Source organism: Candidatus Brevundimonas colombiensis (genome assembly GCA_029202665.1).
Taxonomy (GTDB): Bacteria; Pseudomonadota; Alphaproteobacteria; order Caulobacterales; family Caulobacteraceae; genus Brevundimonas; species Brevundimonas colombiensis.
This window is the reverse complement of the sequence record CP119326.1, coordinates 3212655-3270325: the sequence shown is the minus strand read 5'-3', so window position 1 is coordinate 3270325 and position 57671 is coordinate 3212655. Positions and strand designations below refer to the sequence as shown.

At 66.5% G+C, this 57671-nt stretch carries 46 protein-coding genes (2 of these 46 cut by a window edge); 27 read left to right on the top strand and 19 right to left on the bottom strand.

Annotation, left to right across the window (positions count from 1 at the left end):
• The 5 genes in view from P0Y50_15945 to P0Y50_15925 are tightly spaced (at most 30 nt apart) and all read left to right on the top strand, a layout consistent with a single transcriptional unit that may run on beyond the window.
• Positions 1 to 598, top strand: the final stretch of a protein-coding gene (locus tag P0Y50_15945; protein WEK40005.1) for a GMC family oxidoreductase N-terminal domain-containing protein. It extends 1010 nt beyond the left edge of the window; only the last 598 of its 1608 coding nucleotides appear in the window; its start codon lies off the left edge, out of view; the stop codon is at positions 596 to 598.
• Positions 599 to 612: 14 nt separating this feature from the next.
• Positions 613 to 1035, top strand: coding sequence for a GFA family protein (locus P0Y50_15940; protein WEK40004.1), 423 nt, complete (start codon positions 613 to 615; stop codon positions 1033 to 1035).
• Between the two features lie 25 nt (positions 1036 to 1060).
• Positions 1061 to 1846: an enoyl-CoA hydratase-related protein gene (locus P0Y50_15935; GenBank protein WEK40003.1), complete on the top strand. Its 786-nt coding sequence runs from the start codon at positions 1061 to 1063 to the stop codon at positions 1844 to 1846.
• A gap of 30 nt (positions 1847 to 1876) precedes the next feature.
• Complete coding sequence (locus P0Y50_15930; GenBank protein WEK40002.1) at positions 1877 to 2761, top strand: crotonase/enoyl-CoA hydratase family protein; 885 nt, start codon at positions 1877 to 1879, stop codon at positions 2759 to 2761.
• Positions 2762 to 2776: 15 nt separating this feature from the next.
• Complete coding sequence (locus P0Y50_15925; protein ID WEK40001.1) at positions 2777 to 3913, top strand: acyl-CoA dehydrogenase family protein; 1137 nt, start codon at positions 2777 to 2779, stop codon at positions 3911 to 3913.
• A 12-nt stretch (positions 3914 to 3925) separates the two neighbouring features.
• On the opposite strand, the gene P0Y50_15920 is transcribed toward P0Y50_15925, so the two are convergent.
• Positions 3926 to 4588, bottom strand: coding sequence for a TetR family transcriptional regulator (locus tag P0Y50_15920; protein ID WEK40000.1), 663 nt, complete (start codon positions 4586 to 4588; stop codon positions 3926 to 3928).
• Between the two features lie 432 nt (positions 4589 to 5020).
• Positions 5021 to 5812 (bottom strand): SDR family NAD(P)-dependent oxidoreductase, encoded by a 792-nt coding sequence (locus P0Y50_15915; protein WEK39999.1) that lies wholly within the window; start codon positions 5810 to 5812, stop codon positions 5021 to 5023.
• Positions 5813 to 6047: 235 nt separating this feature from the next.
• On the opposite strand from P0Y50_15915, the gene P0Y50_15910 reads away from it, so the two are divergent.
• Together P0Y50_15910 and P0Y50_15905 are read left to right on the top strand one after the other, a co-directional pair.
• Entirely contained in the window at positions 6048 to 7073 is a 1026-nt protein-coding gene (locus P0Y50_15910; GenBank protein WEK39998.1) for an NADP-dependent oxidoreductase, read from the top strand.
• 2 nt (positions 7074 to 7075) lie between these two features.
• Positions 7076 to 7456, top strand: a complete 381-nt coding sequence (locus P0Y50_15905; GenBank protein ID WEK39997.1) for an EthD domain-containing protein — start codon at positions 7076 to 7078, stop codon at positions 7454 to 7456.
• A 3-nt stretch (positions 7457 to 7459) separates the two neighbouring features.
• On the opposite strand, the gene P0Y50_15900 is transcribed toward P0Y50_15905, so the two are convergent.
• The gene (locus P0Y50_15900) at positions 7460 to 8239 is read right to left on the bottom strand and encodes an enoyl-CoA hydratase/isomerase family protein (protein ID WEK39996.1); all 780 of its coding nucleotides are present in this window, start codon (positions 8237 to 8239) and stop codon (positions 7460 to 7462) included.
• A 3-nt stretch (positions 8240 to 8242) separates the two neighbouring features.
• Complete coding sequence (locus P0Y50_15895; protein ID WEK39995.1) at positions 8243 to 9088, bottom strand: SDR family NAD(P)-dependent oxidoreductase; 846 nt, start codon at positions 9086 to 9088, stop codon at positions 8243 to 8245.
• Between the two features lie 101 nt (positions 9089 to 9189).
• Between P0Y50_15895 and P0Y50_15890 the strand changes: the two genes are divergently transcribed.
• The 6 genes from P0Y50_15890 to P0Y50_15865 all read left to right on the top strand — a co-directional run bounded on the left by P0Y50_15890 (position 9190) and on the right by P0Y50_15865 (position 18700).
• Entirely contained in the window at positions 9190 to 10383 is a 1194-nt protein-coding gene (locus tag P0Y50_15890) for an acyl-CoA dehydrogenase family protein (protein WEK39994.1), read from the top strand.
• 104 nt (positions 10384 to 10487) lie between these two features.
• Positions 10488 to 12617 (top strand): acetate--CoA ligase family protein, encoded by a 2130-nt coding sequence (locus tag P0Y50_15885; GenBank protein WEK39993.1) that lies wholly within the window; start codon positions 10488 to 10490, stop codon positions 12615 to 12617.
• Positions 12604 to 14922, top strand: a complete 2319-nt coding sequence (locus tag P0Y50_15880) for an enoyl-CoA hydratase-related protein (GenBank protein WEK39992.1) — start codon at positions 12604 to 12606, stop codon at positions 14920 to 14922. The genes P0Y50_15885 and P0Y50_15880 overlap by 14 nt, the downstream gene beginning before the upstream one ends.
• Positions 14919 to 15899, top strand: a complete 981-nt coding sequence (locus tag P0Y50_15875) for a nitronate monooxygenase family protein (GenBank protein ID WEK41593.1) — start codon at positions 14919 to 14921, stop codon at positions 15897 to 15899. The genes P0Y50_15880 and P0Y50_15875 overlap by 4 nt, the downstream gene beginning before the upstream one ends.
• A gap of 249 nt (positions 15900 to 16148) precedes the next feature.
• A complete protein-coding gene (locus tag P0Y50_15870; protein ID WEK39991.1) occupies positions 16149 to 17567 on the top strand; it encodes an aldehyde dehydrogenase family protein in 1419 nt (472 codons plus the stop codon).
• Positions 17567 to 18700, top strand: coding sequence for an acyl-CoA dehydrogenase family protein (locus P0Y50_15865; protein WEK39990.1), 1134 nt, complete (start codon positions 17567 to 17569; stop codon positions 18698 to 18700). Before P0Y50_15870 ends, P0Y50_15865 begins: the two co-directional genes overlap by 1 nt.
• A gap of 25 nt (positions 18701 to 18725) precedes the next feature.
• On the opposite strand, the gene P0Y50_15860 is transcribed toward P0Y50_15865, so the two are convergent.
• Positions 18726 to 19946, bottom strand: a complete 1221-nt coding sequence (locus tag P0Y50_15860; GenBank protein WEK39989.1) for an acyl-CoA dehydrogenase family protein — start codon at positions 19944 to 19946, stop codon at positions 18726 to 18728.
• 290 nt (positions 19947 to 20236) lie between these two features.
• Between P0Y50_15860 and P0Y50_15855 the strand changes: the two genes are divergently transcribed.
• A complete protein-coding gene (locus P0Y50_15855; GenBank protein ID WEK39988.1) occupies positions 20237 to 21523 on the top strand; it encodes an MFS transporter in 1287 nt (428 codons plus the stop codon).
• A gap of 98 nt (positions 21524 to 21621) precedes the next feature.
• On the opposite strand, the gene P0Y50_15850 is transcribed toward P0Y50_15855, so the two are convergent.
• The 5 genes from P0Y50_15850 to P0Y50_15830 all read right to left on the bottom strand — a co-directional run bounded on the left by P0Y50_15850 (position 21622) and on the right by P0Y50_15830 (position 29906).
• Positions 21622 to 23748 (bottom strand): TonB-dependent receptor, encoded by a 2127-nt coding sequence (locus tag P0Y50_15850; protein WEK39987.1) that lies wholly within the window; start codon positions 23746 to 23748, stop codon positions 21622 to 21624.
• A 126-nt stretch (positions 23749 to 23874) separates the two neighbouring features.
• Entirely contained in the window at positions 23875 to 24375 is a 501-nt protein-coding gene (locus P0Y50_15845; protein ID WEK39986.1) for a hypothetical protein, read from the bottom strand.
• Between the two features lie 225 nt (positions 24376 to 24600).
• The gene (locus P0Y50_15840; GenBank protein WEK39985.1) at positions 24601 to 28164 is read right to left on the bottom strand and encodes a TonB-dependent receptor; all 3564 of its coding nucleotides are present in this window, start codon (positions 28162 to 28164) and stop codon (positions 24601 to 24603) included.
• Positions 28165 to 28287: 123 nt separating this feature from the next.
• Positions 28288 to 29313: a FecR domain-containing protein gene (locus P0Y50_15835; GenBank protein ID WEK39984.1), complete on the bottom strand. Its 1026-nt coding sequence runs from the start codon at positions 29311 to 29313 to the stop codon at positions 28288 to 28290.
• A complete protein-coding gene (locus P0Y50_15830; protein ID WEK39983.1) occupies positions 29310 to 29906 on the bottom strand; it encodes an RNA polymerase sigma factor in 597 nt (198 codons plus the stop codon). Before P0Y50_15830 ends, P0Y50_15835 begins: the two co-directional genes overlap by 4 nt.
• A 554-nt stretch (positions 29907 to 30460) precedes the next feature.
• On the opposite strand from P0Y50_15830, the gene P0Y50_15825 reads away from it, so the two are divergent.
• The 7 genes from P0Y50_15825 to P0Y50_15795 are packed head-to-tail and all read left to right on the top strand — an operon-like array spanning position 30461 to position 39102.
• Complete coding sequence (locus P0Y50_15825) at positions 30461 to 30550, top strand: potassium-transporting ATPase subunit F (GenBank protein WEK39982.1); 90 nt, start codon at positions 30461 to 30463, stop codon at positions 30548 to 30550.
• 18 nt (positions 30551 to 30568) lie between these two features.
• Entirely contained in the window at positions 30569 to 32278 is a 1710-nt protein-coding gene (gene kdpA / locus P0Y50_15820) for a potassium-transporting ATPase subunit KdpA (protein ID WEK39981.1), read from the top strand.
• Between the two features lie 18 nt (positions 32279 to 32296).
• Entirely contained in the window at positions 32297 to 34369 is a 2073-nt protein-coding gene (gene kdpB / locus P0Y50_15815; protein ID WEK39980.1) for a potassium-transporting ATPase subunit KdpB, read from the top strand.
• 23 nt (positions 34370 to 34392) lie between these two features.
• Entirely contained in the window at positions 34393 to 35124 is a 732-nt protein-coding gene (locus P0Y50_15810; protein WEK39979.1) for a TorF family putative porin, read from the top strand.
• Between the two features lie 10 nt (positions 35125 to 35134).
• Complete coding sequence (kdpC, locus tag P0Y50_15805; GenBank protein ID WEK39978.1) at positions 35135 to 35713, top strand: K(+)-transporting ATPase subunit C; 579 nt, start codon at positions 35135 to 35137, stop codon at positions 35711 to 35713.
• Positions 35714 to 38413 carry a sensor histidine kinase KdpD gene (locus tag P0Y50_15800; protein WEK39977.1) on the top strand — a complete coding sequence of 900 codons (2700 nt, stop codon included), beginning with the start codon at positions 35714 to 35716 and terminating at the stop codon, positions 38411 to 38413.
• The gene (locus tag P0Y50_15795; protein WEK39976.1) at positions 38413 to 39102 is read left to right on the top strand and encodes a response regulator; all 690 of its coding nucleotides are present in this window, start codon (positions 38413 to 38415) and stop codon (positions 39100 to 39102) included. The genes P0Y50_15800 and P0Y50_15795 overlap by 1 nt, the downstream gene beginning before the upstream one ends.
• 15 nt (positions 39103 to 39117) lie before the next feature.
• Here the strand turns inward: P0Y50_15795 and P0Y50_15790 are convergent, their stop codons facing one another.
• Both P0Y50_15790 and P0Y50_15785 read right to left on the bottom strand, forming a co-directional pair.
• Entirely contained in the window at positions 39118 to 40284 is a 1167-nt protein-coding gene (locus P0Y50_15790) for a hypothetical protein (GenBank protein WEK39975.1), read from the bottom strand.
• Positions 40281 to 40583, bottom strand: coding sequence for a PadR family transcriptional regulator (locus P0Y50_15785; protein ID WEK39974.1), 303 nt, complete (start codon positions 40581 to 40583; stop codon positions 40281 to 40283). Before P0Y50_15785 ends, P0Y50_15790 begins: the two co-directional genes overlap by 4 nt.
• A 196-nt stretch (positions 40584 to 40779) precedes the next feature.
• On the opposite strand from P0Y50_15785, the gene P0Y50_15780 reads away from it, so the two are divergent.
• The gene (locus tag P0Y50_15780) at positions 40780 to 41685 is read left to right on the top strand and encodes an alpha/beta hydrolase-fold protein (GenBank protein ID WEK39973.1); all 906 of its coding nucleotides are present in this window, start codon (positions 40780 to 40782) and stop codon (positions 41683 to 41685) included.
• A 101-nt stretch (positions 41686 to 41786) separates the two neighbouring features.
• Here the strand turns inward: P0Y50_15780 and P0Y50_15775 are convergent, their stop codons facing one another.
• The gene (locus P0Y50_15775; protein WEK39972.1) at positions 41787 to 43142 is read right to left on the bottom strand and encodes a metallophosphoesterase; all 1356 of its coding nucleotides are present in this window, start codon (positions 43140 to 43142) and stop codon (positions 41787 to 41789) included.
• Positions 43143 to 43381: 239 nt separating this feature from the next.
• Here P0Y50_15775 and P0Y50_15770 point away from each other — a divergent pair, with 239 nt between their 5' ends.
• Positions 43382 to 45628 (top strand): TonB-dependent receptor, encoded by a 2247-nt coding sequence (locus P0Y50_15770; protein ID WEK39971.1) that lies wholly within the window; start codon positions 43382 to 43384, stop codon positions 45626 to 45628.
• Positions 45629 to 45698: 70 nt separating this feature from the next.
• On the opposite strand, the gene P0Y50_15765 is transcribed toward P0Y50_15770, so the two are convergent.
• From P0Y50_15765 to P0Y50_15755, 3 genes are all read right to left on the bottom strand, one after another.
• The gene (locus tag P0Y50_15765; GenBank protein WEK39970.1) at positions 45699 to 48191 is read right to left on the bottom strand and encodes a TonB-dependent receptor; all 2493 of its coding nucleotides are present in this window, start codon (positions 48189 to 48191) and stop codon (positions 45699 to 45701) included.
• Complete coding sequence (locus P0Y50_15760) at positions 48172 to 49173, bottom strand: FecR domain-containing protein (protein WEK39969.1); 1002 nt, start codon at positions 49171 to 49173, stop codon at positions 48172 to 48174. Before P0Y50_15760 ends, P0Y50_15765 begins: the two co-directional genes overlap by 20 nt.
• Positions 49174 to 49243: 70 nt before the next feature.
• Positions 49244 to 49771: an RNA polymerase sigma factor gene (locus P0Y50_15755; GenBank protein WEK39968.1), complete on the bottom strand. Its 528-nt coding sequence runs from the start codon at positions 49769 to 49771 to the stop codon at positions 49244 to 49246.
• A 202-nt stretch (positions 49772 to 49973) separates the two neighbouring features.
• Here P0Y50_15755 and P0Y50_15750 point away from each other — a divergent pair, with 202 nt between their 5' ends.
• Positions 49974 to 50939, top strand: a complete 966-nt coding sequence (locus tag P0Y50_15750) for a hypothetical protein (GenBank protein ID WEK39967.1) — start codon at positions 49974 to 49976, stop codon at positions 50937 to 50939.
• 4 nt (positions 50940 to 50943) lie between these two features.
• Positions 50944 to 52098, top strand: coding sequence for a glycosyltransferase family 4 protein (locus tag P0Y50_15745; protein ID WEK39966.1), 1155 nt, complete (start codon positions 50944 to 50946; stop codon positions 52096 to 52098).
• Here the strand turns inward: P0Y50_15745 and P0Y50_15740 are convergent.
• On the bottom strand, positions 52095 to 52682 hold the full coding sequence (locus tag P0Y50_15740) for a methyltransferase domain-containing protein (GenBank protein WEK39965.1): 588 nt from the start codon (positions 52680 to 52682) through the stop codon (positions 52095 to 52097). The two genes, P0Y50_15745 and P0Y50_15740, sit on opposite strands and share 4 nt — an antisense overlap.
• 134 nt (positions 52683 to 52816) lie before the next feature.
• Between P0Y50_15740 and P0Y50_15735 the strand changes: the two genes are divergently transcribed.
• Positions 52817 to 54853, top strand: coding sequence for a TonB-dependent receptor (locus P0Y50_15735; protein ID WEK39964.1), 2037 nt, complete (start codon positions 52817 to 52819; stop codon positions 54851 to 54853).
• A 67-nt stretch (positions 54854 to 54920) separates the two neighbouring features.
• Positions 54921 to 55661: a helix-turn-helix domain-containing protein gene (locus P0Y50_15730; GenBank protein ID WEK39963.1), complete on the top strand. Its 741-nt coding sequence runs from the start codon at positions 54921 to 54923 to the stop codon at positions 55659 to 55661.
• Here P0Y50_15730 and P0Y50_15725 read toward each other — a convergent pair.
• Together P0Y50_15725 and cydD are read right to left on the bottom strand one after the other, a co-directional pair.
• Positions 55658 to 57289, bottom strand: a complete 1632-nt coding sequence (locus P0Y50_15725) for an ATP-binding cassette domain-containing protein (protein ID WEK39962.1) — start codon at positions 57287 to 57289, stop codon at positions 55658 to 55660. The genes P0Y50_15730 and P0Y50_15725 overlap by 4 nt on opposite strands.
• 8 nt (positions 57290 to 57297) lie before the next feature.
• On the bottom strand, positions 57298 to 57671 hold the end of the coding sequence (gene cydD, locus P0Y50_15720; protein ID WEK39961.1) for a thiol reductant ABC exporter subunit CydD. Its footprint extends 1231 nt past the window's final position; only the last 374 of its 1605 coding nucleotides appear in the window; the start codon falls outside the window, past its right edge; its stop codon occupies positions 57298 to 57300.

The window sequence follows — 57671 nt, the reverse complement described above, 5'->3', positions numbered from 1 at the left end:
TTATGAGATCGGCGCCTGGTTCAAATCTGACCCGTCGCAGCCGCGACCGGACCTGCAGATGCTGGCGGCTCCCTACAGCTTCAATCTCGCCAATCGCACAGAGCTGGAGCCCTTCCCGGGCATGAATGTGGTCATCTATCCGCTGCGCCCCACATCGCGCGGCAGCATCCACATCGAGACGCGCGATCCGGCGGCGCCGGCCGTGTTCCAGCCCAACTATCGGTCGACCGAGGCGGATCGCAAAGCGATGGTCGCGGCGCTGAAGCGAGCGCGTGACTGGGCCGAGCAACCGGCGCTGAAGGCGTTGATCGTCGAAGAGACTATGCCCGGCCCGAACTATCAGAGCGACGCCGAGATTCTGGACGCCTTCGACCGTCATGGGATTTGCGGCTACCACGCGGTCGGCAGCTGTCGCATGGGCAAGGACGCGGCCTCGGTGGTTGATCCCGAGTTGAAGGTGCGCGGCGTCGATGGCCTGCGCGTGATGGATACCTCCATCATGCCGGTCGTCCCATCGGGCAACACTAACGGCCCGACCATGGCCATGGCCTGGCGCGCGGCCGACATCATCCAGCGTGACGCCGCCTCGGCGGCCTGATCGGAGAGCCTGCCATGTCCGACGATTTCAAACTGACCGGCGGCTGCAACTGCGGAGCCGTACGCTACGTTCTGAGCGCGCCGCCGCTGGCCGTCGCAGCCTGTCACTGCACCAACTGTCGCAAGCAGTCGGGCGCGGCCTATTCGGTCAATCTGGTGGTGCGCGCCTCAACCCTGTCGATTGAAGGTGAGCTGGCGGTCTATTCGGATACCGACACCGAAAGCGGCGCGCCGGTCGAGCGGCAGTTTTGCCCGGCCTGTGGATCGCCGATCCGCTCGGTTCCTGCGGCAACGCCCAAGATCGTGGCCGTCAAGGCCGGCACTCTGGACGACGCCGGCCCCTATGGACCGCAGGTGCACATATGGACCCGTTCAAAGCTGCCCTGGGTCGAACTGCCCGCAGGCGCCGTTCAATTCGAGAAAAGCCCGCCCGCCTGATTGGATTGGCAAGGGAGAAAACAAGATGACTACGACCGGCATGAGCCTGGAATGGCGCGATCAGATCGCGATTCTGCGGATGGACGACCCATCAACCCTGAATGCCGTCACCCTGGGCTCGATCGAGGCCTTTGGCGACCTTCTGGACGAGGTTGCGGCCAAGGCGCGGGCGATGATCTTGACCGGCGCCGGTCGGGCCTTTTGTTCCGGGGCCAATATCGGCATGGGCATGGAGGGCCGGATGGACGGGGCGGATTATGACGCCGGCGAGACCCTGGACAGTCATATCAATCCGCTGATGACCCGGCTGCGGAACATGCCCCTGCCTTGGGTCAGCGCCGTCAACGGGGCTGCGGCTGGCGTCGGGGCCTCGCTGGCTCTGGCGGGCGACATGATCGTGGCGGGAGAGAGCGCCTTCTTTCTTCAGGCCTTTTCCCGCATTGGACTGGCCCCCGACGGCGGCTCCTCACATCTGCTGGTACGCACCATCGGCCGGGCGCGGGCGTCCGAGCTGATGCTGCTGGGTGAACGGTTGTCTGCGGCCAAGGCGCTGGAATGGGGCCTGATCAACCGGGTCGTGCCGGACGCTGAACTGGCCGAGGCGGCCTTGGCCCTGGCGCAGCGTCTGGCCAAGGGCGCCTATTCCCAGAGGCTTATCCGCCAACTGGCCTGGTCGGCGGTCGATGCGGACTGGGAAACCGCCTTGGCCCAAGAGCGCGCGGCCCAGCGTACGGCGGGGCAAAGCGCCGATCACCGCGAAGGCGTGCGCGCCTTCATGGAAAAACGGGCTGCGGCCTTCACCGGCGCCTGAGACGCTTCCAACAGTAAACCGAGCAAGATCATGAGTTACAATACGATCCGTTATGAGGTCGAAGACGGCGTCGCCCTGATCACCCTGTCGCGGCCTGACAAGCTGAACGCCTTCACGCCCGTGATGATGCACGAGATGATCGACGCCCTGGATCGGACCGACGCCGACGACGCGGTGCGGGCGGTGATCTTCACGGGCGAGGGACGGGCCTATTGCGCCGGCGCCGACCTGTCTGCCGGAACGCGCGGCTTCGTCGATGAAGGCCAGCAGTCGCTGATGAACGCCGACGGCTCGGTCAACTATGGCGCAGAGGCCGCGCGGGACGGCGGCGGCCTGCTGACCCTGCGCCTGTTTGAATCGACCAAGCCCCTGATCGGAGCCATCAATGGCGCGGCCGTGGGCGTCGGCGTGACCATGACCCTGCCGATGGATATCCGACTGGCCAGCGAGAAGGCCCGTTTCGGCTTCGTCTTCACGCGACGCGGCATTGTGCCCGAGGCCGCTTCATCCTGGTTCCTGCCGCGTGTGGTGGGCGTCTCGAAGGCCTTGGAGTGGTGCTACAGCGGCCGGGTGCTCGATGCCCAGGAGGCTTTGGATGGAGGGCTGGTCCGTTCGCTTCACGCGCCCGAGGACCTGTTGCCGGCGGCGCGGGCCATCGCACGTGAGATCGTCGAGAACACGTCGCCAGTCTCGGTCGCCCTGACCCGCCAGATGCTGTGGCGCGGCCTGGGCCAGAGCCACCCGATGGAGGCCCACCGCATCGACAGCCGCGCCATCCTGTCACGCACGGCCAGCGCCGACGCCGCCGAGGGTGTGGCCTCCTTCCTCGAGAAGCGCGCAGCCACCTACCCCGACGCGGTGTCGAAAGACATGCCGGACTTCTATCCGTGGTGGGACGACGAGCCCTATCGTTGAAAGGCCGGAGCCGACGTGGATTTCGATCTGACCAGCGAGCAGTCGCAACTGCGTGACACGCTTCGACGCTACCTAGCCGAAGCCTATCCCTTCGCCGCCCGTACAGAGGCCAGTCGCAACGGACCCGGACGACGGCCGGAGGTCTGGCGCGCCCTGGCCAGGGATCTGGGCCTGCTGGGCGCGGCCCTGCCGGAAGCGATCGGCGGCCAGGGCGGCGGCGCCGTCGAGGTCATGCTGATCGCCGGGGAGCTTGGCGCGGTCCTGGCGCTGGAGCCCTATATCGAGACGGTGGTGACGTGCGGCGGTCTGTTGCGCGAGGCGGGCGGTGCGGTCGCCCATGACCTGCTGCGCCGGATCGTCGTTGGAGAGGCTGTGGTGGCTTTCGGCTGGGCCGAGCTGACGGCGCGCCATGCCTTTGCCGATGTGAGGACGACGGCCGCGCGCGACGGCGACGGCTGGCGAGTGAAGGGCATGAAGTCGCTGGTGACCGCGGCGCCCGGGGCCAATCATCTGATCATAACGGCGCGGACCGACGGGGCGCCGGGCGATCCTGAAGGGGTGTCGCTGTTCCTGCTGGACCCTCGCCAATCGGGCGTGACGCTGAAGCCCTATCCGACGATAGACGGACGTTGCGCCGCCGATGTCCTGCTCGACGATGTGCGGCTGGATGCAGAGGCCTTGCTGGGCGTGGCGGGACAGGCTTTGCCGGTGGTCGAGAAGGTTGCGGACGAAACCATCGCCGCTCTGTCGGCCGAGGCGGTCGGGGTGCTGCGCCGGATGCTGTGCGACACCGTGGCCTATACCAGCCAGCGTCGTCAGTTCGGCAAACCATTGTCGGAGCTCCAGGTTCTGCAGCACCGCATGGTCGACATGTTCATGCAGGTCGAGGCGGCGGATTCGGCGGTCCTGTTAGCGACACTGAATCTGGAGGCGTCGACCCGGCAGCGCGCCCGGGCGGTGTCCGCCGCCAAGGTCACCGTGGGCGAGGCGTGCCGGTTCGTCGGCCAGAACGCCATCCAGCTGCATGGCGGCATGGGGATGACGGACGACCTGCCGCTTGGCCATTACTTCAAGCGCGCCATGACTATCGATGCCGAGTTTGGCGACGAGGACCATCATCTCCAACGTTATGGGGCTTTGGCGGGCGGCTAGGGCGCCGTTTGGCTAGGCCGCCTTGCCAGACTTGATGGCCGTTGCCGCGGTGGCGCCGTCCTTGTCGATGAGCAGGCCCGTCAGCACCATGTCGAGAAGGGTGTCGGTGTAGCGGCGGCGCAGGTTGTCGTCGATTTCATCCACGCCGAAGCAGTGGTGCAGGATGTGCTGGCCGAAGAAGATGTGGTCGCACGCGCCCAGGACGATGAAGTAGAACAGCATCGGATCGATCTCGCGGATCCGGCCCTGGGCTACGGCTTCTTCGAGCAGGCGGCGCTGGGTCTCGGCCAGAGGCTTGGAAATGGTCTCCGCCACTTCCCTTGCCGTCTCCGGGGTCTGGAACATGGCGTGGATCAGTCGGTTCACGAACGGATAGCGGAAGTAGACGGTGATGATGCCCTTGATGTGAAGCTTCAGCTTCTCGACCGGGGCCAGGTCCATGTCGACCAGTTCATCCATCTGAACGAGGGCGCGACCAAGGATCTCCTTGACCAGTTCCATCATCAGGCCGTTCTTGCTGCCGAAATAATACTTCACCAGGGCCGAGTTCAGCTGCGACCTCTGCGCGATCTCGCTCAGGGAGACTTCGATCGAGCCGCGCTCGCTCATCAACGCCGCTGCTGCTTGCAGCAGCTGCGAGCGAGATGAGGATTTCGTGGCTTCAACATCAGTCATCGGGAGGTCCGTTCGATTTGGAGCCATTTAAGCGGTTGGTTAGGCGTTCGGTCAAGGCGCGTCGCCATCGCTAGGTCCTTGAAAAATCTACCACTGCTAGGCTCTGGCGCGGCCGGCGCTCAAGGTGGAGCGCAGGGCGTGGCTGAATAGCAGGCACGGGCGCTGGCTGGGAAGCGCCGTCGACGGCTAAGAAGGTCCCGCGCGCGACGGTGGGCGAATGCTTCGGCGTCTCGGCCATCGACAGCACGGGGCGAAGCAGGCGTCGGTCGTCGACTAGAATTAGGGACGGTGTCGGCTCTGGCCTTGCCGCCCAAAGCGCCGGAAATGGCGATGCGGTTCGTGCGCGGCGCCCGGTCGTTCTACGCGAGCGTCTCAGCGCCGTGATCCGCCAGAACGACGATCTTCAGTGCTGAAAGCGGTCCCCTTGGCGCCCTACAGAGTCTGGCCGTCATCGATGGTGAACACCGAGCCCGTCACCTGGGCGCTGGCGTCCGAACAGAGGTAGAGCAGGGTGGTGTCCAGGGCGTCGGCGTCCATGAAACGGTGGCGCGGAAACTTGGCCAACAGGGCCTGACCCGTGCGTGATTCCGCCAGACCTTCGGTCAAGTCCGTGTGCATGTAGCCGGGGGCGATCGTGTTCACATTGACCCCCTTTTCCGCCCAGTCGCGCGCCAGGACGCGGCCCATCTGTGTGACGCCCGCCTTGGTGGCGCTGTAGGAGGCCAGGCCCGGCGAAACCTGCTGTCCCGTGATGGAGGAGATGATGACGATCCGGCCGCGTCCGCTCACTTGGGAACCCTTGGCGATCATCCGACGCGCCCCCTCGCGGACGGTCAGGAAGACGCCGCGCAGGTTCACCGCCACCACCCGGTCAAACTCCTCGATCGGCAGATCGATGGCGCGTCCGATGCTGCTCAGGCCGGCGTTGGCGACCACGCTGTCGACCTGACCGAAGGCCGCCTCGGCCGCGTCATAGGCGGAGATGGTTGAGGTCTCGTCCGCGACGTCCATGGCCACCGAGATCGCCTGAACTCCGTCCGACTCGAGTTCCGTCTGGAGTTGTTGCAGCAGAGGCAGACGGCGGGCGGCCAGCACCACATTTGCGCCGCTCGCACCCAGAATCTTTGCGAAGCGGCGCCCAATGCCGGACGAAGCCCCGGTCACGAGAACCGTGCGTCCGCGGAGATCGAAGACTGGGCTAGTGCTGGGGTTCACGTCGGTCATGGAAGGCGCTGCATCTCCGGGAAAGGACGGGCCTTTGGGGAAAAGGCCCTGACGCGTAAGCGCCCGCTACGGATTTAGGCCTCTGTTCAAGTGGGCGTCAATCGATCGACTAAATTTCGATGCTCTCGTCTTTCCAAAACCCATGGACGCGGATAGACGACTTAGCTGGTCGGTTAAGTTTGTAGCCGACCCACCTATTCACGACCGCAGGTCTGCGGCGGGCCAAGAGACCTCTATGACCCTGATCAATCGTAAGTGGATCCTGAAGCAGCGTCCTACCGCGTCGTTGGCGACAGATAATCTCCAACTGGTTGAGGCCCCGGCGGCTTCGCCCGCGGACGGCCAGATTCTGATCCGCAACATATACCTGTCTCTGGATCCGACCAACCGCATCTGGATGAGTGATCGCGATCAGTATCTGCCGCCGGTCGGCCTGGGCGACGTCATGCGCGGCGCCACCCTGGGCGTGGTGGTTGAGAGCCGGTCCGAACGGTTCGCGCCCGGCGATCTGGTGCTTCCCCCGGATGGCGGCTGGCAACTCTATACGATCGCTGACGCCGGCCGGACGCAAAGGGTCAAGCGACAGCCGGGCGTGCCGCTGACCGCCTATCTGTCGGTCTTGGGGGTGACGGGGCTGACGGCCTATGTCGGGGTCATGGACATCTGCCGTCCCAAGACGGGCGAGACCTTTGCGGTGACGGCCGGCGCGGGCGCGGTCGGTTCGGTGGCGGGGCAGATCGCCGCCATCCAGGGGGCTCGCGTCGTCGGTATCGCCGGCGGGCCCGCCAAGACCGCCTGGCTGACGGACGACCTCGGTTTCGACGGCGCCGTCGACTACAAGCGAGAGGACGTCGGCGCGGCGCTGGATCGTCTTTGCCCCGACGGTATCGATTCCGCGTTTGAGAACGTCGGTGGGCCGATCATGGACGCGGTCTATGAGCGCATGAACATCGGCGGGCGCGTGGCCGTCTGCGGCCTGATCTCAAACTACAACGACGAGGGGCCGATCCCTGGCCCCAAGGATTTCGGTCGGATGCTGATGAAGCGGCTGACCGTCAGTGGTTTCATCGTCATCGATCATTTCCATCGCGCGCGCGACGCCTGGGCCGATATCGGACGCTGGATCGCCGAGGGGGGTCTGCAGTGGAAGGATCACGTCGTCGACGGGCTGGAGAACGCTCCCGACGCTCTGGGCCTGCTGTTCACCGGCGCCAATGACGGCAAGCTGGTGATCCGCATATCGGATGAGCCGGAGGCCTGAGCGTGATCAAGATCATTTTCTGCATCCGTAAATTACCCGGGCTGACGGACGGAGAATTCCAGCGCTATTGGCGCGAGGATCATGCCGATCTGGTGCGCCAGGCGGCCGGTCCTCTCAACATCCGCCGCTATGTGCAGAGCCACGCCTTTTCCGATCAGCGCCTGACCCCGATGATCGACGCGCGCGGGATTGAAGCGGCGCCTTACGATGGCATTGCCGAGCTGTGGTGGGATGACATGGACGCCATTCTTGCTGCGGGTGCGACGAAGGAGGGCCGTGCCGCGGGGCGGCGCCTGCTGGAGGACGAGAAGCGTTTCATCGACCTGAAGGCTTCGCCGCTCTTCTATGCTTACGAGCATGAGATCATCGCCCTGACGGACTGACTGTCAGGGCAGGGCGTCCAGCGCCTCGCCGTCGGTGGTGAAGCGAGCGAGGCGCGGACGGATAGCCGCATCGTCGCGCAGCAGTTGGCCAAACGCCTCTACGCTGTTGACGGCGTGGCCGTCGTCCGGTTGCGTAAGGCTCAGGATAGCGGCCACGGCCCGTTGGCTGCGCCCCGCCCATCCGGCGGCGATCTCCAGCGCGGCCACCAGAGCGTCGGGCGCCACGGCGTCAACCAGGCCCTGAGCCAGGGCGACGTCCGCCCCCACCACGCTTCCGTCCAGCATGAACAGTCGCGCCCGGTGCGGCCCGATGAGGCGCGACAGGCGCTCGGGCCCGCCAGCGCCGGGGAAGATGTCGAGCCGGATTTCGGGCAGGCCGATCGCCTGAACCGAGGCCTGGGCGATCCGCATGTGGCAGGCGAGAGCGATTTCGAAGCCCCCGCCCATGCAGACGCCGTTGATGGCGGCGATGACCGGTTTGTCCGCGCGTTCGATCAGCCGTCCCAGACGGTCGAAGGGCGCGCCGATGAAGCTGGCGGGCTGGATCGCGCCGTCCGCGACGGCTTGGGCCGCGCGTGCGATCTGGGCCACGTCAGCATGGCGGATGAAGACGTCGTCCTGGCCGGTCAGGATCAGGACTCGCGTCTGGGCGTCGTCGAGCCCCGCCTGAACGGCGTCGGCCAACTGGGCCGCCCCGCCGTTGCTGATGAAGCCGGTCGGAGCATTAGCGTAGCGGATGATGGCGGCGCTGTCGCGCCGCTCCAAGGTGACCGAGGCGGGCATGGCTCAGTCGAACCGGACGCCGCCGTCGACATTGACGGTCTGTCCCGTGATGTAGCCGGCGTCCGGCCCTAGCAGGAAGGCGATCGTCGCGGCCTGTTCGTCGGGCCGTCCCTGGCGGCGCATGGGGATGCTGCGCGCCACGGCCTGTTTGATGGCGTCGAAGTCATTGCGGCTTGAGCGGTCGGCCAGGCGGTTGAAGGTGCCGTCCATCATGTCGGTGTCGACCGACCCGGGGCAGACGGCGTTGACGCGGATGCTCAAGGGGGCCAACTCCAGCGCCAGCTGCTGGGTCAGGCCGATAACCCCGAACTTGGACGCGCAATAGCCGCCGTAGTTGGCCATACCCGTCCGTCCCGCCAGCGAGGACAGGTTGACGATGGCGCCCGGCTTTCCATCGGCGCGCATGGCCCGGCCTGCCGCGCGGCAGACGTGGAAGACGCCGTTCAGATTGATGTCGATGGTTCGGCGCCATTGATCGTCTTCGATATCCAGCAGGGGCGCGCCGCCGGCGCCGCCGGCTGTACCCGCATTGTTGACGACGGCGTCGGGCGTGCCAAGTTCGGCGCGGGCGCGCTCGATCATGGCGTCGACCTGGGCCGTGTCGGTCACGTCGCACTCAACCGAGATTGCGCGGCCGCCGCTCTGGCGGATTTCTTCGGCGACCGAGGCTGCGCCCATCCAGCCGCAGGCCTTTTCCTCTTCGGGGAAGGAGGCGGGATCGCGAGAAGGGGCGGACACCACCACCGCTGCGCCCTCGGCGGCCAGCCTCAGGGCCGTGGCGCGCCCTATCCCCCTCAAACGGCCCGCGCCCGTGACCAGAGCCACGCGTCCCTGCAATCGACCGCTCATGAGACGTTCCCGGTTATATGTTCAATTAAGGCCTAACGGCTTGCCATCGAGTTTTTCATCAGTCAATTAAAATTGGGACTGAAGCCAGGCGGAGCGGCGTAGTGAATCTATCATTCGATCCGGCTGATCTGGCCTTTCGCGACGACGTGCGCCGCTATTTCGCCAGCGCCTATCCCGTGGAAATTCTGGCCAAGATGCGGAACGGCGAGCCCCTGACCCGCGCGGATCATGTCCGGTCGCAGCAGGCGTTGAACGCCAGGGGCTGGTTCGGGGTGGGCTGGCCGATCGAGCATGGCGGACCGGACTGGACGCCGATCCGGCGGTATATCTTCGAAAGCGAACTGGAACGGGCGGGCGCGCCCGGCCTGATCCCCATGGCGGTCATCTATATCGGCCCGATCATCTGCGCATTCGGCACCGAGCAGCAGAAGAAGACCTGGCTGCCCGATATTCTGGAGTCCCGAGCCCTGTGGGCCCAGGGCTATTCCGAACCGGAAGCCGGCTCAGACCTGGCCAGTCTTTCGATGCGGGCAGAACGAGACGGCGACCATTATGTGTTGCACGGCGAGAAAATCTGGACATCGTCAGCCCATTGGGCCGACTGGATTTTCTGTCTCGTGCGAACCTCTTCCGAGCCGCGTCGGCAGGACGGTCTGTCGATGATCTGCGTCGATATGCGCTCGCCCGGCGTCCGGGTGCATCCGATTATCGGCATCGACGGTTCGCACGAACTGAACCGGGTCAGCTTTGACGGGGTGCGTGTCCCGGTCGCCAACCGTATCGGGGAGGAGGGCAAGGCCTGGACCTATGCCAATGTCCTGCTGAAGGCCGAGCGGCTGTCGTACGCCCATGTCGGTCGCAAGAAGGCCGATCTGGCCCGCGTCCGGGCCCTGGCGACAGAGACCGCCTGGAGCGGCGGAAGAAAGCGGAGCGACGACCCTCTCTTCATGGCGCGCCTGACGCGGCTGGAAATCGAGGCCGAAGTGCTGGAGGTCTCGGTCCTGCGCGCGCTCAGCGGCGAGGTCGACCCCATTGGCGTCTCGGCGCTGAAGATCAGCGCCACGGAACTGGCGCAGAAGATCACCGCTCTGGAGATTTTGCTGGCGGGCCGCGACCAGATAGCCTTTCCGCCGCGCGAAGGCGCGGACTGGCGTGAGGCGGCGCCTGGGGTTCTGGGGTTCGCGCCCACGGCGTCCGCCGCCTATCTGTTCGAGCGGGCGCAGACCATCTATGGCGGGGCGACCGAGGTTCAGAAAACCATCATTTGGCGCAACCTGTCGAAAATGCTGAACTGACTGATAGATAATCGATTGATTAAAATCGTCGCCTCATTATGGTTTTGCTCAAGAGAGCGACGCGCCGGGCCTTGTCTCGGGCGGGCCTGAACGGGGAAACGGCTTTGCATAAAGATACTGATCTTCAGGAGCGGCTGCAGTCGCTGGATCGTCTGTTCCGACCGCGGTCGATCGCCCTGGTCGGCGCCTCGGACCGGTCGATCTGGTCGGTGTCGGCCTTCGATAATCTGAAACGCGCAGGCTTCGAAGGGCGCGTCGTTACTGTCAATCCAAAGGGCGGCGTCATCCATGGCGTCGAGGCGGCGACGTCCATCGCCGCCATTGGCGAGCCGATCGATGCGGCGCTGCTGATGGTGCCGGAAGCTGCCCTGGCTGATACCTTGCAGGACTTGAAGACGGCTGGGGTCGGCGGCGCGGTGATCCTGTCGGCGGGCTTCGCCGAGACCGGCGATGACGGCGCTCAGCGACAAGCGGCCCTGACGGCGGCGGCGCGCGAATCGGGTATCCGTATCCTCGGTCCCAACTGCCTCGGCTTCGCCAACTTCGCCGACGGCACACCGATCTGGACGACGCCGCTGCGCCGTCCCATGCCCAACCCGACCCTGGCCGTGGTGTCCCAGAGCGGCGCCTTGGCCAGCCAGATGGAGCAGTTCGCCTATCAACAGCGGATCGCCCTGACCCATATGATCTCGACCGGCAATGAGGCGGACCTCACCATCGCCGACGCCATCGAGTATCTGGCGCATCGGTCGGAGGCGCGCGCCATCGCCCTGTTCCTGGAGACAGTGCGCGATCCTGTCGGATTCGTCCGCGCGGTCGAGGCCGCCAACGCCGCCGGCAAGGCCGTGGTGGTGCTGAAGGTCGGGACCAGCGAGGCTGCGGCTGCAGCGGCCCAGGCTCATACGGGTTCTCTTGTTGGCGATGACCGCGTGTTCGACGCTCTGTGTCGCCGTCTGGGCGTGGTGCGGGTCAGGTCGCTGGAGGAGCTCGTCGTCACCGCTGATGTCATCGGTCGCATCGGCAAGGTCGAGCGTCCGGGTCTGGCCATGATGGCCATGTCGGGCGGCCTTTGCGAGATCGCCGTCGATCAGGCCGAGGTGGAGGGGTTGTCCTTGCCGACCCTGGCGCCCGAAACCCTGACGGCGCTGCGCGAAGCCCTGCCGTCCTACGCCACGCCCAACAATCCGCTGGACACGACAGGCGCGGCGATGACGCAGCCGGACCTGATCGCCAAGGCCCTGCGCGTCATTTCGAACGATCCGTCAATCGGTCTGGTGTCCTTCGTTTTCGACGCCCCGGCCAAGGCTGATGCGCGCGGCTTCGCCGCCCGTTTCATCGATGCGGTGGGGCAGGGGATCAAGGACGCCGCCACGCCGGGCCTGATGTTCAGTCACACCTTCTCGCCGGTCAGCGGCGAGGGACGCGGCATGACGGATGCGGCGGGCGTCGCCTATTCCGGCGGGGGATTGCGTCACGCCCTGACGGCGATAGGCCATCTGTTCCGCTGGTCGTCGGCGAAAGCGCGGCCGCTCGATCTGGGCCGGGCCGCTGGCGGGCGCCCTGAAGTCGGCGGCGGCGAGCGTGGGGTGCTGGACTATCTGGCCTCGCACGGCGTGCCCGTCATTCCGGGCGTGGTCGCGACCAGCGCCGAACAGGCGGTCGACACGGCGCGCGGCTTCGACAGTCCGGCGGTGTTGAAGATCGCCTCGCCCGATATTCCCCACAAGACCGAGGTCGGCGGCGTCGCTCTGCGGCTGAGCGGCGATGAGGCGGTGGCCGGAGCCTATGCCGATATCCGCGCCCGGGTTGCGGCGGCCAGGCCGGAAGCGCGTATCGACGGCGTCATCGTCTCGCCGATGCGTTCGGCGGGCGTCGAACTGTTCGTCGGCACGTTGAAGGACCCGCAGTGGGGACCGGCCATCGCCGTCGGTCTGGGCGGGGTCTTGGTCGAAGCGTTGAAGGACACGTCCCTGCGTCTGCTGCCGATCACCGAGGCGGACGCTCTGGAGATGATGGACGAACTGCGCGGCAAGGTGCTGCTGGACGGGTTCCGGGGCGCGGCCGCGGTGGATCGCGCCGCCGCCGCTCGCGCTATCGTCGCCATCGGCGAGGCGGCCCTGGCGCTAGGCTCCGATCTGGTGTCGCTGGAAGTGAATCCGTTGCTTGGCAATGGCGACCGCATCGAGGCCCTGGATGGCCTCGTGATCTGGGAGGACAGCCATGAGCAGGCCTGAAACCACGCCCGTAATCGTCGGCGTCGGCGAGTTCATCGACCGCCCCGCCGACGTGACCCAAGCGCTCGAACCGGTGGCGTCGATGGCCGAGGCCCTGCGCGCAGCCGAGCGGGACGCGGGCGGCGACCTGCTGTCAAAGGCCGAGTCGATTGAATTGATCGGCCTGATCAGCTGGCGATACGCCGATCCGGTCAACCTGTTGTGTGAAAAGCTGGGCATCGCGCCTGCGCGCCGCACCAACGCCAGCATGGGCGGCGAGACACCGATCCGTCTGATCCACGAAGCCGCCGTGCGGATCGCGCGTGGCGAGCAGAACGTGGCCTTGATCGTCGGCGGCGAGGCGATGAACGCCCGCAACCGCGCGCGGAAAGACAAGGCGCGTCTGAACTGGACGCCTCAAGTCTCGGCGGAAGATAGCGTGGCCTTCCCGGCCAGCCGTTACGCCATGAGCCGACCGGCCAAGGCGCTGGGCATGATGGATCCGGCGCAGGTCTATCCCTTCTACGAAGTCGCCGCCCAGGCCGCATGGGGCCAGACGCCGGCTGAGGCGCAAGGCGAGTCCGCCCTGCTGTGGAGCCGTTACGCCGCCGTGGCGGCGACCAACGACGGGGCCTGGATCAAAACCGCGCCGGACGCCGACACCATCGGCGCGCCGTCGGCGGACAACCGCCTGATCAACTGGCCCTATCCGAAATTCATGGTGGCCAACCCCAGTGTGAACCAGTCGGGCGCGGTTATCGTGGCCAGCCTGGCGGCGGCGCGCGCTGCGGGTGTTCCCGAGGATCGGATTATTCATATCTGGGGCGGGGCGGCGGCCAGCGAGCCGGAAGACTATCTGCTGCGCGACGCCTATGATCACTCCACCGCCCAGAAGGCGGCGCTGGAGGCGGCGGTCGAGATCGTCGGCGGCGACGCCAAGGCCTTTGACCGGCTGGAACTGTACAGCTGTTTCCCGGTGGTTCCGAAAATGGCGCTGCGCACCCTGGGACTGGACCTCGAGGCCACCGTCCCGACGGTGGCGGGCGGCCTGACCTTCTTCGGCGGTCCGCTGAACAACTACATGACCCACGCGGTCTGCGCGATGACCCGGCAGCTGCGGGCGGCGCGCGAGGAGGTTGGTCTGCTTTATGGGCAGGGCGGCTACGTCAACAAGCACCACGCCCTTGTGGTCAGCCACCGTCCGGCGCCCAGGCCGCTGGCTCTGGACTATTCGGTACAGGACCGGGCCGAGGCGGAGCGCGGTCCCATTCCCGAATTGCTCGAGACCTATGAGGGACCGGCGGCGATCGAGACCTATACGATCACCTATGCCCGCGACGGCGAGCCGCTGCAGGGCGTGGTCATCCTGAGAACGCCGACCGGGGCGCGGACGATGGCGCGGGTCATCGCCAGCGATACGGAAAGCCTGGACCTGCTGCGTTCGACCGATCGGTCGGCGGTGGGGGCGTCGGGCTTTGTTCGCCTCGACGCCTTCGGCAAGCTGGTGTGGGAAGCGGGTGATCAAGCCCGGTCGCGTCCGCTCCGGTTCGCCAGGGTTGATCGCGAGGGACCGCTGACCATCGTCACCATTGATCGCGCAGACGCGATGAACGCGCTGCACCCCCAAGCCAATGCTGAGTTGGCCGAAATCTTCGACGCCTTCGCCGCCGATCCCGACCAATGGGTCGCCATCCTGACCGGCGCGGGCGGCAAGGCTTTTTCGGCGGGCAACGACTTGAAAGCCACGGCCATTTCTATGGCGCGCGGCGAGCCGCTGGAGACGCCCGTCACCGGGTTCGCTGGTCTGACGGCTCGCTTCGATCTGGACAAGCCGGTGATCGCAGCGGTCGAGGGGGTGGCCATGGGCGGCGGCTTTGAGATCGCCCTGGCTTGCGACCTCATCGTGGCGGGCGAGGGGGCGGTCTTCGCCTTGCCGGAGCCGCGCGTGGGTCTGGCGGCCCTGGCGGGCGGTCTGCTGCGGCTGCCGCAGCAGATCGGCCTGAAACAGGCCATGGGCATGATCCTGACCGGGCGACGCGTGAAGGCGGCCGAGGGGGAACGCCTGGGCTTCGTCAACCAGGTCGTGGCGGACGGCGAGGCGCTGGCTGCCGCGCGCCGCTGGGCCGCGCAGATGCTGGAGTGCAGCCCGATGTCGCTGCGCGCCTCCAAGCAGATCGTGCAGAAGGCGCTGGATACGACCGTCGCCGACGCCACCGTTCAACAAAACCGATACCCGGCCGTGCGCGCCCTGTTCCGTTCGGCTGACGTGCGTGAAGGGCCAACGGCCTTCGCCCAGAAGCGCACGCCGCAATGGAAGGGACGCTGATGCTGAAGACACGTTTCACCGAGCTGTTCGGCGTCGAGCACCCCATCGCCCAAGGTGGGATGCAGTGGGTCGGCACGACCGAACTGGTGTCGGCGGTGGCCAACGCCGGGGCCTTGGGCTTCCTCACCGCCCTGACCCAGCCGACGCCCGAAGCGCTGGCGAAGGAGATCGCGCGGACGCGCGAGAGGACGGACAAGCCGTTCGGCGTGAACCTGACCATCCTGCCGTCGATCAATCCCCCGCCCTATGCCGAGTACCGCCGCGCCATCATCGAAAGCGGCGTCACCATCGTCGAGACGGCGGGCTACAAGCCGCAGGAGCATATCGATGACTTCAAGGCCAACGGGGTCAAGATCATCCACAAATGCACGGCTGTCCGCCACGCCCTGTCTGCCGAGCGGATGGGGGTGGACGCCATCTCAATCGACGGTTTCGAATGCGCCGGCCACCCGGGCGAGGACGACGTGCCGGGCCTGGTGCTTATCCCCGCGGCGGCGGACCGGCTGAGCGTGCCGATCCTGGCGTCGGGCGGGTTTGGCGACGGGCGCGGTCTGGCGGCGGCTCTGGCTCTGGGCGCGGACGGGATCAACATGGGAACGCGCTTCTGCGCCTCGGTTGAGGCCCCGATCCACGACGCTTTCAAGCAGGCCATGGTGGCCAACGACGAGCGGGCGACGGACATCATCTTCCGCACCTATCGCAACAGCGCCCGTGTGGCCCGCAACGCCGTCAGTCAGGAAGTGCTGCGGTTGGAGAGCGAAGGTCGGCCGTTCGAGGACGTGGCGCATCTGGTCAAGGGCGCGCGCGGTCGCGAGGGGCTGGCGACGGGTGACCTGGATCATGGCGTCTGGACGGCCGGCACGGTGCAGGGCCTGATCCACGACGTGCCGACGGTCAGGGAGTTGGTCGAGCGTATCGTCAGCGACGCCGAGGCGGTGATCCGTCAGCGCCTGTCGGGCATGAGCGTCGCTGCTTGATCTAAGGCGCATGGAAGGGGCCGGTCCAGTGATGGACCGGCCTTCTGCATTCGACGAGGTCGTGGATCACCGGCGTTTCAGGGACAGCTTCCCTATCCGCTGGGCGAAAGCTCACCCCTCTACGCCTCTGCCGTAATTTCAATCAATCGACTAGATATGTGTTCGGGCCTGCGATATCTTTCGGACCAATCCGCCGGAACAGGCTGAATGAACAGCCTTCGGCGCCCAGATCACGGGTGAGGAAGCGTCATGGATTTCGCTAACGACTATCGGATGACAATCGACGGCGAGGCCGTGCCCGCCGAGGCGACGTTCGACGTCGTCAACCCGGCGACCGGCGAAGTCTTCGCCAAGGCGCCTGCGGCGACGGCGGCCGATCTGGACCGCGCGGTGGCCGCAGCCACTTTGGCGCAGCAGTCGTGGCGCGCTGTGCCGCTGGAAGAGCGCAAAGCCCTGTTGGTCAAGGCCGCCGAAGCGATCGAGGCGAACGCCGACGAACTCGGCGCCCTGTTCATGCGCGAGCAGGGGCGTCCCCTGGCCATGGCGCGCGAAGAAGTGCTGGGCGGCGCCGGCTGGTTCCGCGCGACGGCCAAACTGGATATCCCGATCGAAGTGACCGAGGACAGCAAGCGCCGCCGCGTCGAAGTCCACCATGAGCCCCTGGGCGTGGTCTGCGCCATCGTTCCGTGGAACTTCCCTTTCCTGCTGGCGACCTGGAAGATCGGTCCCTCGCTGATGGCGGGCAATACGGTGGTGCTGAAACCCTCGCCCTTCACCCCCTTGACGACGCTGAAGCTTGGCGAAATCCTGCTCGATGTCTTCCCCAAGGGGGTGCTCAACATCATCGCCGGCGGCGATGAGTTGGGCCCGTGGATGACGTCACACCCCGGCTTCCACAAGATTTCCTTCACTGGCTCGACCGCGACCGGCCGACGCGTGATGGAATCGGCGGCCAAGGACCTCAAGCGCATTACGCTGGAGCTGGGCGGCAACGACGCGGCCATCGTCCTGCCTGACGTCGATCTGGACGAGGTGGCCATGCAGTTGTTCATGGGCGCCTTCTGGAACACGGCCCAGATCTGCGTGGCGACCAAGCGGCTCTATATTCACGAAGACATCTATGACGCCCTGCGCGACAAGCTGCATCAGATCGCCCAGACCATTCCCGTGGGCGAGGGCTCGAAGGACGGGATGGTCATCGGGCCGGTGCAGAATGCGCCGCAGTTCCGCCGGGTCCAGGACCTGATCGAAGACAGCCGCAAGAACGGCTATACGGTTCTTGAAGGCGGCTCGGTCCCCAACGCCGGCTATTTCATTCCGTTGACCCTGGTCGACAATCCGCCTGACGACGCGCGCGTCGTGGTCGAGGAGGCCTTCGGTCCCATCCTGCCGCTGCTGCGTTTCAGCTCAATCGACGAGGTGATCGAGCGGGCCAATGACAGTGACTACGGTCTGGCCGGCGCCGTCTGGTCCAAGGACATCGACAAGGCGGTAGAGATCGCCCATCGGCTTGAGACCGGCACGGTCTGGATCAACCAGAACCTGCAGTCCACGCCCTTCACGCCTCTGGCCGGTCACAAGCAATCGGGCTTCGGCGTTGAAAACGGCCTGGCTGGTCTGCTGGAGTTCACCGTGCCGAAGGCGATCTTCATTCCAAAGACTGTCTGATGGACCTCACGCTCAGCGAAACCCAGACCCAACTGGCCGATAGCGTGCGCACCTTCCTGGCGCGCCTGTCGGCCAGCGGCATGGCGGAGGCGCCAGGCGCGCCGGGGCCGACGGCGGTGTGGCGTGATATGGGCGAGGCGCTGGGCGTACTGGCCCTGGCCCTGCCCGAAGACCTCGGCGGTCTCGGCGGCGAGGCGGCTGACGTCATGGTGGTGATGGAGGCGTTCGGCGAAGCCCTGCTGACCGAACCCTATCTGGAGACTGTGGTGACGGCGGCGGGTTTGCTGCGCCGCTGCGACCAGCCTCGGGCGCGCGCCCTGGCGCAAGCGATTGGGGAAGGGGCGGCCATTGTTGCTCCGGCCCTGACCGAACCGGCGGGCCGTGCCGACTGGCGCTTCTGCGCCACGCGCGCCGAACGCGACGGCGACGGTTGGCTTCTGACCGGCGGCAAGGGTCTGGTGACGCCGGGCGCGTCGGCCCAGTCGCTGATTGTCGCGGCCCGCACGCGAGGCGACGACGGTCAGGCCAACGGTCTGTCATTGTTTCTGGTCGAGCGGGATACGCCCGGTCTGATCCTGCGCGACGTTGCGACGCTGGACGAGCGCTGGGCGGCCGAGGTTGTGCTGGACGGGGTGAGCCTATCGACAGACAGCCTGATCGGCGTCGAGCATGAGGCGGGACCTTTGATCGCGCTGGTTCTGGACGAAGCCACGGCGGCCCTGTGCGCCGAAGCGGTCGGCGTGCTGCGTCGCATGCTGGACGACACCGTCGCCTTCGCCAAGGAGCGGCGTCAGTTCGGCCAGGCGATCGGACGGTTCCAGGCCTTGCAGCACCGGATGGCGGACATGTTCATCCAGTTCGAACTGGCCCGCTCGGCGGCGGTTCTCGCAACGCTCAGTCTCGACAAGCCGGATCGCGAGCGGACCTTGGCGGTTTCGGCAGCCAAGGTCGCGGTCAGCGACGCATGCCGGTTCATCAGCCAGAACGCCGTACAACTGCATGGCGGGCTCGGCATGAGCCTGGAAACCGAGGTGACGCGTTACTTCAAGCGCGCGGCGATGATCGAGACGCAGTTGGGCACGCGCGATCATCACCTCGACCGCACCATAGAACTCGACGTCCGGGCGGCTTGATCGTCCGGACGTCGGCCCCCTCCAGTCAGAGCCCCAATGCCGCCTTGGCGATGATGTTGCGCTGAATCTCGTTCGAGCCCGCATAGATGGAGCCCGCCCGGTCGTTCAGATAGTGGATGCCGGCCAGCGCCGGGAACATCGGTCCCGCGACGCCCGAAGCGTGCGGCAGTCGGGGCGCGCCGCCGGGTCGACCCGCCTCGGGCTGATAGGCGCGACCCCAGTCGCCGGCGGCTTCCAGCGCCAGTTCGGTTATGCGCTGGCTCAACTCTGTGCCGAGAACCTTCATCGCCGAGGGACCGGCGGCGGCCAAGGCGGCGTCGGTCGCGCCGGACATGACACGGAACTCGAACACCTCAAGCACGGCCAGCCGGGCGCGGGTCTCGGCCAGCTTGCGGGCGAAGCCGGGCGTTTCGGCCAGCATGGAACCCCCGCAAGGGCTTTGGCGCGCATAGGCCTCGACGCGGTCCAGCCGCTCCTGCAGTTCCGGCGCATAGGCCACGCCGCCGCGCTCAAACTCCAGCAGGTATTTGGCGACGGTCCATCCCTCGCCGATCCGCCCGACGACCTGGGTCTTGGGGACGCGGACCTGATCGAAGAACACCTGGTTCTGGATATGCTCGCCCGAGGGGGCGACGATCGGGCGAACCGAAATGCCGGGCGTGGTCATGTCGATCAGGATAAAGGTGATGCCCTTCTGCGGGCGATCCTCCTTGGATGTGCGAACCAGACAGAAGATCCAGTTCGCCTCGTCGGCGTGGGTGGTCCAGATCTTGGTTCCGGTGCAGATCAGATCATCCCCATCGTCCAGGGCCTCCATCTGCAACGAAGCGAGGTCCGAGCCCGCCTCCGGTTCGGAATAGCCCTGGCACCAGAAATGCTCGCCGCTGAGCATGCGCGGCAGGAAATGGGCCTTCTGTTCGTCCGAGCCGTAGCCGATCAGGGCTGGGCCACACATCTGAACACCCATGGGCGACACTGGCGGAGCGCCGGCGGCGACGCGTTCACGCGTGAAGATGTAACGTTGCAGCACTGTCCAGCCGCAGCCGCCGTTCTCGACCGGCCATGCAGGGGCCACCCAGCCCTTGGCGTGCAGAATGGTCTGCCATTTCATTGCGACGTCGTGCTGGGCGTAGACGCTGGTCATCAATCGTCCCGCGTCTCGAATGTCGTCCGTCAGGTTCTCTGCGAAAAAAGCCCGGACCTCGTCGCGAAACTCGAGATCGGCGTCTGACCAGTTCAGATCCATAGTGGGTCCTGTCGTTATCACTTGATTAGAACGGTTGAAATTAATCAGACAATTAAATTAAGTCTGAACTTATCGCAAGGCTGCGGCTACTTGCCGAAAGTTTCCGGCAATCGTCAAAAACGCTCAGCGGGTCATCCTGTCTCGGTCCTGTTCGATCAGCGAAAACTGGTCCGTGGGTACCGGCCTATCAACGGCGATGCGGGTTATGCGCACCGCTTGTCAAGCGGGCCGCCCAATGTAATCAATCATACAATCAAATATCGTCGCCGAGTTGATTGAGGAGTGGCTGCATGCGCGATCCCGAAGCGACGACCGAGGCCTCTGTCGGCATCGTTCCGGAGTTGCGCCGGTCATGGCGCGCGATGGTCGCCATTGTTCTGGGCATGGGCGTGGGGGTTCTGCCTGTCTATTCGATCGGCGCCTTTATCAGCCCCATCGCCGCCGAGATGAACTGGAGTGAAACCCAGGTGGTCGGCTGGGCGCTCGCTCATGCGGCGGGCGCGGTGATTTCCGCGCCATTCATTGGCGTCCTGTCGGATCGGTTCGGGCCGCGTCAGGTGGCGATGGGCGGTCTGTCGCTGCTGGCCCTGGTCTTGTTCGCGACCAGTTTTCTGCCGCCAATCCTGCCCTTGCTCTACCTGTCCGGTTTTTCAATCGGCGTGGCGTCCGTGGGTACGAGCGCTATCACCTATGGTCGGATTATCGCCGGCCTGTTCAACCGCGGCATGGCCACGGCCTTTGGCCTCATGTCCTGCGGCATCGGGCTGAGCGCCGGGTTCGGGCCGCGGCTCATGCAGGCTGTGATGGATGACCAAGGCTGGCGTACGGCCTTTCTGTTGGCCGGGATCGCGCCGCTTCTGGTTCTGCCGGCGGCTTGGTTCTGGCTTAAGGTTCGGGCTTCGGGGGGTGTGTCTGGCCGCGTTCTGGATCAGGTCGGCCATACCTTGAAGACGGCTGTTCGGCTTCCCGTCTTCTGGGTGCTGGCGGCCGGAACGGTCCTGTACGGCCTGTGCGCGGGCGGCATGGCGGTGAATCTGATCCCCTATTTAACCAGCGAAGGGATCAGCCGCACAGAGGCCGCGACGGCCCTGGGTCTGTTGGGGGTATCGACGATGGCCGGTCGTTTCCTGACCGGGGTGGCGATCGACCACTTCCAGTTGAATGCGGGGCTATTCATGGTCGGCGCTGTCATCATACAGACCGGCGCTTTTGCGCTTCTGGGGCTGACATCGACCCAATATATGCTGATCGCCATACCGATCTTCGGACTGACGATGGGGGCGGAGGCGGACTGCGTCGCCTACATCACCGCCAAGCTTTTCGGACGTCGCGCCTTCAGCAGCATCTTTGGCATCGTCGGCCATGCCATGCTCTATCTGGGCACGGGGGCGGGGCCGGTCCTGTTCAGCATCGCGCGCGATATAACCGGGGGCTATTCCTCAGCGCTCTATATCTGGGCAGGGATCGCCTTCTCGGCGGTTCCGCTGTTCCTGATCGTAAGCCGCGCCATCGCGACGGGACGAACCTTTGCAGCCGCGCCGCAACACCCCGACTTGCGCCCGGCGACGGCGGGCTGAAGGGCATGAGCGTGGAGGCGCCCAAGCGGGAGGATAAGTTCACCAGCCCGCCATAGCCCTCGGCGCGGCAGTGCCTTACCGGCTATGGAGCCCTATGCCTAAAACCGCTGTTTCAGGCTGATGGATAGGGTTCGCCCGATGGGGTCCTGATCGTCTCGTCCAAATCCAGGCGCGGACCGGCCGTCGCCGAGGCGCGCGGTCGGTCGGGCATCAAAGATATTGGCGACCATCAGCTCCATCTGCAGACCCCGACCCCTGCGTCCGGCGTCTTGACCTTGCGCCGGCGGATTGCGTTCGAACTGATAGTTGAGCTTTAGATCGAAAGTGGTGAAGGCGTTCATCCTCAGGTCGTCCGGGCCGTCCTGTCCGCTGTCACGTCGGATGCGATAGCCGTCTCTCCAGCGCCCAGCGGCGTTCGCGCGCCATCGCCCTTGCTGAACGTCGATTGCGGCGCTCACAGCATGGCGTGGCGCGCCACCGCCGTCGCCCGCGAGCCGATCCATCTTCGGCAGGCCCTCGTGGATGGTTGCGGCGCTTGCGATCTCCCAGTTGTGATTGATCGTCACGCGAATAACGCCCGGCCGTCCGGCTCTCTTCGCGCCCAGGGGAAAGGCCGCGCTGAAATTGGTCGCCACGGTCTCGGTCATCGCGGAGGCGAAATTGATCGGTCGCCGGTCGATGCTGACCAGTCGGCCGTCGGCGTCGCGCTGGAAGCGGCCGGGAAAGGCGGCCTCCACTTCAGGCGTCGGATCGGGCAGGGCGCCGACCCCGTCGACAGCCTCGCTTCTTTGAAAGTTCACGGCGCCTTGCAACGCCCAGGCCGTGAACGGGCCAGCGGAGACCGACAGGGCGATCCGGTCCGAACTGGGCGGGCGCAGGTCGGGATTGCCGCCAAGGATCGGCAAGACCTCCACCGCTTCACCCGTACGGAAATCAAAGACCCTTATGGGCTCGCCATAGTATTCCGGGTCGAACCTCTGCTGATCTGGCAGGCTCTGGTTCGCGCTCGATCGGTCTGCATTGACTCTTAGCTTGGGAAGCGGGCTCCAGGTCAGGCCGATGCTTGCGCCATCGCCCCGACCTGCGTCTGTCGTGTTCGCATTGGCGCCCAGCGTCACGGCCAGGTCGCCCAGGGCGCCGAGCGCGCCCGCGCCCGGTCGGCGCCGCAGCAGGGGGACGGACAGACTGCCGCCTAGATCCTCGGCTCGCCCGGAAAACGTCTGGCGGCGCCCCAAGCGTTCGGACGCCGAGCGGGATCGCGACGCGCGCGCCGACAGGCTGAGGGCGACGGGACCGGCCGCCATGTCGAACAGGGTGCGGTTCAGCGTTACGCTGGCCGAAGCCGCCTGCTGGTTGGCGTCGGATGGCGATGGTCCCGACTGGTCGTTGTGCGAAAAAAGGCCGCTCAGGGCAGTTTGGATCGACCAGCCGACGGCCTCGCCGTTCAGTCCAGCGGTTAGGTTCAGGCTTTGCGAGCGTCGCCGATTTTCGGTCGCCTGGCCGTCCGTGAGGGTGACGGAGCGTGTCTCCTGGGCGCGGGCGTCGGCTCTTAGGCTGGCGGACCAATCGCCGATCTCACCGGTCTGGGCCATTCGAACGCCGACAGACTTGGATGGCGCGCGCAGGGTCACGGCGTCGGCGCCTGGCTCAGCGTTTCGGTCCTGATCGCGCTCTCCGGCGCGCAGGGCCGTATCGATGCCGATCTGAAGGCCCAACTGGCGCGTTCGCGCATCCAAAATGGAGGATTGGCGCAGCTCAAGGTCGGCGTCGCTCATTCCACCGGCGGTCGGTCGACGCAGGCTGGCGCGGCCATCCCGGCTGTGGAACCGGCGCTGCAGGACGATATTCACCACTCGGCGTGAGGGATCGGCGGACCCATACAGCGCCCCGGCCTGGGGTGGCAGGACCTCCAGACACACCAGGGCGTCGGGAGGGAAGCCGGAGAAGACGTCGGGATCGGCCATCCGCTTGCCGTTGACGACGATCATGGGGGCGTCGCCCAAGGCGTAGTCTTCCGCGAGGCGCCGGACAGCCTCGCCGATGTCATTGGCGCCCAAGGCGTCGATCTGGGCGCCGTCCAGTTCGATCTCGGGGTCCACCCGCGCCGCGCCGCGCCGACCTTGAACCTCGACATCCTCCAAAACCACGGGCGGGGCCGCGTCGGACGGCGCGGCCTGCTGAGGCGCGACGGCGGACACGGCTAGGGCGAGAACTAGGCCAGCCAAGGCGAACATCCCCTCGAAACTGCGCCCGCCCATCCTGACGCGACTTCATCGCATCGGCGTGACGGTGAAATAGAAAGAGCAAGGCGCGACGGGGGGCGCGCGCCTTGCTCCAGACCGACGTTGATCCTACTGGATCAGCACCGGGTTGTTGCCGACGTCGGTCGTCAGGGCCAAGCTGCCCGAGGCGCGGCAGATGGGCGGATTGCCGAAGTATTGGCCATTGAAGTTAGCCGTGTTGCCCGAATAGCTCAGCGCATAGTCTTCTTCAATGCAAGGGCCGCCGCGCGTGCCGACCTCGAACACGTCCAGGCTGATCTGGCCAGCCGAAGGCGTAGCGACGATCGGGAAAGTCAGCGATTCGTCGCAGGCCAGGTTGCCGGGGTTGCCTGCCGCCTTGGCGCCTTCATAGCTGTTGAAGGTGATGGTCGAGCCGTTCGCGTCCACAACGCCGTGGATCGCCACATTGCAGGTCGTTTCGACGACGCCCGGAACATTGACGTACTGGATCAACTGGCCACGAGCGGTGACGGCCGTGCCGGCGGGTTGGTTGAACGATGCGGCCGAGGCGGCGGAGGCGCCCGTGACCAGGATGAAAGAAGCGACAGCGGCCGAAGCCATTTTGGACATGCGATTCATAGTCTAATTCCTTGTGTGAGGTTGATTAGAAAGCGCAGTTTTTCAGCAGGAGCTCCATCGCCAAGCGGCGACAGGACAACCCTAAATGTTGATCGTGACAATCAGGATTCGATTTTAAGTAAATGTGAGATTTTATTATGTACGTTGTTTTTTGCAAAGCTATGCACCGGCCTGAGAAATCAGGTCGGTGCACTTTTTATTCAAGCTTTGATTCTTTCAGAAAGATTTTCTGATTGACGCTCCGATGATGCGGGGATCAAGCGTGAAGACGTTGGTGGCGTTGCCCATGTCGTCCGGCCCGGTGAAGCCATCGGTCAACGGCGTGTCGTCGAAGACGTTCTTGACATAGGCCTGGACCACGAAATCGGCGGCGGTATTGCTCAGGGTCACCGACAGGTTGGCGTTGCCCCAGCCCTTCAGCCGGTCATAGGGTTCCAGATTATAGACCCGCATCCAGCTGTCGGACTGGCGGTAATAGTCGCCGCGCACCATCAGGTCCCATCCGGCCGGCAGTTCGAACCGGTACTGGGCGCCGACGTTGAAGGTCCAGCGCGGGGCGTTGGGAAGTTCATTGCCCGGCAGGTCGGCGGAGAAGCCGCGCCCGCCGTTGGGCGCCTTTCGTGGGTCGTACGAGATCGGATACTGAGCCTGCCAGGGGTCCCTGAAGTTGTCAGCGTAGTTGAACTTCGAACCGGAACCCGGAATCCAGGTGCCCTGATACTCTCGGGCCGGACAGACGGATCGCATCAGGATGCTGCCCTGCATATTCGGGGTCTTAACCCCTCGCCTAACAACGTAGTCTCTGCTCTCTATGCTCCGTCCCAAGAATTCGGCCGGAACAATGCAGGTCGAGGGGCTGCCGGGCCAGGGCTTCAGCACCACCCAGTCGGGATTGCCCTGGGTGCGGTTCATGACATCCACGGATTCCTCGCCGTCGCCGATGCGAGTGCGCAAAAGGCCCAGAGTCGCATCGAGCCGGAAGTTGCGAGTCGGCCGCCAGGCCGTTTCGAATTCCGCGCCCCAGATGCGGGCGTCGAAATTCTCATTATGAATCTGACGCTCCATCAACTGCGCGACCTGATAGTCACTGTAGTCATAGAAGAAGCCGGTGGCGTTGAAGACCAGCTGGCCGCTCATCAGACTGTTCTTCATGCCGATCTCATAGGCATTGACGAACTCAGGATCATAGCGCGACGGCAGTTCCGCGACATTGACCAGATTGGGGTTGTAATCCCGATCACGCGGATTGCCTCCGCCGCCCTTATAGCCCCGAGAATAGGAGGCGTAGATCAGGGTGTCGTTGGTGAACGACAGGTCCGGACGCCAGTCGATGGCGGCTCGGCCGGTCCATTCGCCCCAGTGCATCTCTTCGCTCGGATATCGAGGATAACCCCGGCCCACCAGACCGGTCGCGTCCGGCTTGTACAGGTGGGGGGTGGAGGCCAGGAGCTGCGACGGCACCGGGGTGATGGTCTTGGCGTCGTCGGTGTAGCGCAGGCCCAGGGTCAGCCTCAGATCGTCGCGGACGGTCCAGTAGCCTTCGCCGAACACCGCCCAGGACTCGGTCTCGCTGATGCTGATGTTGCGGATGTAGTTGTGACCGTCGCCGCCCTTGCCGGCGATGATGTCGGCCAGAGGTGTGTTGTCGATATAGGCGCAGGTGTGCGGGTCCAACGTCCCGCCCGCGACCCCCGCCTGACCCTGGGCCGTCAGGTTGCAGTAGCGATCAAAGTTGCCCGAGTTGACATGATTATCACCATTCTGCTGCACCGCCATCATGGAGAAGATGTTCGAGAATACCCAGTAGTTCTCTTCCGTCTTGTACTTCAGCCAGTTGGCCCCGAGGTTGAAGTTGAAGGGGCCATCCCAATCCGATTGCAGACGGAATTCCTGCGACCACTGGGTGCTTTTGGCCTGGCTGAGGTCCAGAGCCATGAAGCGGTCGGTGGCGCCTAGTTGCGGATCGAGAAAGATCCCGCCCGAAGGGATGCCGCAATTCGGCAGGGGACCGCAGACCCCCTGGCCAGACCAGGCCATCGAATAGACGGTTCCCACGTTCGGGCTGGACGCGCCGATCCAGGGCGCCCATTCTGGGGCGACGGTGCGCGGCAGGCCATTGACCATGCCCGGCGTCTCATAACGATACATCTGGCCTGTGGCGTAGGTCCGGAAGAAATCCTGGAAGCCGGAGTAGGAGTCTTCCATATAGAGGGTCTGGGAATAGAGGGTCAGGCTCGGCGTCAGGTCCCATTCCAGGTTCATTTGGAAGACGTCGTTCTCAGCCTTGAACTTCGGGTCATAGCCCGTCGATATGGTGCGCAGATTCGCTGACTGACGATTGCCCTCCACGCCGAAGGGATCGACAAACAGAGGTAGCAGATAGGTGCCGTCCCAGCCGTTGCGCGCGGAGTTGCCCCAGTCCGTCGGCGGAAAGCCACTACCGGTCCAGGTCGGGTTCTCGAACACGCCGGTGAAGTTGATGACGGCGGCCGTCAGCGGAAAACCACGACCATCCGGCACGCCATAGGCCTCGTCGGCATAGAGGGACGATGGCGTGCAGGCCGGCGTGATGCTCGTGCTGGTCCAGTAGGAAAAGATGTTCGAGGTCTGTGCCGTCCCGTCCGGCGCCCTCCAATCCAGAGTCTTCGGAGTTTCACCCCGCGTGCACAGCATCTTGCCGGTGCGGGCGCGGTCGTCTTCTTCGCGGAACCGCTCCCACAGGAAGTTGGCGCGAAAATTCTCGGTCGGTTGCCACAGCACGCCCAGGCGCGCCCCCCACAGGTCGCGGCCGTTGACGTTCTTGTCCGTCACCGTATTGAAGTCGAAACCGTCGCGCTGGGTCGCCGCCGCCGCGAAACGCACCGCCAGGGTGTCGCCGATCGGGATGTTGATCATCCCCTTGGCGCGGCGGCTGTCGTGGTTGCCGACCTCCCACTGCATGTCCATGGCGAAGTCGCTCAGTTTCGGCAGGTTGGGCAGCATGTTGACCACGCCCGCGGTGGCGTTGCGGCCGTACAGAGTGCCCTGTGGCCCGCGCAGAACCTCCAGACGCTGGACGTCGAAATACTCCTGCTCGAACAGCCGGTTCCGGAGCAGGGTGGTGTTATTGAAGCTGATTGCCACGCCCGGATCGGCGGTCGTGGCCAGCACCTTGGCGCCGATACCCCGGATCGAGAAGTTGTAGCCGGTGAAATTGTCCTTGGAGAAGTTGACGTTCGGAATAACGCGCAGCAGTTCCGACCCGCCCTCGATCTTGCGCTCGTCCAACTGTTCGGCCGTGAAGGCCGAGACGGCGACCGGCACGTCGATGATCCGCTCCTCCATCCGCCGGGCGGTGACCACGATGTCCTGCAGAGCCGTGGCGTTCGGATTGACCTGCTGCGGCGACGTCAAGGCGACTGGCGTCACGACTCGGCGGCGCGCCACGGGCGTATCGGATGACGGGGCGCGACGGTTCACGACCACGACGGCGCCGGCCATTCGATAGGTCGCGCCCTGGCCCACCAGGCGACGCAGCGCGGCATCGGGTGTCATGGCGCCGCGCACGGCGGTGGCCCGCAGCCCGGCGATCTCATTGTCGTCGACGGCGACCTGCAGGCCGGATTGCTGCGCGAAGGCTTGAAGCGCCGAACTCAGCGGCTGAGCCTGGATGGCATAGGTTCGCGTCGCCTGGGCATAGGCCGCCGTCGGCGCGGCCATCGCGATCACAACGGCGCCGCCGGTCAAGGACAGAGCCGTCGCCCCCAACAAGGCACGGATGCGGTTTTTATTCTTCAGCACTCGGAAAGTCCCCCTGGTCAAGTCTAATCAAAGCCTGAAAGGCCCTGACTCAAAAAGACGCAGGCGAGGGGCGCTCCCCTATGAAGTATGACGTGAAGTTTTTGCGTCCGATCCGAATACGGACTACTTTTCCATCAATTGAACATCGCCGTTCGCGTTCTTGATCGTCTTGAATCCGTACAGAGTCGAAAGAACAAGTGCGGCTCCGTCTATATCGCCGGCCTTGAATTCCCCGCGGAACCGATGCTTGTCCTCGCTCGGAGCGATGATGATCTTGCGGTCGGAGTACCGGTTGATCGCAGAGGCCACCTCAGAAAGGGGCGCGCCAGAGAAGACCAGGCGGCCTTGGGTCCAGCCCCATTCATCGCCGGCCAGCGCGCGCACCTGAAGCGCGCCGCCATTGGGCGCTATGCGCACGCCCTGACGCGGCGTCAGGCGCACATAGCCGGCCTTGGGGTCGATCTGTTGGCGACGCACCTCGACCTTGCCCTGAAGCAGCGCCACATCCACGCCCGCCGCGGAACGCTGAACATCGAACACCGTGCCCAAGGCCGTGACCCCGGCGTCGTCAGCCCGCACCACGAAGGGCCGCTGCGCATCATGAGCGACCGTGAACCGGGCCCGGCCAGCCATCAGTCGGACATCGCGTCTCTGAGAATCCAATGCGACCGCCACCTGTGACGCCGTGTCCAGATGGATCACCGATCCATCGGCCAGGGTCACGTCCTTCTGCTCGCCCACTGCTGTCTGATAGAGGGTTGGGGTGATGTGGCCCAGGACAGGGAAGGGGGCGTTTGAGGTCAGCAACGCCGTCATGGCGCCGATCAGCGCGATGGCCGCCGCCATACATGCCGCACGTCGGGTCCAGCGGCCCGTCTCAAGCCGACGTCTATCCGCGAGCTTTTGCCGGCGGGGGCGGGTCTGCTCGATCAGCGCAGCGATATCGGCGTCTTGCGCCGCTTCTCCAGCCAGAGACCAGACGTCCTCGATCTCGCGATAGGTTCGGGCGTGTTTCTGATCCGTCAGGCGCCAGCGCGCGAAAGCGGGCCGGTCCTTGCGGCCGTCAACCGCCCGCAGGCGCACGAACCAGGCGGCGGCGTCCTGTGCGGTCTTTTCTTCGGGGCGGGGCGCAAAGCGGTGATCCGTCATCGTCTGGTCTCCGTGCTTAAAGACGCATCGGGACGATCGGACCCTACGGCCTGGCGTAGAGCGGCCAAGGCCGCTGATATGTATTTTTCCACCGTCTTGACAGAAACCTTCATGTAAACAGCGATCTCGCCGTAACTCATCTCGTGATAACGACTGAGGATGAAGGCCGTCCGGCCCGGCTCATCCAGTGCGGCGATGGCGATCTTCACCCGCGCCAGGGCGTCGCGGTGCTGCAGGACGGTGCAGGCGTCCGGTGAGGGATCGTAGAGCGCCTGGTCGTCCAGCGTCTCATGGTGTTCCGCATGCCTCGCACGGTTGCGGCGGCGGCGATCCCGCACGAGGTTCTCGGCGACGCGGAACAGAAAGGCGCGCGGGTTCTGCAGGTCCGCAACGGCTCCGTATCGCGAAAGCCGAAGGAAGGACTCCTGAATGACCTCGTCGAGGTCGGAAGGGTCAGCGACGCGCTTGTGAAGAAATCGCCGCAGATCGTCGCCATGGTCTGCGGCGATCTTGTCGAGGGCGCGCTGGCGCGTCCGGGCTGCGGCGTCTGGTCTGCCGAGCGGCCCTTCCAAGGATATGCTGTCGCTGTCCATGCTCGCCTCGACTGCCCCTTGGCGATTTGGCCCTGGCGATCTGGCCCTGACCGCCTCTGCAACATTGTACGGCTGGGCGCAATCGCACCCGGAAGACCGCCGGGCTTCAAACCTCGCCAACGGGGCGGCGACACAAAAAATTCACGACTGAACCTGTGTGGCGTTTCGATCTGTCCGCAGGAGAAAGCGGTCGAGAGGATTGCAGTGATGATGCGGAGGCGCCCTGACAGGCGTGCGAACGACCGGGCGTGCTCTGCCCTCTCAGCGCCTGGTCAGTGCATTGCTTGCAGCCTTCAACGGCCGATTGGCGCATCGTGGCAAGTAAGGGCCATGCGACCCTCCGTCGATCATGCATCTCGATCCACGCGCCAGCCAAGCTTTTATTTATTCTTTAGGCGCGGGCCCAAGACTCGCATCGCGCCATTATGCCGCCTGATGGTGTTCTTCCGCTCCAAGTAAAGCGAGGAGGCCGGGTTGGCCGATGTAATCTTTCTGGGCGTGGGTGCGGGGGCGTTCGCTGTCTTCGCCCTGCTGGCCGCAGCATTGAAACGGGTGTGACGATGATCGCCATGCTCTGGGGGGCGGGGGCGCTGGTCGTCGCTGTCTACATGGTCGCGGCGTTGCTGCGGCCCGAGCGGTTCTGAGAAACCGGAACGAAATCCATGAATATTCAAGGATGGGGCGAGATCGCCCTGACCCTTGGGTTGGCCGTAATGCTCGGCTGGCCCATCGGCATCTATATGTCGCGCGTCTGGAACGGCGAACGGACCTGGCTGGACCCGGTGCTGAAGCCGGTGGAGGCCGTCTTCTATGGCGCGGCCGGCGTCGATCCGAAACGCAGCCAGGGCTGGTTGGGCTATGCCGGTGCGCTGCTGGCGTTCAATCTGGCGGGCTTCGTCCTGCTGTATGCGATCCTGCGTCTGCAGGGCGTTCTGCCGATGAATCCTCAGGGGTTTGCGGGCATGTCGCCGCACCTGGCCTTCAACACCGCCGTCAGCTTCGTCACCAACACCAACTGGCAGAGCTATGGCGGCGAGACGACTGTGTCGACCTTCACCCAGATGGTCGGTCTAACGGTGCAGAACTTCGTTTCGGCGGCGACAGGCGCGACCATCGCAGCGGCCCTGGCGCGGGCCTTCGTCGCCAATCGCGGCGAGGGCGTCGGCAACTTCTGGGCCGACCTGACGCGGACGACCCTTTACGTGCTGCTGCCGGCCGCCCTGATCCTGGCCGTGACACTGTCCGGTCTCGGCGTCGTTCAGAGCCTGGCGGCCAATGTCCACGCGACCGGTGTGGAGGGCGGGGCGCAGACCCTGCCGCTGTTCCCGGCGGCCAGCCAGGTGGCGATCAAACAGCTCGGCATCAACGGCGGCGGCGTCTTCAACGCCAACGGCGCCCATCCATTCGAGAATCCGAACGCCGTCACCAATCTGCTGACCGCCGTGGCGATCAACGTCATGGGCTGGGCCTCGTTCTTCGCCTTCGGCCGGACGGCGATGGCGGGACGCGACATTCGCGCCCTGGCGGCGGCGGCGTTGATCCTGCTGAGCGCGGCCAGCGCGGCCATGTATGTGATCGAGACGCGACCGGCCCCCGCGCTGGTCGCCGCCCATGTGGACGCCTCGGCCAATATGGAGGGCAAGGAGGTGCGCTTCGGCGCCCCGGCCTCGACCGTCTGGTCCGTGGTCACGACCGGCGCCTCCAACGGCTCGGTCAACGCCATGCACGCCAGCTTCATGCCCCTGGGCGGGGGCTTGCAGATGTTCCTGATGCAGTTGGGCGAGATTCTGCCCGGCGGCGTCGGCTCGGGCATCGCCATCATGGTGGTCATGGCCCTGCTGTCGGTCTTCGTGGCTGGTTTGATGGTCGGGCGCACGCCCGAATATCTGGGCAAGAAGATCGAGGCGCGCGAGATCCAGTTCGCCATGATCGCGGTGTTGATCCTGCCGCTGGCGGTGCTGGGCTTCTCGGCCGTGGCGGCGGTCTTCCCCACGGCGCTGGGAGGTCTGCTGAACAAGGGGCCGCATGGGCTTTCGGAAATCCTGTACGCCTACACTTCGGCGGCGGCGAACAACGGCTCGGCCTTTGCGGGTCTGAGCGCCAATTCGCCCTGGTGGAACACGACACTGGGCTTGGCCATGCTGTTGGGGCGGTTCGTGCCGGCCGTCGCCGTCCTGGCCATCGCCGGCAGTCTGGTCGTCAAGCCCAAGCTGGCGCCCAGCCCCGGCACCCTGCCCACCGACAACGGCCTGTTCATCGGCCTGTTGATCGGCGTGATCCTCATCCTCGGCGGTTTGCAGTTCCTGCCCGCCCTCGCCCTGGGACCGATCGTCGAGCACTTCCAGGTGCTGGCGGCGGTCGCCGGGGCCTGATCCTTCGGACATCCTGACATGACACAAATCACTCTAGACCCTGGCGAGGGCGGCCGTTCATCCCCCCTCGCGGGCGGGCTCTCGGGACAGATGATCGGGCGCGCCGTAGGCGACGCGGTCGTCAAGCTGAACCCGGTCAAACTGATCAGGAACCCGGTCATCTTCACCACCTGGATCGTGGCGCTGCTGTCCACCATCTCGGCGGCGGCGGCGGCGGCGCTCGCGGGCGGACAGTCGGCGGGCTTCGCGGTGCAGCTGGCGCTGTGGCTGTGGGCCACGGTCCTGTTCGCCAACATCGCCGAAAGCATCGCCGAGGGGCGCGGCAAGGCGGCAGCCGACAGCCTGCGCGCCACCCGCGTCACCACCAAGGCCAAGCTGATCGTCGATCCGGCGACAGGAACCGTAGTCCCCACCAACGCCTCGGAGCTGGAGGTCGGGTCGATCATCCTGGTCGAGGCCGGCGATGTGATCGCCTCGGACGGGGAGATCATCGAGGGCGTGGCCTCGGTCAACGAGGCCGCCATCACCGGCGAGAGCGCCCCGGTGATCCGCGAAAGCGGCGGCGACCGTTCGGCCGTGACCGGCGGCACCACCGTCGTCTCGGACTGGATCAAGGTCCGCATCACCGCAAAGCCCGGCTCGACCTTTCTGGACCGCATGATCGCCATGGTGGAGGGGGCGGACCGCCGGAAGACGCCGAACGAACTGGCCCTGGCCGTGCTGCTGGCCGGCCTGACGCTGATCTTTCTGATCGCGGTCGTGACCCTGGTGGGGCTGGGCGCCTATTCCGGCGTCGATCTGGACCCGATGGTGCTGGGCGCCCTGTTCATCACCCTGATCCCGACCACGATCGGGGGGCTGCTGTCGGCTGTCGGCATCGCGGGCATGGATCGGTTGCTGAAGGTGAATGTGCTGGCCACCTCGGGCCGGGCGGTGGAGGCGGCCGGCGACGTCGACACCCTGCTGCTCGACAAGACCGGCACCATCACCTTCGGCAACCGCATGGCGACCGAGGTGATTCCGGTTCCCGGCGTCCGTCCCGAGGCCGCCCTGGCCGCCGCCGTCATGGCGTCCCTGGCTGACGAGACGCCCGAGGGTCGCTCCATCGTCGAACTGGGGCGCAACGCAGGCCTGTCGGTCGATCAGCCCGCTGGCGCCATCGCCATTCCCTTCACCGCCGTCACCCGTCAGTCGGGCCTGGATGTGGGGGAGGACAGCTGGCGCAAGGGCGCGGTCGACGCGGTGTTGAAGGATTTGGGGCTGACCGATAGTTCGGCCCCGGTCGAATTCCGCCAGGCCGTGGACCGGATCGCCCGCTCGGGCGGCACGCCTCTGGCCATCACCCAGAACGGCTTGCTGGTTGGCGTCATCCACCTGAAGGACGTGGTCAAACCGGGCGTGAAGGCGCGCTTCGCCGACCTGCGCCGCATGGGTCTGCGCACCGTCATGATCACGGGCGACAATCCGGTCACGGCGGCGGCCATCGCGTCGGAGGCCGGGGTCGACGATTACCTCGCCGAGGCGACGCCCGAGGACAAGATGCGCCTGATCAAGGCCGAACAGGCCAAGGGCCGTCTGGTCGCCATGTGCGGCGACGGCGCCAACGACGCGCCTGCGCTCGCTCAGGCCGACGTCGGCGTGGCCATGCAGACCGGCGCCCAGGCCGCGCGCGAGGCCGGCAATATGGTCGATCTGGACTCGGACCCCACCAAGGTCATCGAGATCGTCGAGGTCGGCAAGCAACTGCTGATCACGCGCGGCGCCCTGACCACCTTCTCGGTGGCCAACGACGTGGCGAAATATTTCGCCATCATCCCGGCGATGTTCGTGGTCGCCCTGCCTTCGCTGGGCGCGCTGAACGTGATGCGGCTGCATAGCCCGCAGAGCGCCATCCTGTCGGCGGTGATCTTCAACGCCCTGGTCATCGTGGCCCTGATCCCGCTGGCGCTGAAGGGCGTCAAATACCGGGCCATCGGCGCGGGCGCGCTTCTGGGCCGCAATCTGCTGATCTACGGCCTCGGCGGTCTGATCGCCCCCTTCGTCGGCATCAAGCTGATCGACCTGCTTATTTCCGCGCTCGGCCTGGCCTGATGCGCGCTTCCAAGGACATCTCCATGCGTAAACCCCTCTCCAAGGCCTCGGGCCGCAATGACGCCTGGTTCGCCGCAGCCTGTATTCTCGGTCTCGCCGGCCTGGGCCTGTGCAGCGAAGCCAAGGCCCAGACCGTGTCGGCCCCAACAGTTTCGGTTAATGTCGCCGTCTCCTCCGACTACGTCTTTCGCGGCGTCAGCCAGACCCGGGAAAAGCCGGCCGTTTCCGCCGGCGTCGATCTGACGCGAAACGGCGTCTACGCTGGCGGCTGGGCGTCCAACGTCGATTTCGGCGACAAGACGGACGCCGAGGTCGATCTCTACGCCGGCTATCGCCCCGAGGTCGCAGGCTATGCGCTGGACTTCGGCGTGGTCGGCTATCTCTACCCCGGCCAGCCGAATGGCGCGGACTATGATTATGTCGAGCTGAAAGCCGCCGCCTCGCGCGCCATCGGCCCAGCCACCGTGGGCGCCGCCGTCTATTACTCGCCCGACTTCTTCGGCGCGGCCGAGGATCAGGCGACCTATGCAGAGGTCAACGGCGCCGTCCGCCCCGCCGACAAATGGACCGTTTCCGGCGCTGTCGGGCGTCAGTGGGTGTCATCGGACCTGGACTATATGACCTGGAACCTGGGCGCGGCCTATCAGCTGACCGACAATCTGGCGGTCGATCTCCGCTATCACGACACCGACCAACACGATTTCGGCGACGGTTACGGCGCGCGCGCCGCAGCCACGCTGAAGGCGACTTTCTGAGGCGACGATCATGGTCAATCAACTTCGCCCGGCCCTCGTCATGACGGCCCTGTTCACGCTCCTGCTGGGGCTGGCCTATCCGCTGGCCGTCACCGGCGTGGCCCAACTGGCCTTTCCCGATCAGGCGAACGGCAGTCTGGTGCGCGACGCCGGCGGCCGGGTCGTCGGCTCGGCCCTGGTCGGTCAGCCGTTCGTGGGGGCGACCTATCTGCATCCGCGCCCCTCGGCGGCGGGCAAGAGCTATGACGCCTCCGCCTCGTCCGGTTCCAATCTGGGGCCGTTGAACCCTGACCTGGCCGCGCGCGTGGCCGAAAGCGCCAGGGCGATCCGCGCCGAGGATGGTCCGGGCGCCATCCCCCCCGATGCGGTGACGACCTCGGGGTCGGGCCTCGACCCGGACATCTCTCCGGCCTACGCTCGGCTTCAGGCCGCGCGGATCGCCCGCGCCAGAGGCGTCTCCGTGCAGCAGGTTCACAGCATCATCGACGCCCATATCGAGGGGGCCTTCCTCGGTTTCATCGGTCAGCCGCACGTCAATGTCCTGATGACCAACCGCGCACTGGACGCCCGCTTCGGGGCGGAGGGCTGATTGCCCGAGCCGGCGCCCGAGACGTCTGCGACTTCAGCCGTTCCGCGCCGCAGGCGCGGGCGGCTGAAGGTGTTTCTGGGCATGTCGCCCGGCGTGGGCAAGACCTATGAGATGCTGCGCGCGGCCCGTCGCCGGAAGGCCGAGGGTCTGGATGTCGTGGTCGGGGTGGTCGAGACCCATGGCCGCAAGGAGACTATGAGCCTGCTGCGCGGGCTGGACGTCATGCCGCGCGCGCCCATCGACCACCGCGACCGCGCGTTGATGGAGTTTGATCTCGACGGCGCCCTGGCGCGGCGGCCGGAACTGCTGCTGGTCGACGAATACGCCCACTCCAACGCGCCCGGCTCGCGCCATCCCAAACGCTGGCAGGACGTGGAGGAGTTGCGCGACGCCGGCATCGATGTCTGGACCACGCTGAACATCCAGCATCTGGAGAGCCTGTCGGACGTCATCCTGCGCATCACCGGCGTGCGCCAGCGCGAGGCGGTGCCCGACAGCGCCCTGACCGGCGCCGACGACATCGAGGTCATCGACATCACGCCCGAGGACCTGCGGGCGCGTCTGGCCGAGGGCAAGGTCTATGTGCCCGAGACGGCGCGGATGGCGGCCGAGAACTTCTTCAAGATCGAGAACCTGACGGCGCTGCGCGAACTGGCCCTGCGCCGCGCGGCCCAGACGGTGGACGACCAGTTGCTGTCGCACCTGCGTGAGCGGGGCGTGTCGGGGCCATGGGCGGCGAGCGAACGTGTATTGGTTCTGGTCGGCGGCGACGCCATGACCGCCTCACTGGTGCGCACCGGCCGGCGCATGTCCGACATGATGATGGACGCCCCATGGTCGGTGGCCCACGTCGAACGGCCCAGCGGCTCGCGCACCGACGCCCGGTCGACGGGCCGGCTGTCCGAAGGCTTTAAACTGGCGGAACAGCTGGGCGGTCGGCCCGTGACGATCAGCGGCGACGACGTGGTGCGCGCCGTTCTGGACCATGCCCACCGCAACAACGTCACCCAGATCGTCATCGGCAAGACGCGCGGCGGTCGGTTCGCCGAATGGACCGGCCGGGCGCTGGCGACCGAACTGCTGCGCAAGGCGCAGGGCGTCGCCGTCCACGTCGTGACCGAGGGCGATCTTGCCGCGCCGGAACCGGCCATCAAATCGGGCGTGCGGGCGGCGCTGGACTGGCGCGGTTATCCGGCGGGCGCGGCTTTCGTTCTGGCCGCAACCGGCGCGGCCCTGGTGCTGGATGCGCGGTTCGAGCGGGTGGACCTGGGCGTCATCTATCTGGCCGCCGTGGTGGCGGCGGGGGTGCTGAACGGGCTGCGGCCCGCGCTGGCGGCGGCGACACTGGCCTTCCTGACCTACAACTTCCTGTTTCTTCAGCCGCGCTACAGCTTCCTGATCGGTTCGCCGACCGATGTGCTGACCCTGGTTCTGTTCTGGAGCGTGGCGCTGGGTACGGGCGCCCTGGCGGGGAGAGTGCGCGAACAGGCCAGGGCGGCCCAGCGTCGCGCCGCCGCCGTTTCGGCCCTGCTGGCCGCCAGCCAGACGCTGTCGGCGGGCCAGGACCGCGCCGCCACGGCCCGCACCCTGTCCGAACAGGCCTCGGCCGCCGCCGGCGCCGGGGCGGTGGTGCTGCTGCCCGAGGGCGACGACCTGATCCTGACCGCCGCGAGCCCAGAGGGCGTGACCCTGGCCGCCGACGCCATGGCCGCCGCCCGCTGGGCCTGGACCCACGGCGAGGTCACGGGACACGGCACCGGCACCCTGCCGCAGACCTCCTGGCGCTTCCAGCCGTTGCAGGGCGTGCGCGGTCGGGCGGGCGTGGCGGGCATCGACGCCTCGGCCGTGGCGGCGGGGTCGGACGAAGAACGGCTGGCGATGGCCCTGCTGGATCAGGGCGCCGTCGCGCTGGAGCGGGCCGACCTGGCGGGTCAGGCGCTAGAGACCGAGACCTTGCGCCGCGCCGACCATTTCCGCGCCGCCCTGATGAACTCGGTCAGTCACGATCTGCGCACGCCCCTGTCCACTGTCCTGGGATCGGCGACGACTCTGATCGACTATGGCGCGACCCTGAAGCCCGAGGTGCGCGACGACCTGCTGCTCAGCATCCGCGAGGAGGCCGAACGGCTGTCTCGTTATGTCGGCGACCTGCTTGACATGACCCGGCTGGAGGGCGGCGGTCTGAACGTCCGCACCGACTGGACCGATGTGCGCGACATCCTGAACGCCGCCGCTGACCGGGTATCGCGCCGTCTGGGCCAGCGCCAGATCACCCGCGATTTTCCGGCTCGCCTCAGCCTGGTCGAGGCCGATCCGGGGCTGCTGGAGCAGGCTTTGGTCAACATTATGGAAAACGCCATCGCCTACAGCCCCGACGGCACGACCATCGAACTGGCGGCCTATGAGGACCGCGGCGCCGTCGTCATCTCCATAGAGGACGAGGGGCGCGGCATTCCCACCGCCGAACTGGAGCGGGTGTTTGACAAGTTCCGCCGCATGGAAGAGTCCACCGACCGCGCGCCCGAAAGGGTTCAAGGGGCGGGTCTGGGTCTGGCCATCGCCAAGGGGTTCGTTGAAGCCATGCGTGGGCGTATCGCCGCCGCCAGCCCGATCCAGGACGGACCCGATGGGAGCAAGCTTGGCACGCGCATCCTGATCAGCCTGCCCAAATCCATCGCCACCCACCCGGATCTGCTGTGATGACCGCCGTTCGCCCCCAGGTTCTGGTCATCGACGATGAGCCCCAGATCCACCGCTTCCTGGGCCACGCCCTGGACGTCGCCGGCTATCAACCCCGCCGCGCCGACAGCGGCCAGGAGGGGCTGCGCGCTATCGCCTTGTGGAGCCCCGACGCGGTGGTGCTGGACCTCGGCCTGCCCGACATGGACGGCAAGGACGTGTTGACGCGGGCGCGGGACTTCTATCAGGGACCGATCATCGTCCTGTCCGCCCGCGACCGTGAGGCCGAGAAGATCGTCGCCCTGGACCTGGGCGCCAACGACTATGTGGAAAAGCCGTTCGGCGTCGGCGAACTTCTGGCCCGCATCCGCGCCGGCCTGCGCCAGGGTGCGAGGACGCCGGTCCTGGGGGGCGTGGTCGCGGCCGGGGATGTCGTCATCGACCTGGATCGTCGCATCGTCACCCGCGCCGGCGAACGGGTGAAGTTGAGACCCAAGGAATATGAGGTCCTGGCCAATCTGGCTCGTAATGCCGGCAAGCTGCTGGGTCACGCCGAACTCCTGAAGACCGTCTGGGGCGCTGGCCACGCTGATGATGTCCAGTATCTGCGCGTCGTCGTGGGGCAGTTAAGGCAAAAGCTCGAGAGGGATCCGGCGCAACCAGCTCTGATCCTTACAGAGCCGGGCATTGGATATCGGTTTGTCGGTTAGTCCAGCCGACTGACCTCACAGATTCAGATTTGTCCGCAGTTCTTGCGTCGGCGACAAGTCGCAACGGCGCGCGTTGCCCTTGTCTTGGTCAATCACGACGGCCTCAACGGCGCTGCGAGATGTGGTCCAGCGACGCGGCAGCGCCAGTGTCGCGAGGATATAGCCGACGATGGCGCTTCCGCCGTAGCCGACGAGAGGTGCAGGGAAGTCACCCCAGGCTGCAGCGGTCAGGATCGCCAGCCAGGTCGCGCCGAAAGCGGCATGAACAGCGCAATGGGCTCGGTCGCGAAGAATTCCGAAGACCGCCGGAAGCATCAGGACGACAGCCCCAGTCCAAACCGAAAGACCTGGAACAACACCTTTTGAAAAGGCCGTTCTGAACAGCCGATCGACATGGGGTGCGGCCGGGACGACGTCAGGCCTGAACCAGGTGATCGCAAAAGCCAACCCGGCTGCGCCTACGCAGAACAGAATCCGTGGATGTCTTGCAAAGATCGCGACAGCCAAAAGGCCTGCCAGCAGGGCGCCCGCCATCGCTCTGTCCGGCTGGAGCGCGAGGGCCATCGCCGCCATGACGATGCCTAACGCCGTCAGTGAATCCCGCGTCCTTGCGAAGCCGACGATTATCAGAGGCAGCATGATCAGGCTCGGCTGAAGGGCGATCTGACCGATCAACATCCAACGACTGGCGCCGGAAACCTGCTCGCCAAAGGCTGCGGTGAACAGCAGGGCCGCGCCGGTTCCCAACGACAACAACCCGAAGAAGGGATGGTCCGCAGTCTCTCTTTTCGCCAGTGGGAAAACCATGATCAGTCCGGCCACAAACGCCATGGCGTTCATGACGAGCATCCCATGCGCGGCGCCCGACGCGCCCAGTTGGACAAGCCCCAGTGTGGTGGCCGTGAAGGCGCACGCCAGGGTGAAACCGCGCGGTTCGCACAGAGCGCTTATCGGAATTCGATCGCCATAGGCTTTTACCGGCATGACGGCGCGAAGTCCGGCTCGCATCCGGCCGCCGACGCCGACCCTCGCTGCAAAGACGACGCAGCCCGCGGCGAACAATATCGCGCGCAGGCCACCCGGGACCTCGCCCGCCTCTCGCGCCATGGCTTCGCCCCAGTCGCGAAGGTGGGGTGGAAGCCATGGCAGACAAAGCCTGACGAGCCGCTCGGCCAAAGTCACGCCGGCCTCGTAAGCCGATGATCCGCCCCCTGCGCGGCGGCTTGGATTTGCGTCGTGTACCGATGCCCCTCCGCTGTCAGGCGATAGGCGTGTCGAGGAGGGCGGCCCGGCTCTGGCGGCTGCCACTCGGCGTGCAGATAGCCTTGTCTCTCCAGTCGGATGAGCAGCGGATATAACGTCCCCGACTTCAGGCCGGTCAGGCGACAAAGCTCATACCCATGAGACCAGGCATGGGCCGCGTCGATCAGCGCGCTCAATACGGCGCGGGTCGCGGGGGAGGGGGCGCGGCTTCGAAGCATGCCTCTCGTTCTATCTATGTAGAGTTTTTGTCAACGTCGGCTCATGGGATTGGACAGATTGCCGGAAAGGCGACGTCACATGACCGCTTGACTCCATTTCTACCTAGGTAGATTTATGGTCGCGTTTCCACGTTCGGGCGCGCGGAATCGGGCGAGCCTTCGCAAAGTTGACGAGGTCGCACGACACGGAGTCAGAATGCGTCACCTTGCCTTACCTCGTATCCGCCAACGCTGGCTTGTCATCCTCGGCGTCATTGCGTTCGCCTGGCTCGGCCACTTGGGATGGAAGGAACTGACGAATCCGTGGGGCGCGCAGAAGGTGTCGTTCACAAGGGCGGATGAGGACTGCGGCGCGTCCGGACCGCTTCGGTATTGCGTATATCGGGCCGCCAATGGCGCAAACGGCGATGTGCTTTATCACCTGCACGGCCGCGGGTTGGATGAGCGGGTCTGGAACGATGACACCTATCTTACCGCCATGTTGCAGGCGCAGTGGGAGGCGACCGGCGTTACGCCGCCGACCGTGGTCACGCTGTCTTACGGTCCCACATGGCTCCTGACGCCGGCGGGTGAGCGCGAGAACAGCGGTCTGCTGCCAGACCTGATGGGAAGATTGCCGGAGATCGAGAGCCATATTGGAACGCCGCGTCGACGTATGCTGGCGGGCGAGTCCATGGGCGGCCTCAATGCACTGATCGCCGGGCTCTCCAACCCACAGGCCTTTGACCGGATTGCAGCCCTTTGTCCCGGCGTCTACGCGGTTTCGCCTTTTGCCTCACTGTCGGCGAGCAGAGCCGCCATCAAGCGGACCGGCGCAAACCCGAAAATGGCGTTCGGGGTCTGGCTCCTCGCCCGAAAATACCTCGCGAGCGAGGAAGAATGGCGGCGCGTGTCTCCACTCGCGCTCATAGAGCGCGCCGACTCCGCATCGCCAGCGCTCTACCTGTCCAATGGTCTGTATGACGCCTACGGAAATTACGAAGGCACGCGGCTTCTCGCCGAACGGGCGACCCGCCGGGGCGTCAGGACGGAATGGCATCCTCTATACGGCGGTCACTGCGCCACCGACATCAAATCGCTGGCCGCGTTCCTCACGTCCTGAGCGACTTACTGTCCAAGACCGTCGTCGCCCTGCCCGACCTTCGCCCATCCCGCCCGCGTACCAGACAGGTTTGTGGCGAGGCTGGAAAATGCGCCTGGCCGTCACTCGTCCGCAAGCGCCGAGGCGGCGACCGCCTTCAGGGTCAGGCCAGGCGCGGCTTGGAAAACCAAGTCGTCGACCCCGAAATATTTCTGCTGGTTGGTCGCGCACCAGTCGGTGGTGACAATGCGGATCGGATCGCGTCGGGAGGCGGAGCCTGAGGCGTAGAGGAAGTCGCCGGTGCGGGCGCTCAGGGCCAAGGGGTGGTCCTGGTTCGATCTGGTCATGAAGGTTTCGAACCGGGCGCGGGTCACCTCGGCCGTCATCAGGGCGCCGTCGAAGCGGACGATGGAATCGAAGACGTAGCGGTTGACGGGCCCGGCGGGGGCGGCGGCGCCCAGGGTGGTGTGGCCGACAAAGCCGGCGTGCGCGCCCGTCGCGCGAGCCATGCCAGAGGCAATGATGCGGCCCGTGTCGCCCAAGGACATCGCCCGGCGGCTGGTCCACAGTATCGCCCGTTCGTCGGGCGTCAGCGTGTCGGCCAGCGTCTTGGCCGCCAAGGCCGCCAGGACGGGGGAGGCGGGGCCGTCTGTCGAAACCGGATGAGAGGCGGCGGTCACGGAACCCCCCGCTTCGAATTCCGCGACCGTATAGGCGCTGGTGAACGAACCCGTATGCACATAGGCGCTGGCGCCCTGCCGGTGCTGGAACAACAGGTGATCGTGACCGCCGACCATCAGCGCGCCGGCCGGCAGCAGCGGTAGAATGTCCCGGTCCGCGACAACCCCCGCATGGCTCATGACCATGACCTTGTCCGCACCCGAAAGACTGTCCGACAGGTTCGCCCGCGCCCAGTCGGCGGCCGCCGGGATCAGGAGTTGATCGCGCGATGCCTTGGGATAGGTATTCATCGAATCGGTGGCCATGCCGACGACCCGCAGCCGATGGGCGCCGAACGGCAGCGTAGCCACGGGCTGGGCATAGCCGACGCCGGTGCGGGTGTCGGCGATGGTGCTGACGACGTGGATTCCCAAAGCCTTCATCCGGGCCACGACATCGGCCAGGTCAGGCGTCAGGTCATTGTCGTGATTGCCCAGGTTCACCACTGTCGGCGCCAGGGCGGGCAGGGCCGCCAGAAATGTCCAGTCCACCACGCCGTCCGAACGCTGGGCGACGACATTACCATGCTCGAAGATGTCGCCGTTGACGGCGATCACATGGGGAACGGGGTGAGACCGGATCTCGTGTTCGAAGGCCGCCAACAGCTGGGCGGTTCGCTCATAGGCGGAGTGCAGATCCGACACAGCCAACACCCGGCCGATGACCGCCTGAGACTTCATGGCCGTCAACCCGGGCGTCATGGCCGCTGCGGCCGCGAACTGAAGAAGCCGACGACGAGAAGGCGCGATGAGGGCCATGCTTGCTCCAGGTGATGTCCGGAAAGGCGCGGAGCAGCGCTCACGCACGCACCTAGTTTCGCATCGCAAGAGACGTGACGCAATGCGGTGAGGGCGCGGGAAAGCAAATTGTCACAGGGCTGTGGCCGCGTCGTCAAAGGTTCAAGAAACCGGGCATGGTCGCCTCTGGCGATTAAGATGGCGAAGCTTTAGGGCGTCGCGCGACACGTCCTCCCCCCTGTCGTCAAGGAATCTTCTTTATGCTTCGCCAAGCCCTTTTGGCCGCCACCGTCAGCGGCGTCGCTCTGCTGAGCGCCGGCGCCGTTTCAGCGCAAACCGCCCAGACCGTTCCCGCCGCCGCCGAATCCACCGGCGTGGACGACATCGTGGTCACCGCCCAGCGCCGCAGCGAGAACATCCGCGACGTGCCTTTCGCCGTCACCGCGCTGAGCACCCAGACGCTGCAGGAGGTTTCGGCCGGCGGCGCCGACATCCTGTCGCTGTCGGGCCGCGTGCCCAGCCTGCAGGTGGAAAGCTCGAACGGCCGCTATGCTCCGCGCTTCTATATTCGCGGGCTGGGCAATGTGGACTTCGATTTCACCGCCTCGCAGCCGGTGTCGGTGGTGCTGGACAATGTGGTTCTGGAAAGCGTCTATCTGAAGGGCTTCCCCCTGTTCGACGTTCAGCAGTTGGAAGTGCTGCGGGGACCGCAGGGCACGCTGTTCGGCCGCAACACCCCGGCCGGCGTGGTCAAGATCGACACCGTCAAGCCGTCGGACGCGTTCACCGGCTTCGGCTCGCTGACCTACGGCAATCTGGGTTCGACGCGCGCCGAGGCCGCCGTCACCCTGCCGGCGTCGGACACGCTTCAGGTTCGCGGCGCCATTCTGTGGAACCACCGCGACGACTGGGTGAACAACGCCTACAATCCGTCGTTCGCCAATCCCGACAAGGATGATCTGGGCGGGTTCGACGATCTGGCCGCGCGCGTCCACGTCGCCTGGACCCCGACCGATCGCCTTTCGACCCTGCTGACCCTGCAGGCGCGCGACTATGACGGCACGGGCACGATGAACCGCGCCAACGCCCTGACCAAGGGCTCCAACAAGCTGAACGACAACTTCGACCGCGACACCGTCTATTACGACGGCGGCCGCAACAACTTCCAGAAGCAGAAGACCACGTCCGAGTCGCTGCAGGTCGCCTATGACTTCGGTCCCGCGACCCTGACCGGCATCGTCGGTTCGTATCAGGGCTGGTCGCAGGGCGATGGCGACATCGACGGCGGCGTGGCCTCGGCCCCGACGACAGCGTCGTACAAGACGCCGTTCAACTCCGAGAGCGGCACCCTGTCCAGCGACCTGCGGCAGAACACCTATGAACTGCGCCTGGCCTCCAACGGCGACGGCCGGCTGGGCTGGCAGGTCGGCGCCTTCTACTGGGATGAACGCTTCAACCTGGTGACCGGCACCTTCAACGGCATCGGCGATCCGCTGCCGACCAAGGCCACCGACATCGTGCAGAAGTCGGATTCGTGGTCGGTGTTCGGTCAAGGCAGCTACAAGGTGACGGACGCCCTGAAGGTGACGGCGGGCGTGCGCTACACCGACGACAACCGCCACTATAACGGCCAGATTGTTCTGGGGAATGGCGCGGGCGGCACGGGCGCCGTCTCGGTCGACGACCAGCAGGTCAGTTGGGACGTCAGCGCCGTCTATCAGGTCAATGACGACCTGAACCTGTTCGCCCGCGTGGCCAAGGGGTATCGCGGCCCGTCGATCCAGGGCCGCAACCTGCCGGTCCTGACCACGGCGGATTCCGAGACGGTCATGTCGTATGAGGCCGGCCTGAAGGCCCGGATGATGGACGGTCGGGCGCGCTTCAACGCCACCGCCTATGTCTATGAAGTCAGCGATATGCAGTTCACCGCCATCGGCGGGGCGGACAACACCAATCGCCTGCTGAACGCCAAGAAGGGCGAGGGCCATGGCCTGGAACTGGACGGCGACGTCTATCTGGGGGCGGGCTTCAGCCTGTCGGCCGGCGGTTCCTGGAACCACACCGAAATCAAGGACAAGAATCTGCTGGTCGCGGTGTGCGGCTCCAACTGCACCGTCACCGATCCGATCGTCATGGTGGGCGCGACCCGCCGCGCCGCCATCGACGGCAACCCCTTCCCGCAGGCGCCGGAATACACCGCCAATCTGACGCTGAACTATGTCCGCGCGCTGGGGAACGACACGGAACTGTTCGCCTCCACGGACTGGGTGATGCAGAAGGACTTCAACCTGTTCCTCTATGAATCGGTCGAATTCATGGAGGATACGGCGTTCGAAGGCGGCTTGCGCGCAGGCTGGCGTGATCTGAGCCGCGGCATCGAGGCGGCCGCCTATGTCCGCAACCTGACCGACGAAGAAAACGTCATCGGGGCTATCGACTTCAACAACCTGACCGCCTTCGTCAACGAACCGCGCACCTACGGCGTGCAGCTGACCAAGCGGTTCTGAGGTCGAAACCAAGTTGAATACCCAAAGGAAAGCCGCCCTGTTCTCAGGGCGGCTTTTCTCTGCGGGCCGCCTATTGCAGCGCCCATCTCAGCGCGACGCCGATGGTGCGGGGACGCAAGGGCGTGACGGCCTGGGCGTCGGGCAGGCGGAAGGGGTCGCTGTAGGCGAAGGTGTTGGCGTCGGTGTCGAACAGATTGTCCACGAAGACCGTGGCGACCCAGGGGCCTGCCTCCACGCCCAGCGACAGCCTGCCGGTGGCGTAATCGCCCATGCGGTGCTGCTGGCGGCCATCGAACGTCAGGCGGGACTCGCCGACATAGGACAGACCGCCGTCCGCGATCAGTTGCAACTGACCCGACATAGGGCGGCGATAGGTGAAGCCGATGTTGGCCGAGGTCTTGGGCACGCCAGGCAGGCCCGCGCCTTTCTGGGTGGCGAACCGGCTGGCGGGATCGGTGATGCGGGGATCGGCGATCAGACCGTTGGCGAAGACCTCCAGCCCGTCGATCGGCCGCCAGTTCGCCTCGGCCTCGAAACCGACGTCGGCGCCGTCTCCGACATTGACCACATAGGCCAGGCCGCTGGGCAGGAACTGATCGCTCTGCACGTCGCGCCATCGCGCGGCGTAGACGGCGGCGCGCAGTCGGGCGCGGCCGTCGGCGGAGCGGACCTTGGCGTTGAACTCCAGGTTCCACAGCGAGTCCGGGCGGTATTGGCGCGCAGGTGAATCCGCCAGGCCGCTGAAGTCCTGACCAATGACGCCCGCAGTATTGAAGCCGCCCGCGCGTCGGCCGTGGCTGAGTTGAGCCGACAGGTTCAGCCGGTCATTGGGATGCCAGGCCAGGGCGATCTTGGGCGTCAGGCCGGACGACGAGCCTTTGCCATCGAAGTTCCGCGTCCGCGTCCGCTGACGCACCTTGGAGGTGGTGTCGTAGTCCAGTGTGTAATAGCGGGCCCCGGCGGTCAGGGTCAGTGTCGGGGTCAGGTCCCAAGCGGTTTCGCCGTAGATGGCCGACTCTTGCAGGATGTCGCGGCGGGTTTCCGCGTAGAGTGTCAGGGGTTCGGCGCGCAGGATCGACAGCACAGGATCGGTGCGCGTCGTGCTGGTGGAGGCCAGGGCGCCGACCAGCCAGCGCCAGCGCCCTGTGTCGGGCGAGGTGAGCACCATCTCGCCCACGGCCAGATGGATGTCCTTGTCCTCGTCCAAAGCTCCCACACGGGCAGACGAGCCGAAGCGCCGCAGGGCGCTGGAGGCGTCGTAACGGCTTTTGAATCCGTGTTCGATCAAGGACAACGCGGCGTCCAGCCGGCCCCAAGTCCCGCGCCCTTCGAGCGAAAGCGACGCCTGATCGAAGCGATTTTGGTGAGGTTCGCGCACCAGATTGGCGCGCCGCAGAGGACCAAGGCCGAGATAGACGTAGTGGGTGTCCTCGGTCATGATCGACTGGTGGACGACGCCTGCGCGCGCGGTCCAACCCGTCGCCAGGGCCACGGCCCCCGACAGGCGCGCGCCCCGACGTGTGCCGTCGTTGACGCGGCGCAGGTTCAGTTCGACGTCGTTGATATAGCCGCTGAAGGTCTCGCCATAGACCGCCGCGCGGATCGCCGCGCGGTCGCCCGGCAGCGGCAGATTGACGACGACATTGTAGTCGGCGTTCGTTCCGCCGCCGTGGGTGTTGGAGCGGGTCAGGCCGACGACCAGATCCTCGCGGCCGAACTCGGGCCGGCGGGTGACGATCCGCACGACGCCCCCGATGGGGCCGGTGCCGTACAGCGTTCCTTGAGGGCCGCGCAGCACCTCGACCCGGTCGACATCGATCAGCTTCAGGTCCGGGTCGGGCGCGCTGTAGGTGATGGGCGTCAGATCAAGATAAAGGCCGACCGTCGATTGGGTCAGGCCGGTGAAGACCCCGTCCGAAATGCCGCGCAGCAGGATCTTGTTTCGGCCGGGACCCAGGTTCGTCACCGTCATGCCCGAGACCAGGCTGTCCAGACCCTGCATTCCCGTGACGCTGGACCGGCCGATGCGATCGCCGGTGACGGCGGTCAGGGTCGAGGGGGAACGCTGGATCAACTCGGGGCGGCGGGCGGCGGTGACGACCACCTCGCTGACCTGAACCGTTTCGGTCGCTGCGGCAGGACGAGGCGCAGGCAAGGGCGCAGGCGGGGAAGACGGCGGGGCCGACGCGGGAGCGACCCGGGGCGCCGAACTGATGATCACCGCCCCATCCGGCCGGATCAGATACCGGCAGCCAGAACCAGCCAGGATGCGATCCAACGCCGCGTCCAGGGTCATGCGCCCGCGCAGCGCCGGGCTGGTTCCCCTGCAGGCCGCGACCCCGCCGCCCAGAGACACCCGGGCCTGCAACGCCAGATCCAGAAGGGCGCGGTCCACCGGCTGGCGCGGCACATATAGCTCAAAGACGTGCGGCTCCGCAGCCCAGGCCGGGGCGGCGAGGGCGGCGGTCGCGGCGAGCGCGAGGGTGGCGTTCAGTACGGCGGCGCGTGACCGGGACAGGCCGAGGTTTCGAGGCCGCCCGGCCTCAGCCGGCCTCACGCGCATCGACGCGGACAGCGTTCGCCGAGGCGTCGACCCGAATGGGAAGGAAGTCCTGCAGTTGCTGCAACATCACGGCCTCGTCGCCAATACGCAGGGCGCCCGTGAAGCGCAGCGCCCGAGCCGATGTCGATAGCACAACCGGTTTGTCGAGATAACGCGAAAGATCGTCTGCGACTTCACCCAGCGGGCGATCGCGATAAACCAGCACGCCCTGGCGCCAGGCGGAGGCGCGTTCAGGCGCGACCTGGGCCAAGGCCGGGGTCTGCTGCGCCGTCTGGGTCAAAGCCTGTCCGGCGGTCAGTCGCACCCTGGGCGCCTTGGCCGGGGTGACGGCGACGACGCCGCGTTCGACCGCCACGGCGAAGTGGTCGCCGTGGTTCAGCACATTGAAGGCGGTGCCCAGAACCTCGATCTGATGAGCGCCGGCCGCAACCACGAAGGGGTGGGCGGGGTCATGGGTCACGTCGAAAGCGGCCTCGCCCTCGGCCAGCGACACCGCGCGGCGGTTTCTGTCGAAACGCACGTCAAGGCGTGAATGGCGGTTCAGATAGACGTGCGAGCCGTCCTCCAGCGCCACCGTCAGCGGCGCTTCGGCGGCGGCATAGGTCTGGCCGTTCGGCGTCATCCACAGCCACAGGCCGACCGCCAGGGTGACGCTGGCGGCGATGCCAAGGCCGGCGCCCAACCAGGCACGCCGGGGCTGGGCGCGCCGGTCGCGCGCGGCGGTCAGATCGATCAGGGGAGCGGGCTGGGGCGCGACGACCGGCGTCGCATCGGCGGCGTCCAGATCGACCCACAGTCGCTCGACCGCGTCAAAGGCCGGGGCGTGTGCGGGCGACGCCTCCAGCCAGGACTGGAAGCCGAGCCAGATGTCGTCGCCGGCCGTTTCGTCGCGCAGGGCGACGAACCAGTACAGCGCCTTTTCGTCGATCTCGGTGTTCGCCGTCATGCCATTCCAGACGGGATCAACGTGGAGAGACGCCATCCCTGATAGTCAGACGTCACGGCGAATGCGCCGCCTCCACAGTTTCGTTCGGCGACGGGCGAAAGGGCGGTCATGGCTGCGCCTTTCGGGCCAGGACGCGCAGGGCGTCCATCATGTGTTTCTCGACCGAGCTGCGTGAAATATCGAGCCGGCTGGCGATGTCGGCGTAGCTGACGCCGTCGAACTTGTGCAGCCGGAAGATGGTGCGGGTCTTGGGGGGCAGGGTGTCCAGCGCAGCGACCAGCCTGGCCAGCCGTTCGCGCGACGCCACCACGGTCTCGGCGGACGGGGCGTCGTCCACATCCTCGACCGCGCCGGTCTGGTGGTTGATCTGGCGCCAGGCGCTGTCGCGTGCGGCGGCGCGCTGGCCCGAGCGCCAGCGGTCCAGCATCAGGTTGGAGAGCAGGCGAAACAGGAAGGCGCGTGGATTGTCGACCGGCGTGTCGGCGGGCAGGGCCGACACCTTCAGATAGAGATCTTGCAACAGATCATCGACATCGCCCGAGGCGCCGCCCAGCCGCGCGCGGCAGAAGCGGGCCAGATCCTGTCGCTGTTCCAGATACGCGGCGATCAGGGGATGCGCGGCGGGCGCGGTCAAACAGGCGAAATCCTTTGGCGCGTCCCGGAATGGCACGTCGATCCTCCATGCCGCGACGATTTTCCTGAGGCAAGGGCGGATCGGCGACGTCTCTATAACGAAGACGTCGCCGTGCGGCGGCGAACAGGGTTTCGATGCGCGCGTATCCAGCACACGGCAGAGCGACGGCGCTGGTCCTTCCGGTCGGCTAGGGGGGGGCGTCATGTTCGATATCTGGCGTTCCGGCTTCATCCGCCGCCCCCTGTCCAGCGTCGTCGATCGTCCTCCAACCGCCGACGAGGTGACGTGGTTGCCCGATTGCGGGCCCTACGCCTATGTCGCCGATCCTTTCGGCGTGACACGCGACGGGGTGTTGACCCTCTTTGTCGAGGCGTTCGACTACCACGCGCGGCGCGGCGAGATTCATTATCGCCAGTACGACATCGACGACAGGTTGATCGGGCAGGGCGTGGCCTTGGCCGAGCCTTGGCACCTGTCCTATCCGACCCTGATCCAGGACGGCGATGACCTCTATATGCTGCCCGAGGGCTACAAGAGCGGCGGCCTGATCCTGTATCGCTGCGTGCGGTTCCCCGACCAGTGGGAGCCGGCGGCGCGCCTGGGCGATATGGCCGCCATCGACGCGACCGTCGTGCGCCACGACGGCCTCTGGTGGATGTTCCACGCCCTGGCGGGACCGGACGATCGGGCGATGCGCGAGATGCATCTCGCCTGGGCCGAGCATCTGACGGGGCCGTGGACCGCTCATTCCGCCAATCCGGTGATGGACGGTCTGGACGTCTCGCGGCCTGGCGGGACGGCCTTCGTTCACGACGGAGCGCTGCATCTTCCGGTCCAGGATTGCACAGCGACCTATGGAGCGGCGATCAATCTGCTGCGAATCGAAACCCTGACGCCGGACGCCTTTTCGGCGATCCGGGTGAAACGGTTTGAGCCGGGCGATCTGCTGGCCGGGTTCGGCGATGGGCTGCACACCTTGTCCGGCCACGGCGACGTGACCTTCATCGACGTTAAGGGCGTCCGCCATTCGGCCATCGAGCCCTGGCTGAAGGCCGGGTTCAAGGCGCGACGTCTGCTGGGGCTGAACGGGCCGCGCGGTCGTCGCGCGACCGGACCGGCCGTTCATGCGAAACTCTTTGCAGCCGACGCCGTTCGCAAGGAAGGTTGAGGCCATGCGAATCGCCGTCGTTCTGCCCCGTGGCTCCACCTATTGCCCAGATAAGGCCAATTCGATGGAGACGGTGGTCCGCACCCTGTCGACGCATAGCCGTCTGCAGGGGGGCGTGACCTTGATCGCCGATGCGGGCGCTGTCGCGCCGACCGATGTCAGGATGCTGACCGTGCCGGCGGGACTGGGCCGCAAGGCGCGCAATGCAGCGGTGGCCGAAATCCTGCGGACCCTGTCGCCCGACATCATCGAATATCACCAGCAGTTGAAGTCGTCTTCGGAACTGGCGCGCGATTTTCCGAACGCGATCAATGTCCTGTATCGCCACACCCGTATCAAGCCGGCGCGCAATCCGATCGCGGCCTGGCGTTACGGCCGTCGTCTGGCGCGTTTCGACCGTCTGGTGTTCGTCAGCCAGGCGGCGGGTGAAGAGTTCGCGGCCGATTATCCGCGTTTGGCCGGACGGGTCTCGGCGGTATGCAATCCGATCGCCGTCGATGACTGGCGCGCCCCGCCGCAAGACCGCGAGACGCTGATCCTGTTTTCGGGGCGCGCCATGCACGACAAGGGGCTGGATCTGTTCTGCGCCGCCCTGGCCCAGACGCTGGACAGGCATCCCGACTGGCGCGGCGCGCTGATGCTGGGCGACTGGGACAAGCATCGGAACTGGGCCGAGCCGTACGTCCGCGCTCTGGACCGGTTCGGCGACCGGGTGGAAATCCAAAAGTCGGCGTCCTTGGCCGAGGTGAAGGCGGTCACACGCCGCGCCGCCATCGCGGTGGTTCCCTCGCGGGTGCGCGAGGCGCTGGGCCTGTCGGCGCTGGAGGCCCATGCGGCGGGCGCGGCCCTGATATCCTCCGGTCGGGGCGGACTGCGCGAGGCCAGCGGCGATCATGCCTTGTATGTCGAGGTCGATGACGCCGCGCCCCTGGCCGCCGCGATGGAACGGCTGGTGGCCAATCCCGCCGAGCGGCTGGCCCTGGCGATAAGCGGTCAGGACTATGTGGCGCGAGTGCATTCGCCGGCGGCGCGGGCGGCCGAGCTGGACGCCTTGCGCCATGCGCTGGCGGATCGGACGGCGAACCGACCGGGTCCGGTGAAACCTGATCGTTCGGGCCTGGTTCAGGGCGACGGGTCGCCCACCCCGTTGCAGGGCTAGGTTCGGATCAGGCTGTCATAGACGTGGGTGACGGCCTCGAAGTCGACCCGCGTCGGGCGATCGCCCAAGGGAGCCGGGGCGAAGTCGACGGCGGTCAGGCCGGCTGCGACGGGATCGTCGATCTTGTCGGTGTTCCAGCCCAGCAACAGGCGTCCGCCGGGGCGTAGAACGGCGGCCAGGGCGGCCAGGGCGTTTGCCTGCTGCTCTGGGGTGTCCACGCCGTAGCCCAGCACGCCATTGCAGACGACGGCGTCGAACGTCAGGTCCGAAAACAGCTGATCGGCCTGACACACGTCGCCGGTGCGGTGACGCCCCGGTCGACCCCAGCGCGTCGCGCCCGTATCGATGTCGGTGGTCCAGACCTCGGCGCCAAGCGCCTCCAGAGCGGCATAGTCGTCCAGCGTATATTCGCGGCAGCCGACCCAAAGGATGCGCCCGCCCTCGGCGGCCAGGGCGGGAACGTAGCTGTCGGCCATCACCTGACGGTCGGGCAGAGCGCGAATGCGCGTCGCCTTGGCGGATCGACGCGCGCGCGCCCCGCCTTCGCCCAGCACCAAGGCCACGAAGGCCGCAACCAAGCCCATGTTTCGTTCCCCGTCTTCCCCAGACCATTCCTACCGGGATGCGCCGTATCTGCCAATCGCCGCTCGCTTGACGATGGACGGTCATTTTGTCGCTTGGGCTTTCGCCACAGGTCGCCAACCCGTATCGACAGCGAATGCTGCAAGACGCTCCTCCCCCAATCGTCGCGCCAGCGGCTCTGCCGGACATCGTCGTGACCGCCGCCCGGCTGCCCCCAGCGGCGGCGGATGCGGCCTTTTCAGTGGTGCGGATCGATCAGGCCGTATTGTCCCGCTCGGCGCGGATCGACGAGGCCCTGCGCTCCGTCCCGGCGGTGTCGCTGTTTCGCCGGACCACCAGTCTGGCGGCCAATCCGACGACCCAGGGGCTGTCGCTGAGAGCCATCGCGCCATCGGGCGCGGGACGGACGCTGGTGCTGCTGGACGGCGCGCCGCTGAACGATCCGTTCGGGGGCTGGGTGATCTGGTCCCAGGTCGCGCCGGAATCGCTGGACAGTCTGGATGTGGTGCGCGGCGCCGGATCCGGGCCTTATGGGGCCGGCGCCCTGACAGGGACCATCACCCTGCGCGAACGCAGCCAGGGAGCGGTGCTGGACGTTTCAGCGGCGGAAAGGGGCGGGGGGCGCGCGGCAGGTTCGGCCTCGACGCGGCTGGGGCCTATTGCGGTGACGGTCAGCGGACTGCGCGAGGTCAGCGACGGCTATGTCCCCGTTCGCGGGCCGGCGGCCGGGGCGGCGGACGCGCCGCTGGATCTGGACAGCCGGGCCGCCGCCGTGCGGATCGACGGCGCTCTGGGCCGGACCAATCTGTCGATGCGGGCCGCGACCTGGGAAGAGGATCGCGGTTCGGGCCTTTTGGGCGCGCGCGCCAACGCCAGCGGCCACAGCCTCAGCGTCGCCGTCGCCCAGGCCCCGACGGCCGACGGATACGGCTGGCGTCTGCAGGCGTGGCGGATCGACAGCGACCTGGCCAACAGTTCCGTCTCGGTGTCCGCCGATCGGTCCAAGACCACGCCCGCCAACGATCAGTACAAGACCCCGGCGACCGGATGGGGCCTGAACGCCGCCCTGCGTCGACGCGTGGCGGACTTCGCCGGCGGCCGGCTGGAGTGGGAGGTCGGCGCCGATGCGCGCTTCAACGAAGGCCAGACGAACGAGTTCTTCAGCAATCCGACCGGCGCGGGCTTTGCGCGCGGGCGCCGGGCCGGAGGCGAAACCTCAGTCGGCGGCGCCTATGTCGATGGATCGTGGACCGGCGGCGATTGGCTGGTCGCGGGCGGTCTTCGCCTGGACCAGTGGCGGAACACGGGCGGATTCCGCAACGAATACACGCTGGCGACCGGCGCGATGCTGCTGGACGAGACCGACCCTGATCGGTCCGGCGAGGTGGTCAGCGCGCGTCTGGCCGCGCGGCGGGATCTGGGCGGGGGCTATGCGGCGCGCGCGGCGGCCTATTCCGGCTTCCGGCCCGCGACGCTGAACGAACTGCATCGGCCGTTCCGGGTCGGCAACGACATCACCGAGGCCAACGCCGCCCTGGCGCCGGAAACCTTGAAGGGCATCGAGACGGGCCTGGCGTTCGACCGCGACGGCGTGCGCTGGGGCGCGACCGTCTTCTGGAATCAGATCGACGACGCCATCGTCAACGTCACTCTCGGCGCGGGGCCCGCGACCTTTCCTCGCGCGGGCTTCGTGCCGGCGGGCGGGGTGCTGCGCCAGCGCCAGAACGCGGGGACCATTGACGCCTGGGGTGTGGAACTGACCGGAGCGATGGATCTGACGCCCGCGCTGTCGCTGAACGGCGCCGTGTCGTGGACGGACGCGACGGTGGACGGCGGGGCGTCGGCGCCGCAACTGACGGGCCTTCGTCCCGCCCAGGCGCCGGAGTGGAGCGCGACGGCCGGCCTGGACTGGCGCCTGTCCAGCGCCCTGACCCTGGCCCTGGCCGCACGCTACGAATCGCGCCGCTTCGACGACGACCTGAACAGCCGCACCCTGGCCGGCGCCGTGACGCTGGATGCGCGCGTCGAATGGGCGCTGGATTCGCGCACCACCCTGTGGCTGGCGGCGGACAATCTGTTCGACAAGGACGTGGAGGTTTCCCAGACCGGGAACGGCGTCGAGGGCTATGGTCCGCCGCGCACCGCCAGCATCGGCCTGCGATTGACCTATTGAACGGGATCGTTCGCGCGCGGATTGCACCGAGGGGCCACGCGCCTTAGGCTTTCAGGGAACGCGAGGCATGATGTTGGAAGTCCGATCCCTGTCGAACGAATGCCTGCAGCGACGCCAGAGCGCGGTGTGCGACACCTGCGGCGCGCGCCCCTTCAGCGTCTGCGCCAGCCTGAAACCCGAGGACATGGCCGTTCTGGACTCCATCGCCGAACAGCTGTCGGTGCAGGCGGATGGGGTTTTGGCGCGGGAGGGCGATCCGGCGAACAGTGTGTTCAACATCACCTCCGGTTCGGTGCGCCTGTATAAGCTGTTGGCCGATGGGCGGCGCCAGATCATCGGCTTCCTGTTCGCCGGCGACTTCATCGGTCTGGCGGCGGGCGAGGAATACGGCTTTTCGGCCGAGGCGATCGAGCCGACGACCGCGTGCCGGTTCCGAAAGACCGACTATCAGGCGGCGGTCCGGTCACGCCCGGCGCTGGAGGCGGCGCTGCTGGATCGGGCGATGCATGAACTGGCGGCGGCCCAGAAGCAGATGCTGCTTCTGGGCCGCAAGACGGCCCGGGAGCGTCTGGCCTCCTTCCTGCTGGAGCTGCCGGGGCGCGATCCCATCCGGCCGTCACGCGACAACCGGGTGCGCCTGCCCATGACGCGGGCCGAAATGGCCGATTATCTGGGCCTGACGATCGAGACGGTCAGCCGCGAGCTGACCAAGCTGAAGAACGCCCAGATCATTCAGGCCCTGTCGCTGCACGAGATCGAGGTGGAACGCCCGGATCGTCTGCAGGAACTGGCCGACGGCGAGGCCTAGGCGGCGTTCCGTTTGGCCGACGCCAGGCGGACCCGACCGTCGGCGTCCAGACCCTCGATGCGGATCGTGCGGGGGCACAGGGCCATCGGCGGGGCGCGGTGGCTGATCAGGATCAGACCCTGACCGCGTTCGGCCAGCCGCGCCTCAAGCGCAGTCAGGACACGGGCCTCGGTCGCGGCGTCCAGCCCCTCGGTCGGCTCGTCCAGCACCAGCCAGGGCGCGTCGCGCAGATAGGCGCGGGCCAGGTTCAGCCGGCGGCGTTCGCCGCCCGACAACTGCTCTCCGTTCGATCCCACGAGGGCGTCCAGACCCAGCGCTTCGGCGCGGATGCGCTGGCCCAGACCGGCGTCGTCTAGGGCGCGCCACATCGCGGTGTCGTCGGTGGAACCTGCCAGAGCCAGATTCTCGCGAACCGATCCGTTCAGCAGCCGCACGTCCTGAGCGGCATAGGCGAACAGGGCGCGGCGATCACGGGGCGCGATGTCGGCGATGTCGACGCCGCCGATCCGCAACTCGCCGTTCAACGCAGGGCGCAGGCCGATCAGTCGCTCGACCAAGGTGGTCTTGCCGACGCCGGACGGGCCGGTCAGGCCGAGGCGAGCAGGCGGCGACAGGGGATCGCCCGCGTCGATCAGGGCGATGGCGTCGCCCTGCGGCGCGAGGGTCGGCGCCAGAGCTTCAACGGGCAGCACCGCATCCAGCCGTGACAGGGCCTGGGCGGCGGCGCCGTTCTGATGCAGGGCGGCGACCAGGCCGCCGGCGGCCTCGATCCCCATGATGGCGGCGAGCGCGGCCAGGGCCGTCAGCGGCAGGGCGGCGCCGGCGCTGGCCGGCACGACCAGAACGACGGCGAGGGCGACCGCAATCGCTTGCCAGGCGGCCATCCAGCCGGCGGCCTGGGTCAGGGCGATCTGGGCCTGGTCGTGATCGGCTGCTGCGCACGCCGCCTGTTCCGCAGCCCAGCCCTCCAGCCCGTAGGCCTTCAGTTCGGGCGTGACGGCCTCCAGCGCGGCCAGGCGATCCTTCAACGCTCCCACGGAGACTTGGGCCGCGCGTCCCGCCGGCTCGGCCAGACGACGCGCGATCAGGACGCCGCCGACGCAGGCGACAGCCATGGCCAGCAACAGGGCCAGACCCGCCCAGGGCGTCGCCAGACTGGCCAGAATGATGGCGGCGGCGGCCCCGGCGCCCAGGCTGATGGGGACGGAGCGGCGCACGAACAGGGTCTGGACCGCGTCCACATCCTGCACCAGGCGGGCCGACATTTCACCGGACGACAGGCTCAGCGCCGCGTCGGGCGGACCATCGGCGATGGCGCGGAACAGTTGCGGACGCAGCCTGGCCAGCGCCTTCAGCGCCGCCTCGTGCCCCGCCACCCGCTCAACGTACCGGCCGCCCGTGCGCAGGATGGCCAACAGACGGATGATGGCGCTGGGCATCATGTAGTTGAAGCTCTGGGCCGCCGCCGCGCCCGCCGCCCCGGCGAAGGCGGCCCCAGTGATGAACCAGCCCGACAGGCCCAACAGGCAGACGGCCGAAACGGTGACCACCGCCCCGGCGGCGGCGGCCAGCCGCAGCCGCGCGCGCTGTTCCAGCGTCTGGGCCGCGATCAGGTCCCGGATCCGCATCCGCCGGTTCACAGCCGCACCACGCGGTCGGCCAGGGCCGCGACGGCCGCCGAATGGGTCGCGATCAGGGTGGTGCGCCCGCGCGCCGCCTTGGCGATGACGGCGATCATGGCCTGCTCCGAGATGGGGTCGAGATTGGCCGTGGGTTCGTCCAGCAGAAGGATGGGCGCCCGTTTCAAAAGGGCGCGAGCCAAGCCCAGACGACGACGTTCGCCGCCCGACAGACCGCCGCCGCGCTCGTCGATGCGGCGGTTCAGGTCGCCCGACAGACCCGCTGTGCGCGCGGCCATCGTCACCCGGCCGGGGCAACTGGCGGGATCGGCCAGGGCGATGTTGCAGGCCAGATCGCCCGGCACGACGATGGGCTGCTGGCTGGCCCAGG

Coding starts and splice junctions, on each gene's coding strand:
- P0Y50_15935 (WEK40003.1), top strand. CDS start 1,061: ATGACTACGACCGGCATGAGCCTGGAATGGCGCGATCAGATCGCGATT.
- P0Y50_15745 (WEK39966.1), top strand. CDS start 50,944: ATGCGAATCGCCGTCGTTCTGCCCCGTGGCTCCACCTATTGCCCAGAT.
- P0Y50_15915 (WEK39999.1), bottom strand. CDS start 5,812: ATGACCGACGTGAACCCCAGCACTAGCCCAGTCTTCGATCTCCGCGGA.
- P0Y50_15855 (WEK39988.1), top strand. CDS start 20,237: ATGCGCGATCCCGAAGCGACGACCGAGGCCTCTGTCGGCATCGTTCCG.
- P0Y50_15845 (WEK39986.1), bottom strand. CDS start 24,375: ATGTCCAAAATGGCTTCGGCCGCTGTCGCTTCTTTCATCCTGGTCACG.
- P0Y50_15940 (WEK40004.1), top strand. CDS start 613: ATGTCCGACGATTTCAAACTGACCGGCGGCTGCAACTGCGGAGCCGTA.
- P0Y50_15920 (WEK40000.1), bottom strand. CDS start 4,588: ATGACTGATGTTGAAGCCACGAAATCCTCATCTCGCTCGCAGCTGCTG.
- P0Y50_15835 (WEK39984.1), bottom strand. CDS start 29,313: ATGACGGATCACCGCTTTGCGCCCCGCCCCGAAGAAAAGACCGCACAG.
- P0Y50_15880 (WEK39992.1), top strand. CDS start 12,604: ATGAGCAGGCCTGAAACCACGCCCGTAATCGTCGGCGTCGGCGAGTTC.
- P0Y50_15760 (WEK39969.1), bottom strand. CDS start 49,173: ATGGCGTCTCTCCACGTTGATCCCGTCTGGAATGGCATGACGGCGAAC.
- kdpA (WEK39981.1), top strand. CDS start 30,569: ATGAATATTCAAGGATGGGGCGAGATCGCCCTGACCCTTGGGTTGGCC.
- P0Y50_15810 (WEK39979.1), top strand. CDS start 34,393: ATGCGTAAACCCCTCTCCAAGGCCTCGGGCCGCAATGACGCCTGGTTC.
- P0Y50_15730 (WEK39963.1), top strand. CDS start 54,921: ATGATGTTGGAAGTCCGATCCCTGTCGAACGAATGCCTGCAGCGACGC.
- P0Y50_15865 (WEK39990.1), top strand. CDS start 17,567: ATGGACCTCACGCTCAGCGAAACCCAGACCCAACTGGCCGATAGCGTG.
- kdpC (WEK39978.1), top strand. CDS start 35,135: ATGGTCAATCAACTTCGCCCGGCCCTCGTCATGACGGCCCTGTTCACG.
- P0Y50_15870 (WEK39991.1), top strand. CDS start 16,149: ATGGATTTCGCTAACGACTATCGGATGACAATCGACGGCGAGGCCGTG.
- P0Y50_15735 (WEK39964.1), top strand. CDS start 52,817: ATGCTGCAAGACGCTCCTCCCCCAATCGTCGCGCCAGCGGCTCTGCCG.
- P0Y50_15900 (WEK39996.1), bottom strand. CDS start 8,239: ATGCCCGCCTCGGTCACCTTGGAGCGGCGCGACAGCGCCGCCATCATC.
- P0Y50_15725 (WEK39962.1), bottom strand. CDS start 57,289: ATGCGGATCCGGGACCTGATCGCGGCCCAGACGCTGGAACAGCGCGCG.
- P0Y50_15795 (WEK39976.1), top strand. CDS start 38,413: ATGACCGCCGTTCGCCCCCAGGTTCTGGTCATCGACGATGAGCCCCAG.
- P0Y50_15740 (WEK39965.1), bottom strand. CDS start 52,682: ATGGGCTTGGTTGCGGCCTTCGTGGCCTTGGTGCTGGGCGAAGGCGGG.
- kdpB (WEK39980.1), top strand. CDS start 32,297: ATGACACAAATCACTCTAGACCCTGGCGAGGGCGGCCGTTCATCCCCC.
- P0Y50_15765 (WEK39970.1), bottom strand. CDS start 48,191: ATGCGCGTGAGGCCGGCTGAGGCCGGGCGGCCTCGAAACCTCGGCCTG.
- P0Y50_15930 (WEK40002.1), top strand. CDS start 1,877: ATGAGTTACAATACGATCCGTTATGAGGTCGAAGACGGCGTCGCCCTG.
- P0Y50_15770 (WEK39971.1), top strand. CDS start 43,382: ATGCTTCGCCAAGCCCTTTTGGCCGCCACCGTCAGCGGCGTCGCTCTG.
- P0Y50_15830 (WEK39983.1), bottom strand. CDS start 29,906: ATGGACAGCGACAGCATATCCTTGGAAGGGCCGCTCGGCAGACCAGAC.
- P0Y50_15895 (WEK39995.1), bottom strand. CDS start 9,088: ATGAGCGGTCGATTGCAGGGACGCGTGGCTCTGGTCACGGGCGCGGGC.
- P0Y50_15785 (WEK39974.1), bottom strand. CDS start 40,583: ATGCTTCGAAGCCGCGCCCCCTCCCCCGCGACCCGCGCCGTATTGAGC.
- P0Y50_15775 (WEK39972.1), bottom strand. CDS start 43,142: ATGGCCCTCATCGCGCCTTCTCGTCGTCGGCTTCTTCAGTTCGCGGCC.
- P0Y50_15910 (WEK39998.1), top strand. CDS start 6,048: ATGACCCTGATCAATCGTAAGTGGATCCTGAAGCAGCGTCCTACCGCG.
- P0Y50_15780 (WEK39973.1), top strand. CDS start 40,780: ATGCGTCACCTTGCCTTACCTCGTATCCGCCAACGCTGGCTTGTCATC.
- P0Y50_15750 (WEK39967.1), top strand. CDS start 49,974: ATGTTCGATATCTGGCGTTCCGGCTTCATCCGCCGCCCCCTGTCCAGC.
- P0Y50_15860 (WEK39989.1), bottom strand. CDS start 19,946: ATGGATCTGAACTGGTCAGACGCCGATCTCGAGTTTCGCGACGAGGTC.